General features: G+C 71.0%; 49 protein-coding genes, 1 pseudogene and 1 riboswitch (1 of these 51 cut by a window edge). Of the genes and pseudogenes, 32 read left to right on the top strand and 18 right to left on the bottom strand.

All coding sequences use genetic code 11. From position 1 onward, the window contains the following. From AC068D_RS15220 to thiO, 5 genes are all read right to left on the bottom strand, one after another. Positions 1–420, bottom strand: partial view of a deoxyribonuclease IV gene (locus tag AC068D_RS15220; protein WP_478823476.1) — the start only. The gene continues 429 nt to the left of window position 1, outside the view; the window shows 420 of its 849 coding nt (coding positions 1–420); its start codon is at positions 418–420; its stop codon lies off the left edge, out of view. 5 nt (positions 421–425) lie between these two features. Then, positions 426–2,333 carry a Stk1 family PASTA domain-containing Ser/Thr kinase gene (pknB, locus tag AC068D_RS15215; RefSeq protein ID WP_478823475.1) on the bottom strand — a complete coding sequence of 636 codons (1,908 nt, stop codon included), beginning with the start codon at positions 2,331–2,333 and terminating at the stop codon, positions 426–428. 100 nt (positions 2,334–2,433) lie between these two features. Further along, complete coding sequence (locus AC068D_RS15210; protein ID WP_478823474.1) at positions 2,434–3,228, bottom strand: thiazole synthase; 795 nt, start codon at positions 3,226–3,228, stop codon at positions 2,434–2,436. An 8-nt stretch (positions 3,229–3,236) separates the two neighbouring features. After that, the gene (thiS, locus tag AC068D_RS15205) at positions 3,237–3,437 is read right to left on the bottom strand and encodes a sulfur carrier protein ThiS (RefSeq protein WP_478823473.1); all 201 of its coding nucleotides are present in this window, start codon (positions 3,435–3,437) and stop codon (positions 3,237–3,239) included. Next, positions 3,434–4,654: a glycine oxidase ThiO gene (gene thiO / locus AC068D_RS15200; protein ID WP_478823472.1), complete on the bottom strand. Its 1,221-nt coding sequence runs from the start codon at positions 4,652–4,654 to the stop codon at positions 3,434–3,436. Before thiO ends, thiS begins: the two co-directional genes overlap by 4 nt. Next, a riboswitch (TPP riboswitch) is annotated at positions 4,652–4,765 on the bottom strand. (Overlaps the previous gene by 3 nt.) A gap of 52 nt (positions 4,766–4,817) precedes the next feature. On the opposite strand from thiO, the gene AC068D_RS15195 reads away from it, so the two are divergent. From AC068D_RS15195 to AC068D_RS15170, 6 genes are all read left to right on the top strand, one after another. Next, positions 4,818–5,174: an avidin-fold protein gene (locus AC068D_RS15195; protein WP_478823471.1), complete on the top strand. Its 357-nt coding sequence runs from the start codon at positions 4,818–4,820 to the stop codon at positions 5,172–5,174. Between the two features lie 9 nt (positions 5,175–5,183). Beyond that, a complete protein-coding gene (locus AC068D_RS15190; RefSeq protein ID WP_478823470.1) occupies positions 5,184–6,422 on the top strand; it encodes an NAD(P)/FAD-dependent oxidoreductase in 1,239 nt (412 codons plus the stop codon). Positions 6,423–6,684: 262 nt separating this feature from the next. Next, complete coding sequence (locus AC068D_RS15185; protein ID WP_478823469.1) at positions 6,685–7,050, top strand: Rv2175c family DNA-binding protein; 366 nt, start codon at positions 6,685–6,687, stop codon at positions 7,048–7,050. A gap of 106 nt (positions 7,051–7,156) precedes the next feature. Then, positions 7,157–7,807: a thiamine phosphate synthase gene (gene thiE / locus AC068D_RS15180; RefSeq protein WP_478823468.1), complete on the top strand. Its 651-nt coding sequence runs from the start codon at positions 7,157–7,159 to the stop codon at positions 7,805–7,807. Between the two features lie 75 nt (positions 7,808–7,882). After that, complete coding sequence (gene metF / locus AC068D_RS15175; protein ID WP_478823467.1) at positions 7,883–8,800, top strand: methylenetetrahydrofolate reductase [NAD(P)H]; 918 nt, start codon at positions 7,883–7,885, stop codon at positions 8,798–8,800. A 50-nt stretch (positions 8,801–8,850) separates the two neighbouring features. Beyond that, a complete protein-coding gene (locus AC068D_RS15170; RefSeq protein ID WP_478823466.1) occupies positions 8,851–9,750 on the top strand; it encodes a hypothetical protein in 900 nt (299 codons plus the stop codon). A gap of 204 nt (positions 9,751–9,954) precedes the next feature. Here AC068D_RS15170 and AC068D_RS15165 read toward each other — a convergent pair whose 3' ends face one another. The 7 genes and pseudogenes from AC068D_RS15165 to AC068D_RS15135 form a co-directional block, all read right to left on the bottom strand. Continuing rightward, positions 9,955–11,421, bottom strand: coding sequence for a phytoene desaturase family protein (locus AC068D_RS15165; RefSeq protein WP_478823465.1), 1,467 nt, complete (start codon positions 11,419–11,421; stop codon positions 9,955–9,957). Positions 11,422–11,466: 45 nt separating this feature from the next. Further along, entirely contained in the window at positions 11,467–12,084 is a 618-nt protein-coding gene (locus AC068D_RS15160; protein ID WP_478823464.1) for a DUF4126 domain-containing protein, read from the bottom strand. A gap of 498 nt (positions 12,085–12,582) precedes the next feature. Next, on the bottom strand, positions 12,583–13,191 hold the full coding sequence (locus AC068D_RS15155; protein WP_478823463.1) for a TetR/AcrR family transcriptional regulator: 609 nt from the start codon (positions 13,189–13,191) through the stop codon (positions 12,583–12,585). 29 nt (positions 13,192–13,220) lie between these two features. After that, positions 13,221–15,308, bottom strand: coding sequence for a YhgE/Pip family protein (locus tag AC068D_RS15150; RefSeq protein ID WP_478823462.1), 2,088 nt, complete (start codon positions 15,306–15,308; stop codon positions 13,221–13,223). A gap of 463 nt (positions 15,309–15,771) precedes the next feature. Beyond that, positions 15,772–16,470 (bottom strand): annotated as a pseudogene (locus tag AC068D_RS15145) (ATP-binding cassette domain-containing protein); the annotation flags it as partial. Between the two features lie 165 nt (positions 16,471–16,635). Then, positions 16,636–17,589: an MASE1 domain-containing protein gene (locus AC068D_RS15140; RefSeq protein ID WP_478823461.1), complete on the bottom strand. Its 954-nt coding sequence runs from the start codon at positions 17,587–17,589 to the stop codon at positions 16,636–16,638. Between the two features lie 95 nt (positions 17,590–17,684). Continuing rightward, on the bottom strand, positions 17,685–18,512 hold the full coding sequence (locus AC068D_RS15135; RefSeq protein ID WP_478823460.1) for a PP2C family protein-serine/threonine phosphatase: 828 nt from the start codon (positions 18,510–18,512) through the stop codon (positions 17,685–17,687). A 162-nt stretch (positions 18,513–18,674) separates the two neighbouring features. Between AC068D_RS15135 and AC068D_RS15130 the strand changes: the two genes are divergently transcribed. The 3 genes from AC068D_RS15130 to AC068D_RS15120 all read left to right on the top strand — a co-directional run bounded on the left by AC068D_RS15130 (position 18,675) and on the right by AC068D_RS15120 (position 20,895). Continuing rightward, positions 18,675–19,268, top strand: coding sequence for an SAV_6107 family HEPN domain-containing protein (locus tag AC068D_RS15130; RefSeq protein WP_478823459.1), 594 nt, complete (start codon positions 18,675–18,677; stop codon positions 19,266–19,268). A gap of 186 nt (positions 19,269–19,454) precedes the next feature. Further along, the gene (locus AC068D_RS15125; RefSeq protein WP_478823458.1) at positions 19,455–20,243 is read left to right on the top strand and encodes a methyltransferase; all 789 of its coding nucleotides are present in this window, start codon (positions 19,455–19,457) and stop codon (positions 20,241–20,243) included. 259 nt (positions 20,244–20,502) lie between these two features. Next, a complete protein-coding gene (locus tag AC068D_RS15120; protein WP_478823457.1) occupies positions 20,503–20,895 on the top strand; it encodes a DUF3040 domain-containing protein in 393 nt (130 codons plus the stop codon). A 241-nt stretch (positions 20,896–21,136) separates the two neighbouring features. On the opposite strand, the gene AC068D_RS15115 is transcribed toward AC068D_RS15120, so the two are convergent. From AC068D_RS15115 to AC068D_RS15100, 4 genes are all read right to left on the bottom strand, one after another. Next, complete coding sequence (locus AC068D_RS15115; protein ID WP_478823456.1) at positions 21,137–23,671, bottom strand: transglutaminase TgpA family protein; 2,535 nt, start codon at positions 23,669–23,671, stop codon at positions 21,137–21,139. After that, complete coding sequence (locus tag AC068D_RS15110; RefSeq protein ID WP_478823455.1) at positions 23,668–25,017, bottom strand: DUF58 domain-containing protein; 1,350 nt, start codon at positions 25,015–25,017, stop codon at positions 23,668–23,670. The genes AC068D_RS15115 and AC068D_RS15110 overlap by 4 nt, the downstream gene beginning before the upstream one ends. Next, a complete protein-coding gene (locus tag AC068D_RS15105; protein ID WP_478823454.1) occupies positions 25,017–26,048 on the bottom strand; it encodes an AAA family ATPase in 1,032 nt (343 codons plus the stop codon). The genes AC068D_RS15110 and AC068D_RS15105 overlap by 1 nt, the downstream gene beginning before the upstream one ends. 188 nt (positions 26,049–26,236) lie before the next feature. Then, positions 26,237–26,779 (bottom strand): beta-class carbonic anhydrase, encoded by a 543-nt coding sequence (locus tag AC068D_RS15100; protein ID WP_478823453.1) that lies wholly within the window; start codon positions 26,777–26,779, stop codon positions 26,237–26,239. Between the two features lie 315 nt (positions 26,780–27,094). Between AC068D_RS15100 and rsmH the strand changes: the two genes are divergently transcribed. From rsmH to AC068D_RS15020, 16 genes are all read left to right on the top strand, one after another. Continuing rightward, positions 27,095–28,075 carry a 16S rRNA (cytosine(1402)-N(4))-methyltransferase RsmH gene (rsmH, locus tag AC068D_RS15095; protein ID WP_478823452.1) on the top strand — a complete coding sequence of 327 codons (981 nt, stop codon included), beginning with the start codon at positions 27,095–27,097 and terminating at the stop codon, positions 28,073–28,075. A gap of 72 nt (positions 28,076–28,147) precedes the next feature. Continuing rightward, positions 28,148–28,627, top strand: coding sequence for a cell division protein FtsL (gene ftsL, locus AC068D_RS15090; protein WP_478823451.1), 480 nt, complete (start codon positions 28,148–28,150; stop codon positions 28,625–28,627). A 4-nt stretch (positions 28,628–28,631) separates the two neighbouring features. Further along, the gene (locus AC068D_RS15085) at positions 28,632–30,578 is read left to right on the top strand and encodes a peptidoglycan D,D-transpeptidase FtsI family protein (RefSeq protein ID WP_478823450.1); all 1,947 of its coding nucleotides are present in this window, start codon (positions 28,632–28,634) and stop codon (positions 30,576–30,578) included. Between the two features lie 17 nt (positions 30,579–30,595). Then, a complete protein-coding gene (locus tag AC068D_RS15080; RefSeq protein WP_478823449.1) occupies positions 30,596–32,299 on the top strand; it encodes a UDP-N-acetylmuramoyl-L-alanyl-D-glutamate--2,6-diaminopimelate ligase in 1,704 nt (567 codons plus the stop codon). A 4-nt stretch (positions 32,300–32,303) separates the two neighbouring features. Beyond that, entirely contained in the window at positions 32,304–33,743 is a 1,440-nt protein-coding gene (locus AC068D_RS15075) for a UDP-N-acetylmuramoyl-tripeptide--D-alanyl-D-alanine ligase (RefSeq protein WP_478823448.1), read from the top strand. Continuing rightward, the gene (gene mraY, locus AC068D_RS15070) at positions 33,740–34,810 is read left to right on the top strand and encodes a phospho-N-acetylmuramoyl-pentapeptide-transferase (protein ID WP_478823447.1); all 1,071 of its coding nucleotides are present in this window, start codon (positions 33,740–33,742) and stop codon (positions 34,808–34,810) included. Before AC068D_RS15075 ends, mraY begins: the two co-directional genes overlap by 4 nt. Further along, entirely contained in the window at positions 34,807–36,234 is a 1,428-nt protein-coding gene (gene murD / locus AC068D_RS15065; RefSeq protein WP_478823446.1) for a UDP-N-acetylmuramoyl-L-alanine--D-glutamate ligase, read from the top strand. Before mraY ends, murD begins: the two co-directional genes overlap by 4 nt. A 359-nt stretch (positions 36,235–36,593) precedes the next feature. Continuing rightward, entirely contained in the window at positions 36,594–37,934 is a 1,341-nt protein-coding gene (gene ftsW, locus AC068D_RS15060) for a putative lipid II flippase FtsW (RefSeq protein ID WP_478823594.1), read from the top strand. Between the two features lie 6 nt (positions 37,935–37,940). Then, positions 37,941–39,029 (top strand): undecaprenyldiphospho-muramoylpentapeptide beta-N-acetylglucosaminyltransferase, encoded by a 1,089-nt coding sequence (gene murG, locus AC068D_RS15055; RefSeq protein ID WP_478823445.1) that lies wholly within the window; start codon positions 37,941–37,943, stop codon positions 39,027–39,029. A 27-nt stretch (positions 39,030–39,056) separates the two neighbouring features. Continuing rightward, positions 39,057–39,866 carry a cell division protein FtsQ/DivIB gene (locus AC068D_RS15050; RefSeq protein ID WP_478823444.1) on the top strand — a complete coding sequence of 270 codons (810 nt, stop codon included), beginning with the start codon at positions 39,057–39,059 and terminating at the stop codon, positions 39,864–39,866. Positions 39,867–40,145: 279 nt separating this feature from the next. Then, complete coding sequence (gene ftsZ / locus AC068D_RS15045) at positions 40,146–41,351, top strand: cell division protein FtsZ (protein ID WP_478823443.1); 1,206 nt, start codon at positions 40,146–40,148, stop codon at positions 41,349–41,351. Positions 41,352–41,378: 27 nt separating this feature from the next. Further along, entirely contained in the window at positions 41,379–42,158 is a 780-nt protein-coding gene (pgeF, locus tag AC068D_RS15040) for a peptidoglycan editing factor PgeF (RefSeq protein WP_478823442.1), read from the top strand. Then, positions 42,155–42,874, top strand: coding sequence for a YggS family pyridoxal phosphate-dependent enzyme (locus AC068D_RS15035; protein ID WP_478823441.1), 720 nt, complete (start codon positions 42,155–42,157; stop codon positions 42,872–42,874). The genes pgeF and AC068D_RS15035 overlap by 4 nt, the downstream gene beginning before the upstream one ends. Before the next feature lie 134 nt (positions 42,875–43,008). Then, the gene (locus AC068D_RS15030; RefSeq protein ID WP_478823440.1) at positions 43,009–43,632 is read left to right on the top strand and encodes a cell division protein SepF; all 624 of its coding nucleotides are present in this window, start codon (positions 43,009–43,011) and stop codon (positions 43,630–43,632) included. Between the two features lie 73 nt (positions 43,633–43,705). Further along, the gene (locus tag AC068D_RS15025; RefSeq protein ID WP_478823439.1) at positions 43,706–44,002 is read left to right on the top strand and encodes a YggT family protein; all 297 of its coding nucleotides are present in this window, start codon (positions 43,706–43,708) and stop codon (positions 44,000–44,002) included. A gap of 49 nt (positions 44,003–44,051) precedes the next feature. Next, positions 44,052–45,128 (top strand): DivIVA domain-containing protein, encoded by a 1,077-nt coding sequence (locus AC068D_RS15020; protein WP_478823438.1) that lies wholly within the window; start codon positions 44,052–44,054, stop codon positions 45,126–45,128. Between the two features lie 464 nt (positions 45,129–45,592). On the opposite strand, the gene ileS is transcribed toward AC068D_RS15020, so the two are convergent. Continuing rightward, positions 45,593–48,733 carry an isoleucine--tRNA ligase gene (gene ileS, locus AC068D_RS15015; RefSeq protein ID WP_478823437.1) on the bottom strand — a complete coding sequence of 1,047 codons (3,141 nt, stop codon included), beginning with the start codon at positions 48,731–48,733 and terminating at the stop codon, positions 45,593–45,595. 545 nt (positions 48,734–49,278) lie between these two features. Between ileS and AC068D_RS15010 the strand changes: the two genes are divergently transcribed. The 6 genes from AC068D_RS15010 (at position 49,279) to AC068D_RS14985 (ending at position 55,681) form a co-directional block, all read left to right on the top strand. Further along, a complete protein-coding gene (locus tag AC068D_RS15010; protein WP_478823436.1) occupies positions 49,279–50,334 on the top strand; it encodes a TraR/DksA family transcriptional regulator in 1,056 nt (351 codons plus the stop codon). A 305-nt stretch (positions 50,335–50,639) separates the two neighbouring features. Further along, positions 50,640–51,200, top strand: a complete 561-nt coding sequence (gene lspA / locus AC068D_RS15005) for a signal peptidase II (protein WP_478823435.1) — start codon at positions 50,640–50,642, stop codon at positions 51,198–51,200. A gap of 51 nt (positions 51,201–51,251) precedes the next feature. Next, a complete protein-coding gene (locus AC068D_RS15000) occupies positions 51,252–52,193 on the top strand; it encodes an RluA family pseudouridine synthase (RefSeq protein WP_478823434.1) in 942 nt (313 codons plus the stop codon). Then, on the top strand, positions 52,190–52,660 hold the full coding sequence (locus tag AC068D_RS14995) for a GNAT family N-acetyltransferase (RefSeq protein WP_478823433.1): 471 nt from the start codon (positions 52,190–52,192) through the stop codon (positions 52,658–52,660). Before AC068D_RS15000 ends, AC068D_RS14995 begins: the two co-directional genes overlap by 4 nt. Before the next feature lie 600 nt (positions 52,661–53,260). Further along, the gene (locus AC068D_RS14990; RefSeq protein WP_478823432.1) at positions 53,261–54,847 is read left to right on the top strand and encodes a Na+/H+ antiporter; all 1,587 of its coding nucleotides are present in this window, start codon (positions 53,261–53,263) and stop codon (positions 54,845–54,847) included. 87 nt (positions 54,848–54,934) lie between these two features. Continuing rightward, positions 54,935–55,681, top strand: a complete 747-nt coding sequence (locus AC068D_RS14985) for an SDR family NAD(P)-dependent oxidoreductase (RefSeq protein WP_478823431.1) — start codon at positions 54,935–54,937, stop codon at positions 55,679–55,681. Positions 55,682–55,718: 37 nt separating this feature from the next. Here AC068D_RS14985 and AC068D_RS14980 read toward each other — a convergent pair whose 3' ends face one another. Next, on the bottom strand, positions 55,719–56,813 hold the full coding sequence (locus AC068D_RS14980; RefSeq protein ID WP_478823430.1) for a mechanosensitive ion channel family protein: 1,095 nt from the start codon (positions 56,811–56,813) through the stop codon (positions 55,719–55,721). Positions 56,814–56,836: 23 nt separating this feature from the next. Between AC068D_RS14980 and AC068D_RS14975 the strand changes: the two genes are divergently transcribed. Further along, entirely contained in the window at positions 56,837–57,415 is a 579-nt protein-coding gene (locus AC068D_RS14975) for a dienelactone hydrolase family protein (RefSeq protein ID WP_478823429.1), read from the top strand. Positions 57,416–57,671: the final 256 nt, after the last annotated feature.

Here is a 57,671-nt window from a genome sequence, read left to right as displayed (position 1 = left end):
GTCGTCATGGGTCAGCTCGTCCAGCAGCGGCAGCATCAGCTCCCGCACCTGTGCGAGGGCGACCTCGCGCGGGCGGCCTCCCGTCGCCGAGCCGGTATGGACGACCACCCCGAGCGCACCGATCTCCCGGCCCCGGCGCAGCGAATGCCGGAGCGACTCGACGGACCGCTCGGCGGTCGCGGGCGTGTGCGAGCCGAAGTTGATCAGGTACGGGGCGTGCACATAGGCCGGTATGCCCTCGGCCGCGCAGCGGTCGCGGAACTGCTCGTCCTGCGCCGGACTCCCGGCGGGCGTCGCCCAGCCGCGCGGATTGGCGACGAAGACCTGAACGGCTTCGGCGCCGATGTCACGGGCGTACGCCAGCCCGGTCCTGGCCAGGCCGCCGGCAACGGGAACATGGGCGCCGACGGGATTGCGCATCGGATCTAGAGCCCCTTGGTCTTGATGGTGATCGTGCTGCCTTCGGGAGCCTGCTCGCCCCCGTCGACGGACTGGCTCGCGACCTCGTTGCCCAGGAACGGGAAGCCGCGCTCGACCTCTACCTGGAAGCCCGCCCTCTCCAGCTCGCGGCGTGCGGAGTCCACCTGCTCGCCGGTGACGTCGGGCACGTCGATCATGCGTGGGCCCTTGGAGACGGTGAGGGTGACCGTGTCGCCCTCGGCGGCCTGCCCGCCCTCGGACGGGGACTGGCGGGCGACGGTGCCGGCCTCCTCGGGGGAGTGGATCCGCCCGGGGGCCACCCGGACCTTCAGCCCGGCGTCCTCGAGTGTGCTCGTGGCGTCCTCGACGGACTGGCCCGTCACACCCGGGACGTCCACCGGGGCGCCCTTGCTGACGACGAGCGCGACGGCCGCGTCCGGACGGCGGTTGGCGCCTGCGGCCGGGGTCGAGCCGATGACGCTGCCCTGCTCGACCTCCTCGCTGAACTGCTTGGTGATCACACCCGGGGCCAGGCCCACCTTGCGCAGAGCGGCCTTCGCCTCGGCGAGGGGGAGTCCGGTGAGCTTGGGGACCTTGACGATCTCGGGACCGCGCGAGATGACGAGCGTGACCGAGCCGTTCGCACGGATGCGCTGACCGGGGTCGGGGTCGACGTCCATCACGCTGCCCCGCTCGTAGGCGTTGCTGAAGTCCTGTCTGGTCTGCTTGACCTCGAGCCCTTCGGCGCTCAGACGCTGCCTGGCCTCCGCCTCGGTCTGCCCGCGGACACTGGGGACGCGGGTGAACTGTCCGGAGTTGATGTACCAGACCCCGGTGCCGAGGCCGAGCAGCAGCAGCGCGACCACCGCAGCCAGGATGCCGCGGCGCGGCTGCCGTCGCTGCCGTCGGGGCGCCGCGCCGCTCTCCGGAGGCATCTCCAGACGGCTGGTGTGCTGGACGGCATCCTCCTGCCCGGACGGGAACGCCCGGGGGATCACGCTCGTGCGGTCCTCGGCGGTGCTGTGCTCCGTGGTCCGTGCCTGCGGCGGTACGGCGTCCAGCTGCTCGTCGTCGAGAGCCCCGCGCGCCTCCCGGGTCTGTCCGAGCAGTGCGACGGCGTCGTGGGGGCGGAGCTCGGGATTGCGGGCCGTGGCGCTCGCCACCAGCTCGTCCAGCTCAGGGGCGAGCCCGGGGACGGCGGCGGACGGGGCGGGCACGTCCTCGTTGAGGTGCTGGTAGAGGACCTGGGCGGGAGTGTCGCCGGAGTGCGGCTTGGAGCCGGTCAGCATCTCGTACAGGACCACGCCGCAGGCGTAGACGTCGGCGCGGGTGTCGGCGGTGCCGGCCTCGATCTGCTCCGGGGCGAGGTACGACACCGTCCCGAGGACCGAGCCCGTGGTGTTCGTCACGGAACCGATGGCCCGGACGAGCCCGAAGTCGGCGACCTTGACCCGGCCGTCGTCACCGATCAGGACGTTCTCCGGCTTCATGTCCCGGTGCACGAACCCGGCCCGGTGCGCCGCGCCGAGCGCGGCGAGCACGGGCTCCAGGATGTCGAGCGCGGCCCGGGGCTGGAGGGCGCCGCGCTCGCGAAGTACGTCGCGGAGGGTGCACCCGGCCACGTACTCCATCGCGAGATAGACGTACGAGTCCTGCGCTCCCTGGTCGTAGACCCCCACCACATTGGGGTGCGAAAGCCGAGCGACGGACTTCGCCTCACGGATGAAGCGCTCCACGAAGGAGGCGTCCGTCGCGAGCGCCGGGTGCATCACCTTGAGGGCCAGCACCCGGTCCAGCCGGATGTCCACGGCCCGGTAGACCGTGGCCATCCCGCCGACGGCGACGCGCGCGTCCACCCGGTAGCGGCCGTCGAGCAGCTGCCCGACGAGGGGGTCCTGAAGGGTCGTATCCACGCAAGCGAGTCTACGAGCCGTGCGGCGGCCGCCCGACCCCTCGGGTCGGTCCCGGGCCCGCACTGCAGCGCATCTGTGACGCGCCGGAGTGACGGATCCCTCAGAATGCCGGCCGTTCCGGGTCCAGCACCGCCCGGCCCTCCACCGGGGACGAGGCCTCGGCGAAATGGCGGCGGGGGATGCGGCCCGCGCGGTGGGCCAGACGGCCCGCCTCGACGGCATGGCGCATGGCCTCGGCCATCAGCACGGGCTCCTGGGCCCGTGTGACCGCGGATGCGAGCATCACGGCCGAGCACCCCAGCTCCATCGCCAGTGCGGCGTCCGACGCCGTGCCCGCACCGGCGTCCAGGATCACCGGGACGTTCGCCTGTTCCGTGATGAGCCGGAAGTTGTGCGGATTGCGGATGCCGAGCCCCGACCCGATGGGCGAGCCCAGCGGCATGATCGCCGCACAGCCCGCCTCCTCGAGCCTGCGTGCCAGCACCGGGTCGTCGTTGGTGTACGGGAGCACGGTGAAGCCGTCGTCGACCAGCACCTCCGCCGCATCCAGCAGCTCGACCGGGTCCGGCAGCAGCGTGCGCTCGTCCGCGACCACCTCCAGCTTGATCCAGTGCGTCCCGAGCGCCTCCCGGGCCAGCCTGGCCGTCAGCACCGCCTCGCCGGCGGTGAAGCAGCCCGCGGTGTTCGGCAGGACCCTGATGTCCAGCCTGTCCAGCACCGACAGCACGGAACCCCGCACCGTCGGGTCCAGCCGCCGCATCGCCACCGTCGTGAGCTGAGTGCCGCTCGCGATCAGTGCACGCTCCAGTACGTCGAGGCTCGGCGCCCCGCCCGTACCCATGATCAGCCGGGACGAGAACTCCATCCCGCCCAGCACAAAACGATCGTCCGCCATGACGCCGGTCAGCCTCCCTGCACCGCGGTGAGGACCTCGACCCGGTCACCTTCGCCGAGCAGGGTCCCGGACCACTCGCCCCGCGGGACGACGGTCTCGTTCACAGCCGCCGCGACCCCGGTCGGCGCGGCCGTCAGTGACGACACCAGCACCTCCAGCGTCGTACCCGCCGCGATGTCGCGCGGTTCTCCGTTCACGGACACGGTCATACGGACGACTCCTGACGTACGGGAGAGAAGCGGCGGGGGGTGAAGGGGCGGGCCTCTTCCGGCAGCTCACCGGTGACCAGTGCATGTGCCATCGCATCGCCCGTCACCGGTGTGAGCAGTACGCCATTGCGGTAGTGCCCGGTGGCCAGCAGCAGTCCGGGCAGTTCCGTCGGCCCGAGCAGCGGCGCATTGTCCGGTGATCCGGGCCGCAGCCCCGCGCGCGTCTCGGTGAGCGGCAGCTCCGTGATGCCCGGCACCAGCTCATGCGCGTCGCGCAGCAGCTCGTAGACGCCGCCGGCGGTGACCGTGGTGTCCCAGCCGAGTTCCTCGGTGGTCGCACCCACGACCAGCTCTCCGTTCTCGCGCGGCACGAGATACACCTGGCTGCCCCGCACCACCGCCCGTACCGTCCGCGACAGGAAGGGCGCGTACGGGCGCGGCACCGTCAGCCGCAGCACCTGCCCCTTCACCGGCCGTACCGGCGGCATGACCTCCTCCGGCACACCGTCGAGCCGGCCGCTCAGACTGCCCGCGGCCAGCACCACCTGCCCCGCGGTCACCTCGTGGTCCGCGGCGGACCGTCCGGTTCGGGTCTGGACGTCCCCGGAGCCGCTCGGGGGGGTGCCCCCTCGGACCACGGCTCCGGCCACCCGGTTCCTCACGACCGAGAGACGTTCCACCCAGCCGCGGTGGAAGGTCACGCCCGCCCGCTCGCACGCCACGACCAGGGCCCGAGCCAGTCGCCGGGGGTCGATCTGGTGGTCGCCGTCCACCCGCAGGCCGCCCCGCACCCCGGGCGCGAGCATTGGCTCGAGACGCCGGCACTCACGGCCCGTGAGCCATTCCGACTCCAGCCCCGACCGGCGCTGCAGCGCGTGGAGTTCCCGCAGATACGCCCGGTCGTCCGCATCCAGCGCGACGGCGAGCGTGCCGCAGGAGCGGTAACCGGTGTCCTGCCCGCTCGCCTCCTCCAGCTCGGCGACGAAATCCGGGTAGCGGCGCGCGGAGGCGAGATTGAGGCCGAGGAGCGTCTCCTCGCCGTAGTGGAGCTCGGTGACGGCGGCGAGCATGCCCGCCGCGACCTGTGCGGCCCCGCCGCCCGGTTCGGGGTCGGCGAGCGCGGTGCGCAGCCCGCGCTGCGCCGCCCGCCAGGCGGTGACCAGGCCGATGATGCCGCCCCCGATGACCAGCACATCCGCAGACGTACGTGAACGCATGGGTGTCCGGACCCTCCCTTCGCCGGCATGACCCGGATCAGGTTCGTACGGTCGGAGGCCGCCTCAGCCTCCCTCTCAGCCCGGTGCGTCCGGGCTCCCGCGAGTAGCAGTACGGTGGCCAGCCTAACCCCCGCCCCCAACTCGCAGTAAGGGAGCCCGCACTGTGGCCCGTTCGCTCGACGGACTCGTACTCTCGCCGGTCGCCGACCAGGCTCCGGGCCAGGTCGGCACCCGGACGAGGTTTCTGTACCACGAGGAGGAGGGCCGGATCTGGGCCGACTACGCGGGTGGTGACGTGGTCCGCGGGCATCTGGTCGGAACCCGCGAGGGCGACCGGCTGGACTTCCGCTACGTACAGCTGAAGCATGACGGAACCACATCTTCCGGACACTGTGTCTCCACGGTGGGCGAATTGCCCGACGGGCGGGTCCGTCTCGAGGAGACCTGGGAGTGGGAGTCCCAGCAGGGCAGCGGTACGAGCGTGGTGGAGCAACTTTCTGACGAATCGTCAGATTGTTAGGCTGGTCCCGTGAGCGAGCAAACTGCGCAGCGCCGGGTCGTCATCGTGGGAGCCGGGATGGCCGGCGTCCAGACCGCCGTGGCCCTGCGCGAACAGGGCTTCGACGGCACCGTCACCCTCATCGGCGCCGAGCCCCATCAGCCGTACGACCGCCCCCCGCTGTCCAAGGCCGTCCTGCTCGGCACGGCGGAGGGTTCCGCGCTCGACGTGGACTTCGATGCGCTCGCGGTCGACCTCCGGCTGGGCTGTGAGGTCAGCGGTCTGCGGTCCGAGGCCCATGAGCTCGACACCCCGGCGGGGCCCGTCCCCTACGACGTTCTCGTGCTGGCCACCGGGGCCGAGCCCGTGACCCTGCCCGGCTCCGAGGGCGTCCAGGGCGTCCATCTGCTGCGGACGCTCGACGATGCGCAGCGGCTGCGGCCGGTGCTGGAGCGGCAGCACGACATCGTGGTCGTCGGCGCGGGCTGGATCGGCGCCGAGTTCGCCACGGCCGCGCGCGAGGCGGGCTGCGCGGTCAGCGTCGTCGAGGCCGCCGACCGCCCCCTCGCGGGTGCCCTGCCCGCCGAGGTCACCGCGCCGATGGCCGAGTGGTACGCGCAGAGCGGGGCGGACCTCGTCACGAACGCCAGGGTCGTCGGCGTCGAGCCCGGGGCGGTCGTCGTCACCGGGGGCTCCGGGGAACGCCGCAGGCTTCCGGCCGGCGCCGTGGTCGTGGGCATCGGCGCGCGTCCCGCCACCGCCTGGCTCGCGGGCTCGGGGATCGCCCTCGGCCGGGACGGCTCGATCACCGCGGACGAACGGCTGCGCGCCTCGTTGCCCGATGTGTACGCGGTCGGCGACTGCGCCTCCTTCCCCTCCGCGCGCTACGGCGAGCGGCTCCTCGTGCACCACTGGGACAACGCGCTCCAGGGCCCGCGCACGGTCGCGGCCGGCATCGTCGGCGCCGAGGCCGGGGACGAGCCGCGGATCTACGACCCCGTGCCCTACTTCTGGTCCGAGCAGTTCGGCCGTTTCGTCCAGTACGCGGGGCATCACGAGGGTGCGGAGACACTCGTATGGCGGGGTGACCCCGCGGCAGGTTCCGCCTGGTCGGTGCTGTGGCTGCGGGACGGCCTGCTGGTGGCCGTGCTGGCTGTCGGAAGGCCCAGGGACCTGGCCCAGGGGCGCAAGCTCATCGAGGCCGGCGCGCGGCTGGATCCGGAGCGGGCGGGGGACCCGGGTGTCCCTCTGAAGGCCGCAGCCGTCTAGGTCCTGTCCGGGCGACCTTCGAGGATCGGCCGCGGCGTCGGATGCACGCGGTCTCCCCAGGCCCGCCAGGGCCGAGGGGAAGCATCGCAAAGCGGAAGTGCCCTCGTACGGGGCGTACTCGGGCGCCGGCAACGCAGCGTGGGTGTGCCTCCCGGCGGTAGCCGGGGGAGTGCCGTGTCTGTCGTCGCGGGCCCGGGAAGATCGCCCGGACGGGACCTGGGCCCGGCTACCGGCTGTCGGTCCGGGATGGCACGCTTGTCCCGTGACCGAGATTGACGCAAAGATCGATGCTCTTGTCCCCGCCTGGCTCCACCTGCCGGACATCGCGGAAATGCTCGATGTCGAGGTGACGCGCGTGCGCCAGCTGGTCAAGGAGGGCCAGCTGATCGCCGTGCGCCGCGGTGAGAACCGGACGCTCCAGGTTCCGGCTGCCTTCATCAAGGGCGACAAGGTGGTCAAGGGCCTTTCCGGCACCCTGACGCTCCTGAAGGACGACGGCTTCACCGACGAAGAGATGCTGGAGTGGCTGTTCACCCCGGACCCGACCCTGCCGGGCACCCCCGCGGAGGCACTCAGCGAGAATCGCGGCACGGAGGTGAAGCGCCGCGCCCAGGCGCTCGCCGTCTGACGTCCTGAAACACATCCCGGAGGCACGGTGCGCGGACCGGGGTGCGGCATGCGGCCGCACCCCGGCTCCGGGCACCGGCCGGCCGGCCCACTCGGGGGAGCACCTCATGTCCACGCTTCGCACGCGCCTGTCCGACGCGCGGCTCTATCTGTGCACGGACGCCCGCAGGCGTCAGGGCGATCTCCCCGTTTTCCTGGACGCCGTGCTCTCCTCGGGAGTGGACATCGTGCAGCTGCGGGACAAGGGCATGGAGGCCGGGGAGGAGCTGGAACACCTCGCGGTCCTCGCCGACGCCTGCAGGCGCCATGGCAAGCTGCTCGCGGTGAACGACCGGGCCGATGTCGCGCACGCGATCGGCTCGGACGTGCTGCATCTGGGCCAGGGCGACCTCCCCGTACCGGCCGCGCGGGCGATCCTCGGTGACGGCGTGCTCGTCGGCCGCTCCACCCACGCCGAGGCGGAGGCTGCGGCTGCCGCCGTCGAGCCCGGGGTGGACTACTACTGCACAGGGCCCTGCTGGCCCACCCCCACCAAGCCAGGTCGCCACGCCCCGGGCCTGAATCTTGTGCGGTACGCGGCCTCCCTGCCGCAGGACCGCCCCTGGTTCGCCATCGGCGGGATCGATGCCGGCAATCTCGACCAGGTGCTCGAAGCCGGTGCACGCCGTGTGGTCGTGGTGCGGGCGATCACCGAGGCCGACGACCCCGCGGCGGCGACGGCGGATCTCAGCAAGCGGATACGGGGCTACGGCTCCTAGGCCGATTGCGAACAGTCCGTGTCCGATGGGTGGACATCGGTTGGGTCACCCAGTGGCCCTGGCTAACCTGCGAGTATGGCCCTCGGCACAGCTTCGACCAGGACTGATCGCGCACACACCGTGCGCGAACTGCTTGCGACCGGCAAGACCTCGTACTCCTTCGAGTTCTGGGCGCCCAAGACCGAGAAGGGCGAGCGGAATCTCTGGAATGCGCTGCGCAGGGTCGAGGCGGTGGGCCCGAACTTCGTCTCCGTGACCTACGGGGCGGGCGGCTCCACCCGGGCGGGCACCGTCAAGGCGACTCAGCAGATCGCCGCCGACACCACCCTCACCCCGGTCGCCCACCTCACGGCGGTCGACCACTCCGTGGCCCAGTTGCGCAACATGATCGGTCAGTTCGCCGACGCCGGGATCAGGAACATCCTGGCGCTGCGCGGCGACCCGCCCGGCGACCCGATGGGCGAGTGGGTCAAGCACCCGGACGGTGTGACGTACGCCGCCGACCTGGTCCGACTGATCAAGGAGTCCGGCGACTTCTGCGTCGGTGTCGCAGCCTTCCCCGAGATGCACCCCAGGTCGAAGGACTGGGACACGGACATCCGGCACTTCGTCGACAAGTGCCGGGCCGGTGCCGACTATGCGATCACCCAGATGTTCTTCCAACCGGAGGACTATCTGCGGCTGCGCGACCGGGTCGCCGCGTCCGGCTGCACCACACCGATCATTCCCGAGATCATGCCCGTCACCAGCGTGAAGCAGATCGAACGCTTCCGTCAGCTGAGCAATGCGTCCTTCCCGGCCGCCCTGGAAGAACGGATCCGCGCGGTCGCGGACGATCCGGCCGCTGTACGCTCCATTGGCATCGAGTTCGCGACGGAGTTCTGTGCAGGGCTGCTTTCCGAGGGTGTCCCCGGATTGCACTTCATTACGCTCAACAACTCCACGGCAACGCTGGAAATCTACGAGAATCTCGGACTGCACGAGCAGTCGTAACCGGCCACACCCGCCACAACCCCCGGCGGAGGCCGATGAGAGGGGCGGGCATGGGCTGGACGATGCTCTACATCGCGTTCGGCATTGTCGCGCTATGGCTGCTCGGCGAGGTGCTGCTGCAGTACAAGGCCCGGCTTCGCTGGCGGCTGCTCGCCTTCGCCGGGTTCCTCGGCGTCGTCCTCGGTGTGCTGATGCCGAACGTGATCGTGATCGCGCTCGGCGCGGTCGCCTTCGCGGTGGGCCAGACCTACGTCACGCTGTCCTTCCGACGCGGCTTCTCGACCGGCTGGGCGATTGGCGGCAGCCCCGGGTCCAGTCCCCGCCGCAGGTCGGGTGGCGGTGCGGCGATGCGCGAGCCCACCCTCGAGGTGTCGGACCTCGCCTATGAGCCGCTCGAGGACGAGATGCCCCAGGCGGGTGAGGCCACGGCCGTCTACGAGCCGATGCCGATGCCCGAGGACACCGGTCAGTACGGCATCTACGACGAGTCCGCGTACGCCGCGAGCCAGGCGCAGGGCCGGAGTCAGGGCCAGGAACAGGGCTACGACCCGGGTCATGCACAGGACCAGGGGCAGCAGGTCTACGGCTACGACCCGTATGCGCCCTCCGCCTCACCGTATGAGCAGCCGACCGCCGCCCAGGCCCAGGATGCCTACGCCGGGCAGTACGACTACGGCACGGACCAGCAGCAGTACGCCGCGTACTCCGATCCGTACCTCGGCAGCCAGGGCTACGGCTCGTACGACAGTTACGGCGGCCAGCAGCAGTACGCGGACCCCTACGCCACGCAACAGGGCTACAGCGAGACGCCGCCCGGCGGGGTCTGGGTGCCCCAGCAGCGCGACGGCGACCAGCAGGTCCCGCCCATGCCGTCGGAGCAGCCGTCGCCGTACGGCTACGACCAGGCGACCTATGAGAACGGTTACGACGGCCGGCCGTACCGCTACTGAAGCCAACCGTCACTGAAGCCAACCGTCACTGAAGCCACCGCATCGGCCCGGCGCACGGACTCCGGGCGCAGCGTTGCCGTACCGCTCTCCGGTTCGGCACCACCGGGACGTTCCCGGTCCTGGTCCCGGCATCGTGGGGAAGTCCGGCACGGTCGCCGGTCGCCGGTCGGCCGTCGGCGGGCTCGGGTGGGCGACCCGTGCGGGTCACTGCGAGCCGCGGAAGCCCTCGCCCTCCACGATCAGTCCCGCGACCAGCGCGCCCGACATACCCGCGTGTGCGAGTCCGCCGCCCGGATGCGCCCAGCCGCCCGCGAGGAGCAGGCCCGGCAGCCGGGTGCTGTTCGACGGGCGCAGAAATCTGCCGCGCTCCCCGGCCAGCGCGGGGGGATTCACCCGTCCGGTCCGGTCCGGGGTGAGGACTTCACGCCAGAGCACGCGCTCCCGTATGTCGGGGATCACCCTGCGCGCCGTGTCGACGAGCGCATCCGCGAAACGCTCGCCCGCCGGCTCGTCCGTCCAGCCGGCTGCGGTCACCGTCGCCGTCAGCGCGACGGCCTCGTGGTCGCCGTCGGGGCGGGTCGTCGGGTCGTCGGGCCGCAGCACCGTGACCGTGGGCTGCTCGGTGACCCGGCCACCGAACACCGCGGCCGCCTCGGCCGCCATGTCGGGGGAGTGCACCACGCAACGGTGCGCTGCGCCCTCTGGACGGGCGCCGCGCAGTGCCAGCAGGACCGTGAACCGGCCCGGGACGTCATCAGCCGGCCGCGGCGGCAGCCCCTCCGGCTCCCAGGGCTCCCGGCCCCCGAGACCGGAAGGGCCCGCGGCCGCCACCACATGGTCCGCCTCGACCGCCGCGCCCCCCGCCAGCTCCAGACCCGCCGCCCGGCCGTCCCGCTCCAGGACGCCGGCCACCTCGGTGCCGAAGACGAATTTGACCTTGCGCTCCAGACAGCGCTCGTGGACGGCCCGCGCGAGAGCCCGCATCCCGCCCCGGACGTACCAACTCCCGAAGGTCTGCTCCATGTAGGGCAGCAGCGCGGCGCTCGCCGGGGCGCGCCGGGGGTCCAGCCCGTAGGCCAGCGCACAGGAGTCCAGCAGTGCCGCCAGCCGGGGATCGGCCAGCTCCCAGGCGCCCACCTCGGCGAGTGTGCGCGCCCGGCGGGTCCGCAGCATGCGCCGCTGCCGGAGCGCCGGATAGGGGTCGCGGCCGAGCACCTGCCAGTCGGCCCACAGCGGCTCCTCGAGCAGAGGCCTGCGGGAACGGTCCCAGGCGTCCCTGGCACGTGCGAGGAAATCGGCCCAGCGGCCGCCCGCACCGGCGCCCAACGCCGTGTCCAGGGCGGATACGACGCCGCCGCGCGAGGCGTTCGGCAAGGACACATCCGTGCCGTCGGCGAAGAGATGGCGGCTCGCGGGATCGACCTGGGCCATCTCGACCCTGCTCTCCAGCGGCTCCTTGCCGGTCTTGACGAACAGATCCCGGTAGACGGCGGGCAGATGCAGCAGACCGGGGCCGGTGTCGAAGGCGAACCCGTCGCGCTCGAAGCCGCCGACCGCACCGCCGAACGTCGCCGAACGCTCGTACACCGTCACCCGGTGGCCTGCCACGGCCAGCCGGGCCGCCGCCGCCATGGCGCCCATCCCGGCGCCGATCACCGCAATCCGTGCCATGTCAGGGACCCTATCCGGCCCCACCGACAGCCAGAGCCGGGGCGGTCAGCGGGGCGGTGGTCCTGGCAGGTGTTCCGCCATCCTTCGCTCCTCGCGGCGCTGTGCCCTGCGGCGGAGGAAGCGGCGGATCCGCGAGGCGAGGAAGACGAGTATGACGAGGCCGAGAACGAGCAGTGTTCCGGCGATGACGGCCGCCGCCACAGGGTGGAACATCGCCAAGGTGATGACGCCCGCGACGCCGAGATCCTCGGCCGTGCTCACGGCGACATTGCTGAAGGGCTCGGGGGAGGTGTTCACCGCCATGCGCGTGCCGGCCTTCACGAGATGGCTCATCAGCGCCGTGGATCCGCCGACCGCGCCCGCCGCCAGCTCGGGCAGCGAACCGCTCTCGCCGGCCAGCAGGGCCGCCACGACCGCGCCCGCCACCGGCCGGATCACCGTATGGACCGTGTCCCAGGCCGAGTCGACGTACGGGATCTTGTCCGCCACCGCCTCGCACAGGAACAGCACCCCGGCGGCGATCAGGACATCCGTGCGCTGCAGTGACTCGGGCACCTCGTCGGTGAGACCGGTCGCACCGAAGACGCCGAGGAGCAGCACCACCGCATAGGCGTTGATGCCACTGGCCCAGCCGCTCGTGAAGACCAGAGGGAGTACGGACACGGACGCGATCGTAACCACCCCTTGCGAAAGGCGGCTGGGGATGAGTACGGGGGGCTGAGTATCCGTACCTAGGCGAGGAGATGAGTAGCCGCGCGGATGGGCCTTCACCTGCGCGGACGGGAGAGTGGAGGCCACGGAAGGGGCGCGGCGCCGGCACCGCCGGCACGGGGCGGCGGAACGGCGCGGCGCACCGACCGAACGGGGGTTGCCCGGACCCGGGGGAACGGTACGACGGGCAACGGGGGTTACGGGGGGAATCGGGGGAAACGCCGGTCCGGCGAAGCTCGGGGGGATCGAGCTTCGCCGGACCGGCACTCTTTTTCGCCCGTGTGCCCCGGTCTGCCCAACGGCCCGGAACCGGCGGCGGCACCGGACGTCCCGCCGCTCTGCGGCCGTCCACGGCGGCGGCGCCCCGTCCGCGACCGGGAGCCGCCGCTGCGCCTTGCGGCCGTGCCCGCGCCGGAGGAGACCTGCCGTGCCGCTGTGCCCACGACCGGGTCAGTGGCCGCCGACGCGCCCGTGCAGCAGCCGGGACAGCGCCGAGTGGACGTCGTCGATCGAGCGCTCCGGCTGGAACGCCTGCCAGTCGAGCGCCGCGACCAGCACCATGCCGACGAGCGCCGCGGCGGTGAGCGGAATATCGATCTCCGTGCTCAGCTCGCCACCCTCGACCCCCTCCCGCAGGACCGTCTCGACCACGGCGACCGCCTGCTGACGGACCACCAGCAGGGTGGACTGCCAGGCACGATTGGTCCGCCAGAGCTCGGCCACGTACAGCTGAGTGAACGCGGGGTAGCGGTCGATGAAGCCAAGACCGGCCTTGATCATCGCGTCCAGTGCCTCGATCTTGGAGCCGCCGCGCTCCTCCGTCTCGTCCGCGGCGGCCTGGAGCGAGGAGGTGAGCAGACCGACGCCGTACCGCAACAGCTCCTCGAAGAGCTCGGTCTTGCTCTTGAAGTTGTAGTAGACCGTGCCTTTGGCGACTCCGGCACGCTCGGCGATCTCGTCGACGGTCGTCGCGGAGAAGCCCTGTTCGGCGATGAGGGTCACGGCCGCTTCGTAGAGCTTGGCGCGCGTTGCCTGTCTCCGGGTGCTGCTGCTGTTCATGGTGCTGATTCTCACAGGTCCGGCCGTTCTCACAGGCTCAGCTCCGGGTGGAGACGGTCGAACGTCCACACCTGCCTGCGCCGGGCGGACACGGCGGTCAGCGCGAGGGCGCCGAGGGTGAAGGCGAGCAGCACGGCAGTTGCCTGCCAGACCGGGCCGATGCCGCCGCCCGTGATCAGCCTCCGCAGCGCCTCCACGACGTGGGTCATCGGCAGGTAGGGATGGACCGCATTGAAGAAGCCCGGGCTGGTCTGGACGGGGTAGGTGCCCCCGGCCGAGGTCAGCTGGAGCATCAGCAGGGCGAGGACCAGAATCCGGCCCGCCGCGCCGAAGCGGGCGTTGAGCCACTGGATGATCGCGGCGAAGCAGCAGACCACCAGTGCCAGGAACCCGACGGTCCCGGCGGCGCGGCTCAGTTGCAGTCCGAGCCCCCAGTGGAGCACCGACATCAGAGCGCCGACCTGCAGCAGGCCGATCGCCGCCACCGGCAGCCAGCCGGCGAGTGCGATCCGCCAGGCGGAGGCCCCGGCGGCGAGTGCACGCCGGTTGAGCGGCTGGATCAGCATGTACGCCACCATCGCGCCCACCCAGAGGGACAGCGGGATGAAGTACGGGGCGAAGCCGGTGCCGTAGTTGGGCGCCTTGTACATCGACTGGTTGGCGAGCTGCACCGGGTCGGCCATCACGTCCGTACGGCGGTCGCGGTCCTGCTTGTCGTAGTCGGGGATCTTGTCGACGCCTTCGTTGAGGCCGCCGGCAAGTTCGCCGGAGCCGTCGACCAGCTTGAACATGCCGCCGTCGAGGTCATGGGCGCCGGTCTTGAGGCGTCCGACCCCGGAGTCGAGGTCGGCGGAACCCGACTGGGCGTTGGTCAGGCCGGTGTGTATCCGGTCCGCGCCGCTCGCGACCTTCTGCGCCCCGGTGTTGAGCCGGTTGATGTCGGAGACCGCCTTCTCCACGTCCTCGTCGAGGGTCGGGGAGCGGTCGGCGAGACCCTTCGCCTGCTGCTGCAGGGTCTTGAGATGCCCGTCGAGCTTCTTCAGATCACCCTCGTTGTCCTTCACGAGCGTGTTGACGTCATCGGCGATCTCGGCGGCGTCCGCGGCGGAGGTCTTGGCGTGTGCCAGTGCGGGGCAGAGCCCCGGATCGGGGAGTACGGCGTCCTCGCAGCGTTCCTTGTGGATCGCGGCCAGCGCGTCGGCGGCCTTGCGCGACTCGGCGGCGGCGCCGGGCGCAGTCTTCACCAGCAGCTCCAGATGGCTGCGGGTCAGCCGGGAGGTGTCCTCGACGAAGCGTGCCGTGTCGCCGATCATCTTGCCGTTGTCCTTGAGGTACGGCCGTACGTCGGCGGCGATGCCGTTGACCTTGTCGGCCAGCCTCTGGGTGCCGCCGGCGACCTGCCGGGCGCCCGTCTCCACCTCGCCTGCGCCCTTGTTCAGGCGGGTGATGCCGCCGGCGAGCTTTCCGCTGCCGTCCTTGGCGGTGCTGAGGCCGTCGGCGAGGTCCTTCGAGCCCTTCTTGGCCTTGCCGATACCGCCCTTGAGCTTGTCGGCACCCTTCGCGGCCTGCTCCGTCTTGTCATGGATGTCGGAGAAGGAGATGAAGATCTTGTCGAGGATGGCGCGGGAGGCGTTCTTCGAGGCGGACTTGCGCACTTCGGAGAAGACCGTGCGGGAGATCTGGCCCACGATGTAGTTGTTCGCGTCGTTGGTGCGCACTTCCAGAGCGCCGGTCTCCGGGGCGTCCGTCGAGCTGGACGCGATGCGCTTGCTGAAGTCGTCGGGCATGGTCAGCGAGAGGTAGTAGGTGCCGTCCTCGACGCCCTTGCGGGCATCGTCGGCGCTCACCTCGTGCCACTGGAAGACCTCGCTGTCGCGCAGGCCCTTGGTGATCTCGTCGCCCGCAGCGATCTTCTTGCCGCCGCTCGTGGCACCCTTGTCGTCGTTGACGAGGGCCACGGGGATGCGGTCGAGCCGGCTGTACGGGTCCCAGAAGGACCACAGGTACAGGGCGCCGTAGAGCAGCGGCAGCAGCAGAACCGCGACGAGCGCGGCGCGAGGCAGCTTTCCCCTGCCGAAGCGCTTCAGCTCAAGCGCGGCCAGTTTCGGCGAGCGCATCGTCCGCCCCCTCCTCGATGTCGTCGTCCTGGTCGTCCTGGTCGTCCGGCCGGGTCCGGGCCGGCGTGCCGGTCCGCTCCGGCTGCCCTGGGCCCTCGGCCGGCCCGGTGTCGTGGGTGTCCCCGGTGGCCCCGGTCTCGTCGGTCGCCTTGGCGTCCCCGGTGCCCCCGGTGGTCCTGGAGTCCCCTCCGCCTACGGCGGCGGAATCGGGCCGGGGGGTCCCCTCGGGCTCCTCGGCCCGCTCCGGCGTCTCCGGGTCCCCGGGCTTCCCGGACCCCTTCCGGGTCCCGGACTTCTCGAGCCCGGCTTCCGGCACGGCCTTCCCGGGGCCTGCGGGAGCCTGCTCCGGGGCGGTGCCGGCGGACCTGCCGCTGTCCGCCGCTGCGGTCGCCGTTACGGTCCTGGCAGGGTCGGCGCCCTCGGTGCCGCCGGTGTGCCCGGCGCCGGCCGTATCCGTCCCGGGCTCCCCGGCCCGCCCCGTACGGACCAGCACCGCGTCCTCGGGTGCCTCGATGCACGTGGCCAGCACCGTCGTGCCCGCAGCCGCGATGCCGCGCAGGAGCTCCCACGCCTGTGCCCGGTCGGGGCCGGAGAGCTTGAGGTCGGTGTCGTCCACGGCCAGCAGCCCGGGCCGGCCGATCATCGCGAGGGCCACCGAGAGGCGCAGGGACTCCAGGCGCTCCAGGTCCCGCACGGAGGTGCGCTCCGCCTTCGGCAGGGCAGCCGGATCGAGACCGGCTGCCTCCAGTGCCTCGTCGATACGGCTCCTGGCCGATGCCGCCCGCTCGCTCCGAGGCCGCAGGAACGCGCGCAACGAGCCGTCGAAGCGCCGTTGCAGCAGCGCGCGCTCACGCAGATGCTCGGCGACGGTGAGCGACGGGTCGAGATCACTGACGCCCGCGACGGGCCCGAGCGCACTCAGGCGGCGGACGCCGGCCATCTTGCCCGGCAGCCGCAGCCCACCGACCTCGGCGTGGCCCTCGGTGGGCTTCATCCGGCCGGTGAGTGCGAGCAGCAGGCACGTCCGCCCCGAACCGGACGGGCCCTCGACCGCGATGAGCGAGCCGGGTTCCGCCTCGGCGTTCACCCCCCGGAATGCCCAGCCGCGCGGGCCCTTGAGCCCGAAGTCCTCGGCGGTGACGGCCGCCCCGTACGTATCCACGTGCCCCCCATACTTTTGAACTGACCGGTCAGTTCAAAAGTACCCCCTGGTGGCCGGTGACGCCAAACCGGGGCGGCCCGGGCGGATCGGTTGTGCCGATGATCACTTCTTGTCGTCCGGGACGGGAGGGTGAGCACGTCCTGGCGTCGTTGGCGTCGTAGGTGGTCAGCCCTGACGGTCGCCGGGCTCGAGCCGCGCCACCATGTCCTCCAGCCGTTCACAGAGCCGTTTGATCTCTTCGTGGGTCTCGTTCCGCTCGGTGATGACCGCGGCGAGCAGCAGGGCCGTCAGGGCCGCCGATCCGTTGAACGCCTGGAGCGTGACCATGTTGGAGAACAGGTCCTGGCCCGCGAACGGGCCGCTGCCGCGGGCCGCGGCAGGGATCGTCAGGGTGGACACGCACAGCGCGCACGGCGCCGCGCCCGCCAGCTGGAACCGGAGCGCTGCCCAGATCAGGACCGGAAAGACGAGGAACAGCAGGGACGAACTGCTGGAGCGCGTTGCAAGAAGGGTCGCTCCCACCGTGGCCGCCAGCAGGGCAAGGGCCTCGGCCCACCGCGCCGCCCCGGCCCTGGGGGGCCACCGGAGCCTGCGGATGACGAGCAGGAACGGGGTGACCAGGAGGACGCCCATCGCATCACCCGTCCACCACACCGACCAGACCGACCAGAAGTCGGATCCCTCCACCGCCCCGGAGAGGACGAGCACGCCGGTGCCCACGGTCGCACTGACCACCATGCCGACCAGTGCGCCGAGGAAGACCAGGGCGAGTCCGTCCCTCAGCCGGTCGAGTTCCACGCGGAAGCCCGCACGGCGCAGCAGCAGGCAGGCGACGATCGGGGCGACGGTGTTCCCCGCGACGATGGCCAGCACGGCCAGGGCCGAGGGGCCGATGGACACATTGACCAGAAAGGCGCCGAGCGCGATCCCCGGCCATACCCGCAGCCCGAGCAGGAGCAGCGCGGCCAGGGCCACGCCGGTCGGCGGCCACAGAGGTGTGACCTGACCACGCACCAGCTGCTGGAGGAGTCCCAGTTCGGCTGATCCGTAGTAGATGGCGGCGACGGCAAGGATCCTCAGCGCCGTGAATCCGTGACCCCGGATCTGCTCCTTGCGCACCACAGCAGTCTGCGCCGTGGACGGGGCCGCGGCGAGTCAGGCGGGGCCGAGCGCGGCACCGGCCGGGTCACGACGGCCGGACCGGCGGCTGCGGATCAGGAGTCCGGGGGGCCGTCGTAGCGCGTGACGAGCACCGCCGCATCGTCGCGGTGACCGGTCAGCTCCGCCACCTTGATGATTGCGGAGGCCAGCACATCGGGATCGGCGTCGAACCCCGCGCGTACCAGCTTGGCCACCTCGGCCAGACCCGCCTCCATCGGGTAGTCGGGCCCCTCCACGACCCCATCGGTGATCAGGACGAGGACCCCGGCCTCCGTCAGCCGCCGGTGGGTCACCGGATAGCGCTCACCCATCACGATGCCCAGGGGCGGGCCGCCACGGTCGAGGGCGATGCCCGAGCGGCCGTTCGCGGTGGCCCAGATCATCGGGACATGGCCGGCCCGGGACGCGGTGAGATCGCGGGTGACCGGGTCGAAGCGCAGGAAGCAGCAGGTCGCGAAGAGACCGAAGCCCATGGAGATCAGCAGGTCGTTGGTGCGGCTCAGCACCTCTCGCGGATCGCTCGTCGCCTCGGCGAGGGCGCGCAGGCTGGTGCGCACCTGCCCCATGAATGCGACGGCCTCGGCGTCATGGCCCTGAACGTCGCCGATGGTGAGCCCCAGCGAGCCGTCCATCATCAGGAACGCGTCGTACCAGTCACCGCCCACCGCCAGCCCGTCCCGCGAGGGCGAATAGCGGGCCGCGATGTGCACGCCGGGGAGTTCTGGGAGCCCGGGGGGAAGCATGTGCCGCTGCAGGGCCATGGCCAGCTCGACTCGGGCCCGCTGAAGCTTGATCCGCTCCAGGGCCTGGTCAACGAGTCGCCCGAGGGTGACGAGGAGCTGCTGCGCACTGTCGGGCTGATCGCCGCGATGTCCCCTCATGTCTGCTCCGAGGGTCCCGGAAAGCACCTCACCTCACCTTAGCCGCCGCGCGCACACCCCACCTGAGCAGGCGAAGCCGCAGGTCGCAGCCATTGTCAGTGCTGCCCCCCACGATGGACACATACGGCCACAGTGCCGTCACACGACGACAGGAGGTTCGTCATGGCCAGCTCCCACGCCGCTGCCGCGCGCCGGCTCAGCACAGGCGGCCCTGCACCCTCGCTGCCCCCCTCGCGGACCGGTCCCGCAAGCGACGTCCATCCCGTACTCCGCCGCGCGTCCGCGCCGCCCGCCGCCCTCGACCTGCTGACCCAGGCCCGTGCCGGTCTCGAGGAGGCGGTCACTCTGGACACGCCCAACGAGCGCTATGCCACCGCCCACCTCGCCGCGCTGCGCACCGCGGCCGCCGTGCTGGCCGCCCTGGGCCGGCCCGAGACCGGTCCGCGCCGTCGCGCCCGCATAAGGTCCGCCTGGGAGGTCCTCCCCGAGATAGCCCCGGAGCTCACCGAGTGGAGCGCGCTGTTCGCCTCCGGTGCCCGGCGCAGGGCACGCGCCGAGGCCGGTATCCAGGGCGCCGCCAGCAGCCGCGACGCCGACGATCTGCTGCGGGACGTGGCCATGTTCCTCCGTCTCGTCGAACGGATGCTCGTGCTCCAGCCGGTGCTGCCGCAGCCGAGGCCCGGATCGGGCCGAGAGCCCGGCCCGCAGTCCGGCCCTGGGACCGGGTTGGAACCCAGGACGGAATCCGGGACGTAGCCCGCCTCGGCAGCAGGGGCACTCGGGCGGCGGGCGATGGCGCACCGGGAACGACGGCCCGGGGACCATGAACCGGAGCGACGGCTCGCGATGACGGGGACGCACCGCGGAGGCAATAGGGTGGACCGAGCCTGCACCGTTCACGCCCCGCACGCGGGGCGGCACCGCGCCGAGGAGTCAACTGCCGTGCCGGACCAGATGCGCCCCCTGCGGCTGCGCCCCGAGGGGACCCCTTCCCGGGCCTCCCTCCGTACTGCCGTGGTCTGGGACGTCCTGAGGGATGCCCTCGACCGTCGGGTCCGGGTGACCGGGAAGGACGCCCTGGACGTCCTCGACACCGGCGGTGGCTCCGGGAACTTCGCGGTGCCCGCCGCCCGCCTCGGCCACCGTGTCACCGTCGTGGACCCCAGCCCCAATGCTCTCTTCGCGCTGGAGCGCAGGGCCGCCGAGGCCGGAGTCGCCGACCGGGTGACCGGAGTCCAGGGCGATGTCCACGGCCTCTTCGACGTGGTCGGGCGCGACGGTTTCGACATCGTGCTCTGCCACGGTGTGCTGGAGTACGTCGACGACCCCGCCGAAGGAGTACGGAACGCCGCCGAGGCGCTGCGTCCCGGTGGCGCGCTGAGCCTGCTCGCCGCGGGCCTGGGCGGCGCCGTTCTCGCCAGGGCCCTTGCCGGGCACTTCACGGAGGCCCGCCACGCTCTCGGCGACCCGGCAGGGCGCTGGGGCGAGGGCGACCCCGTGCCACGCCGCTTCACCGCGGAACAGCTCACCGAACTCGTCGCCGCGGCAGGGATGAAGGTCGGTTCCGTGCACGGTGTCCGGGTCTTTGCCGACCTGGTCCCCGGCGTTCTCGTGGACACCGAGCCCGGCGCCCTGGACGCACTGCTCAAGCTGGAGGAGGCCGCGGCGGAGCTCCCGGCGTTCCATTCGGTCGCGACCCAGCTCCACGTCCTGGGCGAGAAGCACAGCTGACCCGCCGCTGATCAGGTACGCAGCTGCAGACGGAGTACGCCGGAGGTCCCCCGATCGGGGCGTTCGCCCCGTATGATCGGGGGACATCATCCGGCATGACGGATCGGCGGTTGGGGAATCAACGCTTCAGCAGCCGATCCGGCATGGCGGCCCACCAAGCGAACAGGGCCAAAGGCGGGTTTCACGGGGGCGATTCCCTGCCTATCCTGAAAGGGCCGCTTACCGGTCGCCCCCAGCGACCGACGACTAGGAGGACTCCGTGCCGCTCTCGGAGCACGAGCAGCGAATGCTCGAGCAGATGGAGCGAGCGCTGTACGCCGAAGATCCCAAGTTCGCGACAGCGCTCGAGGGAAGCGGGCTGCGTACGTACACCCGGCGACGGGTCTACCAGGCGATCGCCGGCTTCCTGGTGGGTATCGCGCTCCTCATGGCCGGAATGGTCACCACCGTGATCTGGATCAGCGTGGTGGGATTCCTCGTCATGCTCGGTTGTGCGGTCCTCGCGGTCACTGGCTGGCGCAAGGCACCCAAGCCGGGCGAGCAGAGCCCCGCCACGGGAACCGCGCGCCGCCAGCCCAGGCAACGCCGGTCGATGATGAACCGGATCGAGCAGCGGTGGCAGCGCCGCCGCGACGAGCAGGGCGGCCACTGAGCCTCCGGACGTTCCGGCTCCGACTCCGACGTGCGGACGCGACCGCGCACGTGCGTCACCACAAACGACCCGTTCGACACGGGACCACACACAGCCGAGGGGTGACCGCGTTTCAGCGGTCACCCCTCACCCGTTCGGCCCAACCGTCTCTGTGCCGCACCGTGACCATGCTGCACACCACGCTGGTGGAGAGGGTGTGCTGGTGGAGGACGCCCCGCGGCGCCCTCCACCAGCACACGCGCTAACCGCGCTGGCGCGAGAGCCTGCGCAGCTGCCCCGTCACCCCGGCCAAAGCCCGCTCCCGGGCGGCAACCCAGCGGTCCATGGTCGCGTTCCAGCGCTCCGAGAGGACCCATACGACCCGTACCGAAGAGCGCGGCAGCAGCAGCGCGCGCAGCCGTGTGCTCCGGGTCGCATTCGCGGACAGGCCCGCGCGGACCCGGTCCACGTCATCGGCGAACCCCGCCCCGAGCCGCGGCGCGGGCGCGTACAGCACCTGCTCCACTGCTTGGGCCACCCGGTGCACCGAGTCGGCCGGAGCACCGTCGAGCCGTCCGAGCCGCACGATCCGGGCCGCGGCCTTGCGCGGCGTCTGCGAATCGTCGGGCGGGACGCCGTGATCCCACGCCGAATCGGAGATCTCCCGCCAGGCGGCCAGGGTCCGCGCGGAGAGGCGCTCCAGGGCCTCGTCGGTACCCGGCGACGGCATGGCACCGTCGGCCGCGGGCAGGCCGTCGGGGCCGGCCGGGTCCCGGCCGGCGGTCTTCCCCCGCCTCCCCGGATTCCTGACATGCCGGTCCGAGCCGAGCCGTCCCCTGCGTACCCACAGCCGCCAGAGCATCGGAAGCAGCGGTACGAGCACCACGGCCACTCCTACGACGGTCCACAGCAGAATCGCCCGGACGGAAGGCCCCCGGTCCGCCGGCGGCTGCACGTCCTGCGGAGCCGCAGCCCCGCACTCCCCGAGCCGCTGGTCCCCCGGTGAGCACGACGATGCGCTCGACGGTGCGGCCGACGCCTCGGCAGGGCCGGTCTCCTCGGGCTGCTCCGGAGCGGTCGGTGCGCCGGACGGCGCCTGCTCCCGGGTGTAGTCGGGAGCGCTGCCCCGGGTCGGCGTGGGCTCGAACCGGGTCCACCCGGCTCCTTCGAAGTACAGCTCAGGCCAGGCGTGGGCATCGCGGTTGCTCACCGACATCGCCCCGCCCGCCACTGTCGTGCCCGGGGTGAAGCCCACGGCGACCCGCGCCGGTATGCCCAGCGTCCGGGCCATCGCCGCCATCGAGAACGAGAAGTGGACGCAGAAGCCCTTCTTGTCCTTCAGGAACCTGGAAATGCCCTCCACACCCCCGCCCGACTGCACCTGCGTGCTGTAGGTGAAGCCGCCGTTCACGGCGAACCAGTCCTGGAGCTTGACCGCCCGCTCGTAGTCGTTCGCTGCGCCCTTCGTCACCCGGGCCGCCGTGGTCCGCACATCGGCGGGCAGTGAGTCGGGCACCGGGGTGTACTCGCGCAGCAGCGACGCCGGGGCCTTCGGCGCCCTCGCGAGCTGCTCACGGGTCGGGTTCACGCGGAGACTGGTGACCGAGTACTGCACACCGCTCGTGGTCTGACCGCCGTCGCCGATGACGGTCCGCCTGGCCGGGTCGAACCGCCACTTCCCGGCGATGCTCAGCTTCGTCGCGGGATACGGCATCGGGAGCCAGCCCTGCCGGTACGAACCGGCGGCCGAGATGTTCGTCCTGATCTCGGACGTGCCGATGCCGTCGCCGAGCCCGTCGGGCCGCGGCAGCTCATCGGGGATGTCCGTGACCGGGCGCACGGAGAACTTCCACGAGCCTCCGTCGAACTGGTCGAGCGCCATGATCCGCAGATACATGTCGCCGGTGCTGTCCGCGTTGGTCTTGTACTTCAGCCACTCGCGCTGTTCCGGCTGGTTGAGGGTGTCCTGCAGGGTCACCACCGGATTCACGGCGTCGATCGTGCCGCCGCCGCCCGGGCCCTTGCCCGGCCCGTTGCCCCCGCCGCCCAGCAGTCCACCGCCCAGCGCCGGGAGTACCGCCGGGAGGGCCAGCGCCATACCGAGGGCGAGCACTCCGATCCGCCGGCCGGCACGCACCGGCGCCTGCGGCGCGCCGCCGCCCGTCGCGAACCCGCCCGTGCCGCCGCCGGCTGTCCTCGGCGCGGCGCCGAACACCCGGCCCCACTGCGAGAGCCTGTCCCGGCCCTCCGCCAGCAGGAGCAGCAGATAGCCCGTCGCCGCCAGCAGGAACCAGAGCCAGGCCGCACCGCCGTCGGAGAGCGCTGCTGCCACCGAGTACAGCGCGAGCAGCGGCAGACCCGCGGGGGCGGCGCTGCGGAACGTGACCGCGAGCGCATCCACCGCCAGTCCGATCAGCAGTACTCCGCCGACCAGCATCAGACGGATCCCGTCGGTGCCGGGCGCCGGCGTCGCGTAGCGCCCGACGTCCTCGGCGCCTTCGGACAGCAGTTCGCCGAAGTGCATGAACGCGTCGGGCCCGGGCAGCAGGCCGATCAGGGCCTCCTGCCTGGCGAAGAGCAGCGTGAGCATCAGCAGTGCGACGACGGCCTGCGCGGCCACCGTCAGCGGCCTGGCCAGCGGCACCCGGCGGGCCAGCACCCCGACCCCGGTCTGCACCGCGACCACGAAGGCCGCCTGCATGATCCATGTGGCCGGATGGACCAGCGGCAGCAGTGCGCTCGCCGCCATCAGCGTGGCGGCGAAGGCGCACAGGGCGAGCCTTCCGCGACCGCTCATGACCATCCCCCCGGAAAGCCGTTCGTCGTGCCCGTGGCAGCCGCCTCGCTGCGCTCGCCGGCCACTTGCCGCCACAGCTCGGGCAGGCCCGTGCCGGGCGACACGGGCACCGCCGTCCAACCGGCCTCGCGCAGCCCGCGCAGCCGGGCGTCGACCGCACCCGGCACCGCACCGCTCGTCAGCCAGGTGCCGCTGTCCAGGACGAAGGCGACCGCTCCGCCGCTGCGTTGGCGCATCCGGGCCGCAACCGCGGCCTGCTCCTCGTCGAGATCGCCGATGAAGGCGATCAGAAGCCCCTCGTTCCCGCCCCGGAGCACGTCGTAGGCGCGGGACAGACCGGCGCCGTCCGAGTGGTCCACGACCGCGAGGGTGTCGAGCATCAGCCCGGCCGAGTCGGCGGACTCATGGGTGGACGCGGCGAGACCGTCCGTACCCGGCACCGAATTGCCCGTGTCCGTCAGGAGCCGCACCGCGAAGCCCCGCTCCAGCATGTGGACCAGGACGGACGCCGCCGCCGACACCGCCCACTCGAAGGCCGAGTCGGGGCCCGCCCCCTCGTACGCGACGCGGCGGGTGTCCAGCAGCACCGTGCACCTGGCCCGCTGAGGCTGCTCCTCGCGCCGCACCATCAGCTCGCCGTAGCGTGCGGTGGAGCGCCAGTGCACCCGGCGCAGGTCGTCGCCGTGCCGGTAGGTGCGCGGAATGATGTCGTCGTCGCCCGCCAGTGCCAGCGAACGCTGCCGCCCGTCGCCGTGACCCGAGGCCTCGCCTCCCAGGCGGACCGGCGGCAGTGGTTCGGTCCGCGGGATGACGGTGAGTGTGTCGTACGCGCTGAAGGAGCGGGTCAGCTCGCACATCCCGAAGGGGTCGCTCAGCCGCAGCTGCAGCGGGCCGAGCGGATAGCGTCCGCGCAGGTCCGAGCGGACCCGGTAGGACACCTCGCGGCGGCCCCCGGGCTCCACCCGGTCCAGTACGAACCGGGGCCGCGGCCCCAGCACGTACGGCACATGGTCCTGGAGCATCAGCAGGCCCGTGGGCATCCGCGAGACGTTGTCGATCCGCAGATGCACCCGTGCCTCGGACCCGGATGGCACGCGCGACGGCGACAGCCGTCGGCTGCCGGCGACGCGGTAGCGCGTGCGGTACAGCACCGTCGCACAGATCAGGGGCAGCACGGCGAGCAGAATCCCGACGCGGAGCAGGTCGGCCTGCCCCAGTACATACGCGCACACCGCCGCGGCCACGCCGGCCGCCAGGAAGGAGCGGCCGCGCGTGGTCAGCCCGCCGAGAGCCGCCCGCAGACCGCCTTTCTCGTCATCGCCGGCGGCAGGGCTCCCGGCTGCCATCACAGCCGCCGGACGCCGGGCCGCTGCTGGCCGTAGAGCGGGGTGTCGCCGTACCCGCTGTCATTGCCCGAGGTGGGCACCGGTATGCGCTGCAGGATCTCCAGCACGACCTGCTCGGCGGTGCGGCGGTTGAGCTGGGCCTGTGCGGTCGGCAGCAGACGGTGGGCGAGCACGGGCACGGCGAGCGACTGCACATCGTCCGGCAGCACGTAGTCCCGGCCGGACAGCGCCGACGAGGCCTTCGCGGCGCGGAGCAGATGGATCGTGGCACGCGGCGAGGCACCGAGTCTCAGGTCCGGGTGGCTACGGGTCGCGGCGACCAGCTCCACGGCGTACCGCCGCACCGAGTCGGCGACATGGACCGTACGGACCGCGTCGATCAGCTTCACGATGTCATGGGCGTGGGCCGCGGGCTGGAGATCGTCGAGCGGTGACGCCGAGCCGTGCACATCGAGCATCTGGAACTCGGCCTCGGGCGTCGGATACCCCATCGAGACCCTTGCCATGAAGCGGTCCCGCTGGGCTTCGGGCAGCGGATACGTGCCCTCCATCTCCACCGGGTTCTGTGTGGCCACCACCATGAAGGGGCTGGGCAGTTCGTACGTCTGCCCGTCGATGGTGACCTGTCGCTCCTCCATGGACTCCAGCAGCGCCGACTGGGTCTTCGGCGAGGCGCGGTTGATCTCGTCGCCGATCACGATCTGGGCGAAGATCGCGCCCGGCTTGAACTCGAAGTCCCGCCGCTGCTGGTCGTAGATCGACACGCCCGTGATGTCCGACGGCAGCAGGTCGGGCGTGAACTGGATACGCCGCACCGAGCAGTCGATGGACCGCGCCAGCGCCTTCGCCAGCATCGTCTTGCCCACTCCCGGCACATCCTCGATGAGCAGATGTCCCTCGGCGAGCAGCACGGTCAGCGAAAGCCGTACGACCTCAGGCTTGCCCTCGATCACACCCTCGACCGACCTGCGGACCCGCTCCGCTGTGGTGGTCAGATCTGTGAGGCTCGCTCGATCGTCATAGGTCGTCACCCGGCCCTCCTCGGCCCTTTCCATGGGCCGATGCGCTGTGTGCGGCACGGCCCACCCCGAAACACGGACACCGCTGCGGTCCGTGCCGCAGAGATGTCACACCCGCATTCTTGTTGCCGTTACCGCTTCGTGTCACTCGCCTGTGGACAACTGGGCGCCCTATGTCTCTGGTTGCCATGTTTTGCCGGTCACCGAGCGGGGTCGATCTCCCGCAGCAGACCGCTGGTGACATCGAAGACGAAACCACGGACATCGTCCGTGTGCGGAAGGAACGGCGAGGTCCGTACCCGCTGCATGGACTGTCGCACATCCTGGTCGACATCGCGGAACGCCTCAACCGCCCAGGACGGCCGCTGCCCCACCTCGTCCTCCAGCTCGTGCCGGAAATCCTCGGTCAGACTCTCCAGACCGCAGGTGGTGTGGTGGATGAGTATCACGCTGCGGGTGCCGAGCGCCCGCTGGCTGATCGTGAGCGAGCGGATCACGTCGTCCGTGACCACGCCGCCGGCGTTGCGGATGGTGTGGCAGTCGCCCAGCTTCAGGCCGAGGGCCGCGTGCAGGTCGATCCGGGCGTCCATGCATGCCACCACGGCGACCTTCAGTACCGGCCGGGCGTCCATGCCCGGGTCGGTGAATCCGGCGGCATAACGCTCGTTGGCTTCGACGAGACGGTCGGTGACCGAGCCGCGGCCGATGGCCGCGTCGGCGGGCAGATGCGCAGAGGTCGACATGCCTATGACGGTAATGGCCACAGGGTGTGTGGGCTCGCTGTGAGAGTGGACAAAGACCGTCAATGAGCCTTGTTGTGAGGTAACCCACAGGCGGGAGCCGGCGCGGTCCGTATGGGTGAAGCATCCCGATTGCGCACACGGCGCCGGATGGCCTCTGCGACGCGCCAGCCGGTTGATTGACCGGCCGGACCAGTGGACTAGAGTGACGCCGAGTTCACAGACACTTCCTGCACATTTCCATGATTTTCCCCGCGTGTGCGGCAGCGGCATACGTACGCCCCGGCCCCCGCGCGCGTCGGAACCTGAGAGGGCGCATTGAGCCAGCGACACGTCCCGGTGATGCTCCAGCGGTGCCTGGACCTGCTGGCACCCGCCCTGGAGCGGCCGGACGACGCAGCCCTGGCCGGCGACCGGAAGCCCGTCGTGGTCGACTGCACCCTGGGGCTGGGCGGGCACAGCGAGGCGCTGCTCACCCGGTTCCCCGACACCCGGCTGGTCGCGCTCGACCGGGACAAGGAGGCGCTGCGGCTGTCCGGTGAGCGCCTTGCTCCGTTCGGCGACCGCGCCACGCTGGTGCACGCCGTGTACGACGAGCTGCCGGATGTACTGGCCCGGCTCGGGATCGGCAGTGTCCAGGGCGTCCTCTTCGACCTCGGTGTCTCCTCCATGCAGCTCGACGAGGCCGACCGCGGCTTCGCCTACGCCCAGGACGCCCCGCTGGACATGCGCATGGACCAGACGACGGGGCTCGGTGCCGCGGAGGTCCTCAACACCTACCCCGCCGGTGAGCTGGTGCGCATCCTGCGGGCCTACGGCGAGGAGAAGCAGGCCAAACGGATCGTGGCGGCGATCGTGCGCGAGCGCGAGAAGCAGCCCTTCACCAACAGTGCCCGGCTCGTCGAACTCATCCGCGACGCCCTGCCCCAGGCCGCGAAGCGCACCGGCGGCAACCCCGCCAAGCGCACCTTCCAGGCCCTGCGCATCGAGGTCAACGGCGAGCTGACGGTCCTGGAGCGGGCCGTCCCGGCCGCGGTGAAGGCGCTCGCGGTCGGCGGCCGGATCGCCGTCCTGTCGTACCACTCGCTCGAGGACCGTCTGGTCAAGCAGGTCTTCGCGGCGGGGGCGGCCACCACCGCACCGCCCGGTCTGCCGGTCGTCCCCGAGCGCTACCAGCCACGGCTCAAGCTGCTGACACGGGGGGCGGAGCTCCCCACGGAGGAGGAGGTCGCCGAGAACCGGCGAGCGGCACCCGCACGGCTGCGGGGCGCAGAGCGGATCCGTGAGGACGTGCAGTGAGCGCTGCGGCTGCGACGGCGTCCGTGACGACCGCCGGGGCAGTGCAGGCAGCCCGGTGAGGGAGGGCGTGTGGTGAAAGAGGCCGCAGGACAGCTCAAGGGACGCGCAGCGCGGCTCGTGCGGCTGATGCCGTCCGGGCCCAGATCCGCCGCCCGCACCCCTTTCGTCCTGCTCGTCGTCGTGTTCCTGGGCGGCGGCCTGATCATCCTGCTCCTGCTCAACTCGGCCCTCAACGAAGGTTCCTTCGAGCTCGGTGAGCTCAGGAAGAGGACCACCGAACTCACCGACGAGGAGCAGGCGCTCCAGCGGGACGTGGACGGCCGCTCCGCGCCCGACGCACTGGAGCGGCGAGCCCGAGAGCTCGGCATGGTGCGAGGTGGCAACCCCGCCTTCCTCGGCCCGGACGGGAAGGTCAGGGGAGTCCCGGAGAAAGCCGTCGCGCCGCCCGACCCGCCACCGCCCGCCCCCGGCCCGACCGCCGCCCCTGCCCGGCCCGCGACCCCCGCCACGCCTGTGCCGCCGAAGCAGCCCCCCACGACCCCCGGCAGGTGACGCAGTGCCTCCCAAGGAAACTCCGCGCCGCCGGGTCCCCGGCCCCGCCCGACCGGCCGGCCCCGCGCGGCGCCCCCATCCGGCAGCACGGCGCAGGCCCGCCGCCGCATCCCGCCGGATCCGCCTCGGCAGTCCCCGCCCCCGGCTGCGGCTCGTCAGCCTGGCCCTCACCCTGATCATGCTGGTGTTCGTCGTACGACTCCTCCAGGTGCAGGCCGTCGACGCAAGTACGTACGCCGCCATGGCCGGCAAGAACCGGTACATGAGCCACAAACTGGCCGCCGAGCGGGGCGAGATCACCGACCGCTCCGGGATTGCCCTCGCCACCAGCGTCGATGCGTACGACATCACGGCCGACCCGAAGATGTTCACCCGAGAGGAGAGCAAGGCGCCGGATGCGCCGGAACAGGCCGCCGCCCTGCTCGCACCGATTCTCGGCAAGGACGCGTCGGAGCTCGCGAACAAGCTCAAGGCCCCCAAGTCGCGCTACACCGTCCTTGCCCGCCGCCAGACCCCGCAGGTCTGGAACCAGATCAAGGACCTCAAGAGCGTCTTCGCCGAGAAGGCCGTGGCGGACAAGGCCGGGGGCGGCCCCGGCGCCAACGTCCTCGCGGGCGTCTTCCGGGAGACCAGCAGCAGGCGCGTCTACCCGAACGGCGATCTCGGCGCCGGGATACTGGGATACGTCAATGCCGACGGCCGCGGAGCGGGCGGGCTCGAGTCCATGCTCGACCACGAGCTCGCGGGCGAGGACGGCGAGATCACCTACGCGCAGTCCGGCGGCCGCCGTGTGCCCACCGCCGGAACCCGTGAGCTGCCCGCCGTCCCCGGCTCCGACATCGAGCTGACCATCGACCGCGACATCCAGTGGGCCGCCCAGAAGGCGATCGCCGAACAGGTGAGCAGGTCCAAGGCGGACCGCGGCTATGTCGTCGTCCAGAACGCCAGGACCGGCGAGATCCTCGCCATGGCCAACGCCCCTGGGTTCGACCCCAATGACATCTCCCAGGCCAACGCCGCGGCCATGGGCAACGCCGCCCTGCAGGACGTCTACGAACCCGGCTCCACCAGCAAGGTCATGTCCATGGCCGCCGTACTGGAGGAGCAGGCCGCGACCCCCGGCACCCATGTCACCGTGCCCAACCGGCTGCACCGGGGCGACCGGCTCTTCCGCGACGACATCGACCATCCCACCTGGCATCTGACCCTCAACGGCGTCCTCGCCAAGTCCAGCAACATCGGCACCATCCTGGCGACCGGACAGCTCGGCGACACCCAGGCGAAGGCCAACCGGGTCCTGCACTCGTATCTGCGCAAGTTCGGCATCGGCAGCCCGACGGGGCTGGACTACCCCGGGGAGTCGGCCGGCATTCTCGCCAAGCCCCAGGACTGGTCCACTTCGCAGCAGTACACGATCCCCTTCGGCCAGGGTCTGTCCGTCAACGCCGTGCAGGCCGCGTCGGTGTACTCGACGATCGCCAACGGCGGCGTACGCATCGAGCCCACACTGGTCCGCGGCACCACCGGCCCCGACGGCCGGTTCACCCCGGCACCCGCGCCGGAGAAGACCCGTGTGGTCAGCGCGAAGACCGCGGGGACGCTCGCCACGATGCTCGAGTCCGTCGTGGGTGACGAGGAAGGCACCGGAACCAAGGCCCAGATCCCCGGCTACCGGGTCGCCGGAAAGACCGGAACGGCCAACAGGGTCGATCCGGAACTGGGCCGCTACAAGGGCTACACCGCATCCTTCGCGGGATTCGCACCCGCCGACGACCCGCAGATCACCGTCTACTGCGCCATCCAGAACCCGACCAAAGGCAGCTACTTCGGCGGCCAGATCTGCGGACCCATCTACAAGAAGGTCATGGAATTCGCGCTCAAGACCCAGCAGGTGGCACCGACCGGCAAGGCGCCCGCGCGCCTTCCGGTCACGTTCACGCCGGGTCGGTGACCCGGGAGGCACCGTCAGTGACAACGATCATGCCCGGTCCCGGGAATCAGAGCCCCGAGGCGCTCGCGCGCCACCCCTCATTTAGCACCGGTCCCCGTGAGCCCGGTACGCTCACCGCCGTGCCACATGCTGATCAGTACCGAACCGCCCCACCCCGTCCGGCCGAGGTCCGCCCGATCGATCTCGCTGAGCTGGCCGACCGGCTGGGGGTAGAGCCCCCGGGCTCCGGCGCGGTCACGGGCATCACCCACGACTCGCGGGCCGTGCGTCCCGGCGATGTGTACGCCGCACTGCCCGGCGCCCGCCTGCACGGCGCCGACTACGTCGCCCAGGCCAAGGAACTCGGCGCGGCCGCGGTCCTCACCGACCCGACCGGGGCGGAGCGGGCCGCCGCCACCGGACTCCCGGTCCTGGTCACCGAGAACCCGCGCGGACGCATGGGCGAGCTCGCCGCCACGATCTACGGGCGGCCCGGCGAGGGCCTGCTGCAGATCGGCATCACCGGAACCTCCGGCAAGACCACCACGGCCTATCTCGTCGAGGGCGGGCTGCGCGGCGCGGGCCGCCCCACCGGTCTGATCGGCACGGTCGAGATGCGCATCGGGGACGAACGCATCAAGTCGGAACGTACGACCCCCGAAGCCACCGATCTGCAGGCGCTGTTCGCGGTGATGCGCGAGCGGGGCGTCGAGGCGGTCGCCATGGAGGTCTCCAGCCACGCACTGGTGCTCGGCAGGGTCGACGGCTGTGTGTTCGACGTCGCCGTCTTCAACAACCTCAGCCCGGAGCACATGGAGTTCCATTCCGGCATGGAGGACTACTTCCAGGCCAAGGCCCAGCTGTTCACGCCCGCCCGCGCACGCCAGGGCGTCGTCAACCTCGACGACGAGTACGGTCAGCGCCTGGCGGCCGAGTCGGCGATCCCGGTCGTCACGTTCTCCGCGGAGGGCCACCCGGACGCCGACTGGCGCGCCGAGAACGTCGAACTCGGTGCAGTCGGCTCGACGTTCACCGCCGTGGGCCCCGGGGGCGAGCGGGTGACGGCCCGGGCACCGCTGCCCGGCCCGTTCAACGTCGCCAACACGCTCGCCGCCATCGTGACCCTCGCCGTCGCGGGGACCGACCCGCAGACCGCGGCGGACGGTGTCGCCGCCGTTCCCGGTGTCCCCGGCCGGCTCGAGCGCGTCGACGAGGGCCAGCCGTATCTCGCGGTCGTCGACTACGCGCACAAGACGGACGCGGTCGAGTCGGTCCTCCGCTCCCTGCGCAAGGTCACCAAGGGCAGGCTCCACATCGTGCTCGGCTGCGGCGGTGACCGCGACAGGACCAAGCGCGGCCCGATGGGCGCCGCGGCCGCCCGTCTCGCCGACACCGCGGTCCTGACCTCCGACAACCCCCGCTCCGAGGACCCCCTCGCGATCCTCGCCTCCATGCTCGCGGGCGCCGCGGAGGTGCCGGCGCACGAACGCGGCGAGGTCCAGGTCTTCGAGGACAGGGCGGCCGCCATCGCCGCGGCCGTCGCGCGGGCCGAGCCGGGCGACACCGTGCTGGTCGCGGGCAAGGGGCACGAGCAGGGCCAGGACATCGCCGGAGTGGTCCGTCCCTTCGACGACCGCGAGGTGCTCCGCAAGGCGGTCGCTGCGCGGTACACCGCCGCCGGGCGCCAGGAGCCCGCAGCGGGCCGGCAGGACGGACACAGCCACAAGAACAGTGAGGGATGAAGCAGTGATCGCCCTCTCCCTCGCCGAGATCACCGAAATCGTCGGCGGGCAGTCGTACGACATACCGGATCCGGCCACCCGGGTCACCGGACCCGTCGTCATCGACTCCCGCCAGGTCGAGGCCGGCAGTCTCTTCGTCGCCTTCGCCGGTGAGAAGGTCGACGGCCACGACTACGCGGAACGCGCCGTCGAAGCGGGCGCGGCGGCCGTGCTGGCCGCCCGGCCCGTGGGCGTCCCCGCCATCGTCGTCGACGACGTCCAGACTGCGCTGGGCGCGCTGGCGCGGGCCGTCGTGGACCGGCTCGGCACCGAGGTCGTCGCCCTCACGGGCTCCGCGGGCAAGACCTCCACGAAGGACCTCATCGCACAGCTGCTCCAGCGCCACGCACCGACGGTCTGGACACCCGGCTCCCTCAACAACGAGATCGGCCTGCCGCTCACCGCGCTGCGCGCCACGGCGGAAACGCGCCATCTCGTCCTCGAGATGGGTGCGCGCGGCATCGGCCACATCCGGTACCTCACCAGCCTCACCCCGCCGCGTATCGGTCTCGTGCTGAACGTCGGCACCGCCCATATCGGCGAGTTCGGTGGCCGTGAGCAGATCGCGGTCGCCAAGGGCGAACTCGTCGAGGCCCTGCCCGCGGCCGATGCGGGCGGAGTGGCCGTTCTCAACGCCGACGATCCTCTCGTACGCGCGATGGCATCCCGCACAAAGGCGCGAGTCGTTCTCTTCGGTGAGGCGGGCGAAGCGGACGTACGGGCCGAGAATGTACGGCTGACGCCGAGCGGACAGCCCGCATTCCGGCTTCTCACACCCTCCGGGTGCAGCGACGTGACCTTGCGGCTGTACGGTGAGCACCACGTGTCGAACGCGCTCGCCGCGGCCGCCGTCGCCCATGAGCTGGGCATGTCCGTGGACGAGATCGCCACCGCGCTCTCCGAGGCGGGCACCCTCTCCCGCTGGCGTATGGAGGTCACCGAGCGTCCGGACGGCGTGACGATCGTCAACGACGCCTACAACGCGAACCCCGAGTCCATGCGAGCCGCTCTGCGCGCGCTCGTGGCGATGGGCGCGGCCGCCCAGGCCGCAGGGGGACGCACATGGGCGGTGCTCGGTCCGATGGCCGAGCTCGGGGACGAGTCGCTCGCCGAGCACGACGCGGTCGGACGGCTTGCCGTCCGGCTCAACGTCAGCAAGCTCGTCGCGGTCGGGGGCAGGGAAGCGTCCTGGCTGCAACTGGGCGCATATAACGAGGGTTCGTGGGGTGAGGAGTCGGTGCACGTGTCCGACGCGCAGGCGGCTGTCGACTTGTTGCGCAGAGAGCTGCGCCCAGGGGACGTCGTGCTGGTGAAGGCTTCCAGGTCGGCCGGGCTCGAGCGGATCGCCCTGGCGCTGCTCGAGAACACGACGGCGTCCTCGGAAGGGCAGGGTGCCGCCCGATGAGGCAGATCCTCTTCGCTGGAGCCATCGGGCTCTTCCTGACGCTCATCGGCACACCACTGCTGATCAAACTGCTGGCCCGCAAGGGATACGGGCAGTTCATCCGTGACGACGGCCCGCGCAGCCACGGCAGCAAGAAGGGCACGCCCACCATGGGCGGCATCGCCTTCATCCTGGCCACACTCATCGCGTACGCCCTCACCAAGGTGATCACCGGCGGGGCTCCGTCGTTCTCGGGTGTGCTGGTGCTCTTCCTGATGGCGGGCATGGGCCTGGTCGGCTTCCTCGACGACTACATCAAGATCGTCAAGCAGCGGTCGCTGGGCCTGCGGGCCAAGGCGAAAATGGCCGGACAGCTCATCGTCGGTATCGCCTTCGCGGTCCTGGCACTGCAGTTCGCGGACAGCCGGGGCCAGACCCCCGCGTCCACCAAGCTGTCGTTCGTCACCGACTTCGGCTGGACGATCGGCCCGGTGCTGTTCGTGGTCTGGGCCCTGTTCATGATCCTCGCGATGTCGAACGGCGTGAACCTCACCGACGGCCTGGACGGCTTGGCCACCGGCGCCTCCGTGATGGTCTTCGGCGCGTACACCTTCATCGGGCTCTGGCAGTTCCAGGAGTCCTGCGCCAACGCGATGACCCTGACCAATCCCAACGCCTGCTTCGAGGTGCGCGACCCGCTGGACCTCGCCGTCGTCGCCTCCGCGCTGATGGGCGCCTGCTTCGGCTTCCTGTGGTGGAACACCTCTCCGGCCAAGATCTTCATGGGTGACACGGGTTCGCTCGCGCTCGGCGGTGCGCTCGCGGGTCTGGCGATCTGCTCCCGTACGGAGCTGCTCCTCGCGCTCCTCGGCGGTCTGTTCGTCCTGATCACGATGTCCGTGGTCATCCAGGTCGGTTCGTTCCGGCTCACCGGGAAGCGCGTCTTCCGGATGGCGCCGCTGCAGCACCACTTCGAGCTCAAGGGCTGGTCCGAGGTCCTGGTCGTGGTCCGTTTCTGGATCATTCAGGGCATGTGCGTCATTGTGGGTCTGGGAATCTTCTACGCGGGCTGGGCGGCCGACAAGTGAGTACGCAGGACTGGCAGGGCAAGCGCGTCACCGTCGCCGGGCTGGGCGTGAGCGGCATCCCCGCCGCCCGCGTCCTGCACGGCCTCGGCGCCGTCGTCACGGTCGTCAACGACGGTGACGACGAGCGCTCGCGTGCCCAGGCCGCCGAGCTGGAGGCGGAGGGCATCGCCGTCCGCCTCGGCGACGGGGCCACCCTGCCGGAGGGCTCCGAGCTGGTCGTCACGGCGCCCGGCTGGAAGCCCGACAAGCCCCTGTTCGCCGCGGCCGCCGAGGCGGGCGTGGAGGTCTGGGGCGATGTCGAACTCGCGTGGCGGCTGCGCCGCCCCGATTCCGCCCCGTGGCTCGCGGTCACCGGCACCAACGGCAAGACCACGACCGTGCGCATGCTCGCCTCGATCCTGGAGGCGGCCGGTCTGAGGACCGCGGCGGTCGGCAACATCGGCGTCTCGCTGCTGGACATGGTGCTGGACGAAGAGAAGTACGGTGATCTCGACGTACTTGCCGTCGAGCTCTCCAGCTACCAGCTGCACTGGGCGCCCTCGCTCCGCGCCCACTCCGCCGCCGTGCTCAACCTGGCGCCGGACCACCTCGACTGGCACGGCTCCATGGAGGCGTACGCCGCCGACAAGGGGCGTGTCTACGAAGGCAATACGGTCGCCTGCGTCTACAACGTCGCCGACCCCGCGACCGAGCACCTGGTGCGCGAGGCGGATGTCGAGGAGGGGTGCCGGGCGATCGGCTTCACGCTCGGGACGCCCGGGCCCTCCCAGCTGGGAGTGGTGGACGGCATCCTCGTGGATCGTGCGTTCGTCGAGAACCGGCAGAAGCAGGCGCAGGAGCTGGCCCAGGTCTCCGACGTCAACCCGCCGGCCCCGCACAACATCGCCAATGCACTGGCGGCTGCCGCACTCGCCCGCGCCTTCGGCGTCGAGCCCGCCGCGGTACGGGACGGGCTGCGGGCCTTCCGCCCCGACGCGCACCGCATCGAGCATGTCGCGGACGTCGGGGGCGTCGCCTACGTGGACGACTCGAAGGCCACCAACACCCATGCCACGGAAGCGTCGTTGGCGGCGTACGACCCGATCGTCTGGATCGCGGGCGGCCTGGCCAAGGGCGCGACCTTCGACGAGCTCGTGCAGAAATCGGCGCCGCGGCTGCGCGGTGTGGTGCTCATCGGCGCGGACCGGGCACTGATCGCCGAAGCCCTCGCGCGACACGCGCCCGAGGTCCCGGTCGTGGACCTCGACCGGACCGACACTGGGGCGATGTCGGCGGCGGTCCGTGAAGCGGCGGGACTCGCACAGCCGGGGGACACGGTCCTGCTGGCGCCGGCCTGCGCCTCGATGGACATGTTCGTCAACTACAACAAGCGGGGCGAGGCGTTCGCGGACGCGGTCCGCGCCCTCGCCGCAGAGCGCGCCTGACAGGCCCGGTCCCCGCCGCCGCGCCCCGGCGCAGCCGCCCACGACTGGAGGGGACAACGCCCATGCCGCCCGACCCCACCGCGCCGTCCCGCCCGCCGGAGGCTCGCGCCCCCGTCGGGGATCCCGGGGCCCGACCGACTCCCGGCACGGGGGCCCCGGTGGCCGCCGGCCGGCCTGCCCCCGGCTCACCGGATTCCGCCGTCCCCGTCGCGGCGCACACGGGCCCCATCGCCGCCTGCGCCGACCGGGCCCCACGGATGAGCCGTGCCGCGGACGCCGCCCGGCGGTTCGCGGCTGCCCTGGCCGAGCGGGCCGACGGGCTCAGGCAGGCACTGCTGCCGGAGCCCGCTCTCCCGGGGATGCCCGGGCTCGCACTGCGCGGCGGGACCGCGGGGCCGGCGTCGAGGCGCCCGCCCACTGTGCGCGGCGGGGGGCGGGGAACCGGTGCGCCCCGGCCGCCCCTGGGGAGCGGCATCCGGCGGCTCTTCGAGCGGGCACGAAGGGCCTGGGACCGCCCGCTCACCGCGTACTACGTGATCCTCGGCGCCGGTCTGCTGATCACCGTGCTCGGTCTGGTGATGGTCTACTCGGCGTCGATGATCAAGGCGCTGGAGCTGTCCCTGCCCGCCTCGTACTTCTTCCGGAAGCAGTTCCTGGCCGCCGTCATCGGCGGTGGCCTGCTCCTCGTCGCCTCCCGGATGCCGGTGAAGCTCCACCGTGCGCTCGCCTACCCCCTCCTCGTCGGCAGCGTGTTCCTGATGGTGCTCGTGCAGGTGCCGGGGATAGGGCATTCCGTCAACGGCAACCAGAACTGGATCTACCTCGGGGGTCCCTTCCAGCTCCAGCCCAGTGAGTTCGGCAAGCTCGCCCTCATCCTCTGGGGCGCCGACCTGCTCGCCCGCAAGCAGGACAAACGGCTGCTCACACAGTGGAAGCACCTGCTCGTGCCGCTGGTACCGGTGGCGTTCATGCTGCTGGGTCTGATCATGCTCGGCGGTGACATGGGCACCGCCATCATCCTCACCGCGATCCTCTTCGGGCTGCTCTGGCTGGCCGGTGCCCCCACCAGGCTGTTCGCCGGGGTGCTCGGCGCCGCCGCTGTGATCGGCGCCGTCCTGATCAGGACCAGCGCCAACCGCATGGCCCGGTTCCAGTGCGTCGGTGCCACCGACCCGGGACCCGATGACAACTGCTGGCAGGCCGTGCACGGGATCTACGCCCTGGCCTCCGGGGGCTGGTTCGGTTCCGGTATCGGTGCAAGTGTGGAAAAATGGGGCCAACTACCTGAAGCGCACACCGACTTCATCTTCGCCATCACCGGGGAGGAACTGGGGCTGGCGGGGACGCTGTCGGTGCTCACTCTCTTCGCGGCTCTAGGCTATGCGGGTATCCGCGTGGCCGGACGCACGGAGGATCCCTTCGTGAGGTACGCCGCGGGAGGTGTGACCACCTGGATCACGGCCCAGGCCGTGATCAACATCGGTGCGGTGCTCGGCCTGCTGCCGATCGCCGGAGTCCCCCTCCCGCTGTTCTCCTACGGAGGCTCCGCCCTGCTGCCGACCATGTTCGCGGTGGGACTGCTGATCGCGTTCGCGCGAGAGGATCCCGCCGCGAAGGCGGCCCTGGCCATGCGGAGGCCCGGGGTCAGATGGAAGACGATGAGACGGCGCGTCAAGGAACGTCCGTCCGGAGAGCGGTGAATTTCGGTGCATGTCGTACTCGCCGGCGGGGGGACCGCCGGCCACATCGAGCCCGCGCTCGCCCTCGCGGACGCCCTGCGCAGGCAGGATCCGACCGTGGGCATCACAGCCCTCGGCACGGAGCGCGGACTGGAGACCAGGTTGGTGCCCGAGCGGGGCTATGACCTGGCCCTCATTCCCGCCGTGCCGCTGCCGCGCAAGCCCACGCCCGAGCTGATCACGGTTCCGGGCCGGCTGCGCGGCACCATCAAGGCCGCCGAGCAGATCCTGGAGCGCACCAAGGCCGACTGCGTGGTGGGCTTCGGAGGCTATGTCGCGCTGCCCGGCTATCTCGCCGCCAAGCGCCGCGGGGTGCCGATCGTCGTTCACGAGGCCAATGCGCGCCCGGGGCTGGCCAACAAGATCGGTTCGCGGTACGCCGCCGCGGTCGCGGTCTCCACCCCCGACAGCAAGCTGCGCGACGCCCGCTACATCGGCATCCCGCTGCGCCGCTCCATCGCCACCCTGGACCGGGCCCGGGTGCGGCCCGAGGCGCGCGCCGCGTTCGGACTCGACCCCAACCTGCCCACGCTGCTGGTCTCCGGCGGCTCGCAGGGTGCCCGCCGCCTCAACGAGGTGGTCCACCAGGTCGCTCCGCTGCTCCAGCGCTCCGGCATCCAGATCCTCCACGCGGTCGGCCCGAAGAACGAAGTGCCGCGCGTCGACAACATGCCCGGAATGCCGCCCTACATCCCGGTACCGTATGTGGACCGAATGGATCTCGCGTACGCCGCGGCCGACATGATGCTCTGCCGTGCCGGCGCCATGACCGTTGCCGAACTGTCCGCCGTGGGCCTGCCCGCCGCTTATGTACCGCTGCCGATCGGCAACGGTGAACAGCGGCTCAATGCCCAGCCGGTGGTGAAGTCCGGCGGCGGACTCCTGGTCGACGACGCCGAGCTGACCCCCGAGTGGATCCAGGGGAACGTGCTCCCGGTGCTCGCCGATCCGCACCGGTTGTACGAGATGTCCCGTGCCGCCGCCGAGTTCGGGCGCCGGGATGCAGACGATCTGCTTGTCGGAATGGTGTACGAGGCGATTGCCGCACGCCGTTAGGCGCAGCGAAAGGGCAGGGTACGGAGCATGGCCGGACCGACGACCGCGGAGCGCGGCACACGGAGACCCAAAGGTCCCTCGTCGGCCGGTCGCTCCGGCCGACCCCGTGGAGGGCGCCCCGCGCGCCGTGCGCCGCTGCCGGGCCGGAGGGTGCTGCTGATCGTCTCCGGGCTCATCGTGCTCGCCGGGGCGGGTCTCTGGCTGCTCTACGGCTCCTCGTGGCTGCGTGTCGAGCAGGTCCGGACCTCCGGTACACGGGTTCTGACGCCCCATGAGGTCGAGCGGGCCGCAGCCGTGCCGATCGGATCGCCGCTGATTTCGGTCGATATGGACGAGATCGAGGCACGGCTGCGTGCGAAGCTGCCCCGTGTCGATTCCGTCCAGGCCGTTCGCTCCTGGCCGCACGGGGTCACTCTGAACGTGACGGAGCGGGAGCCCGTACTGCTTATCGGAAAAGGCGTGAAATTCGTCGAAGTGGACGCGAAGGGCGTCCGTTTCGCCACGGTGGACAAGGCGCCCAAGGGGCTCCCCATGCTGGAACTGGCGGCGGACCGTTCGCCGAGTCTGCGTCGCTTCGACGAACAGCGACTGGTACGCGAGGCCGTACGGGTCACTTCCGAACTGCCGGTGCAGGCCGCCAAGGAACTCCGGTCCGTCGAGGTGCGCTCGTACGACGCCATCCGTCTGAAGCTGGTGCGGAACCGGACGGTGGCGTGGGGCAGTAGTGAGGGTGGTGCGGCGAAGGCGCGCGCGCTGCTCGCACTGATGAAGGCCGAGCCCGGTGCCCGGCACTTCGATGTGAGTGCCCCCACCGCCCCTGCCGCATCGGGGAGTTGACGTACAAATGCGCTGGCCAGCACCCTGGTTGGTCAGCGCAACGGCTGATCACATAGGGTGAAAAGAAAAACGGGAGGTTCGGCGTGTTCGTTGAACGCGCGCCGCTTGTCGACTTAGTGTCTCGTTCGAGAGAGTCCAGGAAGTAGAGACACTGGTAACCCTAAACTTCAACGTTAGGGTTTGGGTCGGCGTTTCGGACCGTCCCATCGGCATCCGTCGTCGCAGCGCGGCCACCACCGCGAGGCGGCGACACGTAACTCGAGGCGAGAGGCCTTCGACGTGGCAGCACCGCAGAACTACCTCGCAGTCATCAAGGTCATCGGTGTCGGCGGCGGTGGTGTCAATGCCATCAACCGAATGATCGAGGTCGGTCTCAAGGGCGTCGAGTTCATCGCGATCAACACGGACGCACAAGCCCTGTTGATGAGCGATGCCGACGTCAAGCTCGACGTCGGCCGGGAACTCACCCGCGGCCTCGGGGCCGGAGCCAACCCGGCAGTCGGCCGCAAGGCGGCAGAGGACCACCGAGAGGAGATCGAGGAGGTCCTCAAGGGGGCCGACATGGTCTTCGTCACCGCCGGCGAAGGTGGCGGCACCGGTACCGGCGGCGCGCCGGTCGTGGCCAACATCGCGCGCTCGCTCGGCGCCCTGACCATCGGCGTGGTCACCCGGCCCTTCACCTTCGAGGGCCGCCGCCGGGCCAACCAGGCGGAGGACGGCATCGCCGAGCTCCGCGAAGAGGTCGACACGCTGATCGTCATCCCGAACGACCGGCTGCTGTCCATCTCGGACCGCCAGGTCAGCGTGCTCGACGCGTTCAAGTCCGCGGACCAGGTCCTGCTGTCGGGTGTCCAGGGCATCACCGACCTCATCACCACCCCGGGCCTCATCAACCTCGACTTCGCCGACGTCAAGTCGGTCATGTCCGAGGCCGGCTCCGCCCTCATGGGCATCGGCTCGGCCCGTGGGGACGACCGCGCGGTGGCCGCCGCCGAGATGGCGATCTCCTCGCCGCTCCTCGAGGCGTCGATCGACGGCGCACGCGGTGTGCTGCTCTCGATCTCCGGTGGCTCGGACCTCGGCCTCTTCGAGATCAACGAGGCCGCCCAGCTGGTCAGCGAGGCCGCCCACCCGGAGGCCAACATCATCTTCGGCGCCGTCATCGACGACGCCCTGGGCGACGAGGTGCGGGTCACGGTGATCGCGGCCGGTTTCGACGGGGGCCAGCCCCCGACCCGCCGCGACAACGTGATCGGCTCCGCCTCCGCCAAGCGCGAGGAGCCGGCGGCCCCGGCCCGTCAGGAGCCCCGTTCCCTCGGCGGCCTCGGCACGGTGCCGCCGCGCGAGGAGCCCACGGCCCCGGCCGAGCCCGCCCCCGCGGTGAGCGAGCCCTCGCCGGTGGGGAACGCGTCGCCGCAGGTCCCGCCCGCCCGGCCGTACGACAGCCAGGCCGAAGAGCTGGACGTCCCGGACTTCCTGAAGTGACCTGACGTGATACGGGAGCACGACAGAGTGAGCGGCGCGCATTTCGCCTTCACCGACAGGTGGGGCGGGGTGAGCGCCGCTCCGTACGAGGAGCTCAATCTCGGCGGCGCGGTGGGGGACGACCCCGCCGCCGTCCGCGCGAACCGCGAGATCGCCGCGAAGGCCCTGGGGCTGGACGCCGCGATGGTCGTCTGGATGAACCAGGTGCACGGCAGTTCCGTCGCCGTGGTCGACGGTCCCTGGGGCGGCGACGAGATCCCCGCGGTGGATGCGGTGGTGACGGCCCGGCCCGGACTGGCGCTCGCGGTCCTCACCGCCGACTGCACACCGGTGCTGCTGGCCGACCCCGTCGCGGGGGTGGCCGGCGCGGCCCACGCAGGTCGCCCCGGAATGGTGGCCGGTGTGGTTCCGGCCGCTGTGGAGGCCATGATCGCCCTCGGGGCCGAGCCGGCACGGATCACGGCCCGTACGGGGCCGGCCGTCTGCGGGCGCTGCTACGAGGTCCCGGAGGCGATGCGCGCCGATGTGGCAGCCGCGGAACCTGCGGCCTGGTCCGAGACCAGCTGGGGCACCGCGGCCGTCGACGTCACCGCCGGCGTCCATGCCCAGCTCGAAGCGCTCGGGGTGAGCGACCGGCAGGCCTCGCCGGTCTGCACACTGGAGTCGGGTGACCACTACTCGTACCGCCGGGACCGCACGACCGGGCGTCTGGCCGGATACGTCTGGCTCGACCCGGCAGATCCGGGAAGCACGGGAAGCCCCGGAAGCTCCGGAAGCTCCGGAAGCTCCGGAAGAGAAGGATCATGACCGACCGCAGGACCGAACTCGCCGAGAACCTGGCGCGCGTGGAGGAACGTATCGCTTCCGCCTGCGCGGCGGCCGGGCGCAAGCGGGAAGAAGTGACCCTCGTCGTGGTCACCAAGACCTACCCCGCGAGCGATGTGCGACTGCTGCACGGGCTCGGCGTGCGGCACGTCGCAGAGAACAAGGACCAGGAGGCGGCGCCGAAGGCCGTCGAGTGCTCCGACCTTGATCTCACATGGCACTTCGTCGGTCAGCTGCAGACCAACAAAGTCCGTTCTGTTGCGACTTATGCTGATGTCGTGCAGTCGGTCGACCGCTTGAAGCTCGTCGGCGCACTGTCCGCGGCGGCGGTGCGCGCCGGGCGTGAACTCGGGTGTCTTATCCAGGTCGCACTCGACGCGGAATCGGGGCAGCGGTTGCACCGAGGCGGCGTCGCGCCCGACGGCATCGAGGAGTTGGCTGCCGCGGTCGACGACGCGCCCGGGTTGCGGCTCGGCGGGCTGATGACGGTTGCGCCGCTGGCAGGGCCGTACGCAGGGCGTCAACGGGCCGCGTTCGAGCGGCTGATGGAATTCTCATCAAGCCTGCGCGTGGACCGTCCGGCTGCGAACATGGTGTCGGCAGGGATGAGTGCGGACCTTGAAGAGGCTGTTGCGGCCGGGGCGACACATGTGCGCGTCGGTACTGCGGTGCTCGGAGTCCGACCTCGGCTCGGGTAACGTCGCGAAGCAAGTCGGACCACAGTAGAAAATATGGTCATTTCCGTCGAAAGGCGGACAGGCCGAGTGGATCGCGGGTACTTGGTGACGTAGCCGAACGAAGCCGATCCACCACAGAGCGGAGGACTCAGAGAATGGCCGGCGCGATGCGCAAGATGGCGGTCTACCTCGGCCTCGTGGAGGACGATGGGTACGACGGCCGGGGATTCGACCCCGACGACGACTTCGAACCCGAGATGGAGCCGGAGCCCGAGCGGGACCGGCGCCGGCACCAGCCTCCGCATCAGGTGGAACGGGAGGAGCCGGTGCGCGTGGTGCAGCCGCCCGCCCCCCGCGAGCCGGTGCCGCATTCCGCGCCGGTGCCCGCGGAATCCGGACGTCCGGCGCGAATCGCCCCCGTGGCGTCCATCACACCTGAACGTCCGAATCTGGAGAAGAACGCACCTGTGATCATGCCCAAGGTCGTGTCCGAGCGTGAGCCCTACCGCATCACGACGCTGCACCCGCGGACCTATAACGAGGCCCGTACCATCGGGGAACACTTCCGCGAGGGCACCCCCGTGATCATGAACCTCACGGAGATGGACGACACCGACGCAAAGCGACTTGTCGACTTTGCCGCGGGACTCGTCTTCGGTCTCCATGGCAGCATTGAGCGAGTGACGCAGAAGGTGTTCCTGCTGTCGCCTGCTAACGTCGATGTCACGGCGGAGGACAAGGCCCGCATCGCAGAGGGCGGGTTCTTCAACCAGAGCTGAGAAACCGACACCGGGAACGAATCCCGGCCGCGAGGCCGGAACACGAGAGCCAGGGGAGAGGGAAGCGCAGGAAATGGGTGTGGCAGTGCAGGTTGTCTACATCGTGCTTGTGTGCTTCCTTGTCGTGCTGATTTTCCGGCTGGTCATGGACTACGTCTTCCAGTTCGCCCGTTCGTGGCAACCTGGCAAGCCGATGGTGGTCGTCCTGGAGGCCACCTACACTGTCACCGATCCACCGCTCAAGCTTCTGCGGCGGTTCATCCCGCCGCTGCGTCTCGGGGGCGTGGCACTCGACCTGTCCTTCTTCGTTCTGATGATCATCGTCTACATCCTGATCTCCATCGTGCGCAGCGTGGGGAGTGGGATGTGAGCGATACGGTCTTGCCGACTGCCGACGACTACGTAGAGGTGAAGAAGAGATGCCGCTGACCCCCGAGGACGTGCGGAACAAGCAGTTCACGACCGTCCGCCTCCGAGAAGGCTATGACGAGGACGAGGTCGATGCCTTCCTCGACGAGGTCGAAGCCGAGCTGACGCGTCTGCTCCGCGAGAACGAGGACCTGCGCGCCAAGCTGGCGGCAGCGACCCGTGCGGCCGCGCAGAACCAGCAGCAGGGCATGCGCAAACCGCCGGAGCCGCAGGACGGTCGCGGTCCCGGCGCACCTGTGCCCGCCGCCATATCCGGACCGCCGGTCCAGCAGCAGCCCCCGCAGATGGGTCCGCCCCAGCTGCCCGGTGGTGCTCCGCAGCTGCCCGCCGGTCCCGGTCACGGTCACCCGCAGGGCCCCGGTCCGATGGGACCCGGCCCGATGCAGGGCGGCCCCATGGGCGGTCCGATGGGCGGCCCCATGGGCGGTCATGGCCAGATGGGCCCCGGTCCCGGTCAGGGCCCCGGTGGCGACAGCGCCGCGCGTGTTCTCTCCCTGGCCCAGCAGACCGCCGACCAGGCGATCGCCGAGGCCCGTTCCGAAGCCAACAAGATCGTCGGCGAGGCGCGCTCGCGTGCCGAGGGCCTGGAGCGGGATGCCCGCGCCAAGGCGGACGCGCTGGAGCGGGACGCTCAGGAGAAGCACCGCGTCGCGATGGGCTCGCTGGAGTCGGCCCGCGCCACGCTGGAGCGCAAGGTCGAGGACCTGCGTGGCTTCGAGCGGGAGTACCGCACGCGGCTGAAGTCGTACCTGGAGAGCCAGCTGCGCCAGCTGGAGACCCAGGCCGACGACTCCCTGGCTCCGCCGCGGACCCCCGCGACGGCGTCGCTGCCGCCGTCCCCGGCGCCGTCCATGGCTCCGGCGGGCGCGAGCGCCCCGTCGTACGGCGGCAACCAGACGATGGGCGGTCACGGGCCTTCTCCCGCGGCTCCGTCGTACGGCGGCCAGCAGCAGATGTCCCCGGCGATGACCCAGCCGATGGCGCCGGTGCGGCCGCAGAGCCCGCAGCCGATGCAGCAGGCACCGTCGCCGATGCGGGGCTTCCTCATCGACGAGGACGACAACTGACGGCGCGCTGCGGCGCGATGCGCGCGTAGCCGTCGGCAGGCATTCAAGGGCCGGGCCCGGGACTTCACGTCCCGGGCCCGGCCCTTTTGCGCGGCTGCGCCCACTCGGTCCCGAGCATGGGGTGGAGGGATGGGGTGCCACCGTGTCGGACCGGTTGCCGTGGGCGTCCCTCCGGGCGCATCAGGTACGGCGGGGCCCGGCGCGATTCCGGCCTCCCGAGGGGGTTCCGCCCGGCGTCGCGTCCCACCTCATGCTTCGGTGCCCGGGAGGCGACCGCGCTGCCCGGGCCGCGGGCCGGGGAGGAGCGCCGCCGTTCCGTGCCAGGGGGATGGCGGCCACCGCCGGGGCCCGAGAGTGAGCCCGAGAGGCCCCTCGTCAGCGCTCATGAGGGATTCGCCCGAAAGAGGCGGGGAAAAGCCAGGGGCCTGCGCGACTCCCGTCGCGCAGGCCCCTGCCGCAGGCAGCTACGCCTTGCGGAGGCGGAAGGTGAGGGAGAGGCCCTCGTCGGTGAAGGGGTCACCGTAGGCGGTGTCCGCCTCGCCCCGGGCGAAGTCCGTGGCCAGCACCTCCTCCGCGATCAGCGCCGCGTGGTCCGTGAGGGCCGCCGTGACCTCGGAGTCCTCGGAGGACCAGCGCAGGGCGATCCGGTCGGCCACGTCCAGGCCGCTGTTCTTGCGTGCCTCCTGGATGAGCCGGATCGCGTCACGGGCCAGGCCCGCCAGCCGCAGCTCCGGCGTGATCTCCAGATCCAGCGCGACCGTCGCGCCCTGGTCGGAGGCCACCGACCAGCCCTCGCGCGGCGTCTCCGTGATGATCACTTCCTCGGGAGACAGGGTGATCGTCTCGCCGTTGACCTCCAGCGAAGCCGTGCCGTTGCGGAGAGCGAGGGACAGCGCCGCGGCATCCGCCGCCGCGACCGCCTTCGCCACGTCCTGCACGCCCTTGCCGAAGCGCTTCCCCAGTGCCCTGAAGTTGGCCTTCGCCGTCGTGTCGACCAGAGACCCGCCGACCTCGGACAGTGACGCCAGCGACGAGACGTTCAGCTCCTCCGTGATCTGCCCGTGCAGCTCCGGCGACAGCGACTCGAAGCCCGCGGCCGCCACCAGGGCGCGCGACAGCGGCTGCCGGGTCTTCACACCCGACTCCGCACGCGTCGCACGGCCCAGCTCCACGAGCCGGCGGACCAGCACCATCTGCTGCGACAGGGTCGGGTCGATCGCCGACAGGTCGGCCTCCGGCCAGCTGGCCAGATGGACCGACTCGGGTGCCTCGGGCGTCACCGGCACCACCAGGTCCTGCCACACCCGCTCCGTGATGAAGGGGGTGAGCGGTGCCATCAGGCGGGTGACGGTCTCGATCACGTCGTGCAGCGTGCGCAGCGCAGCCGCGTCACCCTGCCAGAAGCGGCGGCGCGAGCGGCGCACGTACCAGTTCGACAGGTCGTCGACGAACGAGGAGACCAGCTTGCCGGCACGCTGCGTGTCGTACGCCTCCAGCGCCTGCGTCACCTGGTCCACCAGCGCATGCATCTCGGACAGCAGCCAGCGGTCGAGCACCGTGCGCTCGGCCGGCGCCGGATCCGTGGCCGACGGCGCCCAGTTCGAGGTGCGGGCGTACAGCGCCTGGAAGGCGACCGTGTTCCAGTACGTCAGCAGCGTCTTGCGGACCACTTCCTGGATGGTTCCGTGGCCCACCCGGCGGGCTGCCCAGGGGGAGCCGCCGGCCGCCATGAACCAGCGCACCGCGTCCGCGCCGTGCTGGTCCATCAACGGGATCGGCTGCAGGATGTTGCCCAGGTGCTTGGACATCTTCCGGCCGTCCTCGGCGAGGATGTGGCCCAGGCAGACGACGTTCTCGTAGGAGGACTTGTCGAAGACCAGCGTGCCGACCGCCATCAGCGTGTAGAACCACCCGCGCGTCTGGTCGATCGCCTCCGAGATGAACTGCGCCGGGTAGCGCTTCTCGAAGGTCTCCTTGTTCCGGTACGGATAACCCCACTGTGCGAACGGCATCGAGCCCGAGTCGTACCAGGCGTCGATGACCTCGGGGACGCGAGTCGCCGTGCCGGAGCACTGGGGGCACGGGAAGGTCACGTCGTCGATGAACGGGCGGTGCGGGTCCAGCTCCGACTGGTCGGTGCCCGTGAGCCCGGTCAGCTCGGCGCGCGAGCCGACGCACGTCAGATGGTCCTCCTCGCAGCGCCAGATCGGCAGCGGCGTACCCCAGTAGCGGTTCCGGGACAGGGCCCAGTCGATGTTGTTGTTGAGCCAGTCGCCGAAGCGGCCGTTCTTGACCGAGTCGGGGAACCAGTTCGTGTTCCGGTTCTCCTCCAGCAGCCGGTCCTTGATCGCGGTCGTGCGGATGTACCAGGACGGCTGCGCGTAGTACAGCAGTGCCGTGTGGCAGCGCCAGCAGTGCGGGTAGCTGTGCTCGTAGGGGATGTGCTTGAAGAGCAGTCCGCGGCCGTCCAGGTCCTTGGTCAGCGCCTCGTCGGCCTTCTTGAAGAAGACGCCGCCGACGAGCGGTACGTCCTCCTCGAAGGTGCCGTCCGGGCGGACCGGGTTCACGACCGGCAGGCCGTAGGCGCGGCAGACCTTGAGGTCGTCCTCACCGAAGGCGGGGGACTGGTGCACCAGACCCGTACCGTCCTCGGTGGTCACGTACTCGGCGTTGACCACGTAGTGGGCGGGCTCGGGGAACTCCACCAGGTGGAAGGGACGGTCGTACGTCCAGCGCTCCATCTCGGCACCGGTGAAGGCCGGGCCGGTGGCCTCCCAGCCTTCGCCCAGCGCCTTCTCCAGCAGCGGCCGGGCGACGACGAGCTTCTCCTCGCCGTTCGTCGCCACGACGTACGTGACCTCGGGGTGCGCCGCCACCGCGGTGTTCGACACCAGCGTCCAGGGCGTCGTCGTCCACACGAGCAGCGCGGCCTCGCCGGCGAGCGGGCCCGACGTCAGCGGGAAGCGGACGAACACGGACGGGTCCACGACCGTCTCGTAGCCCTGTGCCAGCTCGTGGTCGGACAGTCCGGTGCCGCAGCGAGGGCACCAGGGGGCGACGCGGTGGTCCTGGACCAGCAGGCCCTTGTCGAAGATCTCCTTCAGCGACCACCAGACCGACTCGATGTACTCGGGGTCCATCGTCCGGTATGCGCCGTCGAGGTCGGTCCAGTAGCCCATACGGGTCGTGAGCTCGGCGAACGCGTCGGTGTGGCGGGTCACCGACTCACGGCACTTGGCGTTGAACTCGGCGATGCCGTAGGCCTCGATGTCCTTCTTGCCGTTGAATCCGAGTTCCTTCTCGACGGCGAGCTCGACGGGCAGCCCGTGGCAGTCCCAGCCGGCCTTGCGGGCCACGTGGTAGCCCCGCATGGTGCGGAAACGCGGGAAGACGTCCTTGAAGACCCGGGCCTCGATGTGGTGTGCGCCCGGCATTCCGTTGGCCGTGGGCGGGCCCTCGTAGAACACCCACTCCGGGCGGCCCTCGGACTGTTCGAGGCTCTTTGCGAAGACCTTGTTGTCACGCCAGAAGTCGAGCACGGCGTGCTCGAGGGCGGGCAGGTCGACCTGGGCGGGCACCTGGCGGTACTGAGGCGGCGGCGTCATGTACGGGCTCCTCCAACGGACTGTTCTCTTCCGTCGGAGGGACGAGAGCCACATTGCGCTGTGCTCCCGCGGTACCACCCTCCTTGGCCCATGACGCACACGTCCTGGGCCCCCTCATTGGGGTCGCGATGCCGGTTCTACTCGCCCTGGTCGCCCTCGGCTTTCTTCCGGCGGCTCCGGGGTGATCGTTCACATCGCGCTCGCCCCCGGGCTCGCACCGTCCCCGGGTCGCTCATGGCTGCGTACGACGCTACTGGTCCCCATCCACGCCTTTCGCTCCGCCCAGTGTACGGGCCCGGGCGCGGCGTGGCCGACCGGATTCCCTGGGTGACCCGAATGGGCATACGGACCCGGATGGGTTCGGGCGGGGCTCGTGGGGCGGATTACGGGCCGGGGAGCTGGGCACAACGGATGCAGGCTCGCGTCCGGACGGACGCGGGGCGGCCCCGACCGGCGGCGTGCCCCGTTGCCGCGGGGCTGGGGTCGATTTATCGTCCCAGCACCGAATCGCGAGCAAGATCACAATATGTGAAGGGGCCGCGGCCATGGTGGCGAAAAAGACCGCCGTGAAGAGGACGGCGTCCGTCAGGTCCACCGCCGCTGCGGCGGCGGTCAAGGACTCGAGCGGCAGGAAGAGCACTGTCGCGAAGCAGAACCCGGGCAGCAAAAGGGTGCCGAAGGCCAACGGGGCCGGTGCGCACGCGCACGAGGCGACGGAGGTGAAGGCCGTGGCACCGGCGAAGAAGACCACCAGGAAGGCCACGGGCGGGAAGAAGACCACGTCGTCTGCGAAGGAGACCGCGACGTCGAAGGACGCGGCGGTCGATCAGGAGACCCGGACCGCCGGGAACGGCCCGGCGGCCAAGGAGACCGCGAGGAAGCCGGCGAAGGCGGCCAAGGCGTCGAAGGCCACGGCAACCGCCAGGAAAGCATCGGGCGGGAAGCAGGCACCGGGGCGCTCCGACGCGTCCTCGGAGGTGGCGGCCGCGAAGGCGCCGGAGGCGAAGACGAGGAAGGCGGCGGCCCGTACGACGGGCACCGGCGCCAGGAAGGCCGCCAGGACGGCCAAGGAGGCGGCCACGGCCGCCAAGCAGACGGGAGCCAGAACGGTGGGAGCGAAGAAGACCGTGGCGGCGGGTGCCGCAGCCGCGGGGGACAGCACTGCGACGGCGGTGCCTGTGGCCCGCGCCGTCGCGACGGCGCCCGGAGAGCTGGCCGTACGACCGGGCGAGGAGCCATGGACGCCGGGGGAGGTCGCCGAGGCGCGCGCCGAGCTGGAGGGCGAGATGGCCCGGCTGCAGGCCGAGATCAGCCACTCCGAGGAGGCGCTGACCGGGCTGATGCGGGACTCCGGGGACGGCGCGGGCGACGACCAGGCGGACACCGGTACCAAGAACATCACGCGTGAGCACGAGATCGCCCTCGCCAACAACGCCCGCGAGATGCTCGAGCAGACCGAGCGGGCCCTGCATCGCCTGGACGCGGGCACCTACGGCCTCTGCGAGATCTGCGGAAATCCCATCGGCAAGGCGAGGATGCAGGCGTTCCCGAGGGCGACCCTGTGCGTCGAGGACAAGCAGAAACAGGAGCGGCGCACCTGAGCCCCCCGGACACCGGGAGCCCGGACGGCCGGTCCGGGCACCCACCCGGCCGACGGAAGGGTGCCCGGACCGGTCCGGTTCTGTGCGGACGCCCGGTCCTGGGCCCGTACGGAACCGGCTGTGTTCCGGTCCTGGCCCGGACGGACCCGGTCCGCTGCCCGTCTCCGGACCGCTCGGTCGCGCCTTCGGCCGAGCGAGCGGGCCGGAGGCCGAGCCGGACCGTTCTGTTCGACGGCTCGGCACCGGGTCCGTACGCATGTGCCGTACCCTCGTGACCAGTCAGGCACCTAGGTTGAGGGACTCACGTGGCAGAGGCGGAGCGCATCATCGGTACGCCGGACGTTGACGACGAGGCTGCGGCTCCGGCCGAGCAGCCCAAGGGCAAGCGCCGGATCCTGGCCCTGTTCGGCGTGGCTGCGGTGGCGTACCTGCTGGACCTCGGCAGCAAGATGCTCGTGGTGGCGAAGCTGGAGCACCAGCCGCCGATCGAGGTCATCGGTGATCTGCTGAAGTTCGTGGCCGTGCGCAACCCGGGTGCCGCCTTCGGCTTCGGCGGGGCCTTCACCATCATCTTCACGATCATCGCGGCAGGCGTGGTCGTGGTGATTGCGCGGCTGGCGCGCAAGCTGTACAGCCTGCCGTGGGCGATCGCTCTCGGCCTGCTGCTGGGCGGAGCCCTGGGCAATCTCACGGACCGGATCTTCCGTTCGCCCGGTGTCTTCCAGGGCGCGGTCGTCGACTTCATCGCACCCGCCCACTTCGCCGTCTTCAACCTCGCCGACTCGGCGATCGTGTGCGGCGGCGTCCTCATCGTGATCCTGTCCTTCAGGGGCCTGGACCCGGACGGAACGGTCCACAAGGACTGACCCGCACGGCCGCGGGAACGGTCACAGGAATCGACAAGGCATACTCGACGGGTGAGTACCCTTCCCGAAACCCGCACCCTGCCCGTACCCGACGGCCTCGAGGGCGAGCGCGTCGACGCTGCCATCTCGCGCATGTTCGGGTTCTCCCGCACCAAGGCCGCCGAGCTCGCGGCCGCCGGGAAGGTGCAGGTCGACGGCTCGGTCGTCGGAAAGTCCGAGCGGGTCAGCGGCGGCTCCTGGCTCGAGGTGGAGATGCCCCAGGCCCCGGCTCCGGTCCAGATCGTGGCCGAGCCGGTCGAGGGCATGGAGATCGTGCACGACGACGACGACATCGTCGTGATCATGAAGCCGGTCGGCGTGGCCGCACACCCGAGCCCCGGCTGGACGGGCACGACGGTGATCGGCGGACTCGCGGCCGCCGGCTACCGGATCTCGACGTCGGGTGCTGCGGAGCGGCAGGGGATCGTGCACCGGCTGGACGTCGGCACGTCCGGGCTGATGGTGGTCGCGAAGTCGGAGCGGGCGTACACACTGCTGAAGCAGCAGTTCCGGGAGCGCACGGTCGACAAGCGCTATCACGCACTGGTCCAGGGCCACCCGGACCCGCTGAGCGGCACCATCGACGCGCCGATCGGCCGCCATCCCCAGCACGACTACAAGTGGGCAGTGACCGCCGAGGGCAAGCCGTCCGTCACCCACTACGACCTGATCGAGGCATTCCGGGCAGCCTCGCTGCTGGACATCAAGCTGGAGACGGGCCGTACGCACCAGATCCGTGTGCACATGGCAGCGCACCGGCACCCTTGCGTGGGCGACCTCACCTACGGAGCCGACCCGACGATGGCGAAGCGGCTCGGCCTCACCCGGCAGTGGCTCCATGCGGTGCGGCTCGGTTTCCAGCACCCGTCGGACGGCCAGTGGGTGGAGTTCGCCAGCGGATACCCGGACGACCTGCAGTCGGCTCTGGACGCGATTGCGGCCGAGAGCGCGTGAGCGGCGGATACGTCGTACGGGAGGCGGTGGACCCGGCCGACCGTGAGGCATGTTTCACGGTGCGCAGGGAGGTCTTCGTCGTCGAGCAGGGTGTGCCCGTGGAGGTCGAGTACGACGACCACGACGCCGACGCGGTGCACTTCCTCGCCCTCGGCCCGGACGGCCCGCTCGGCACGGCCCGGCTCCTGATGGGCCCGTCGCGCGCCGAAGGCGCCGCCGCGGCGAGTGCTCCTGCGGAAGGCTCCCTCGGCCGACTCGCGGTCACCCGCTCCGCCCGGGGTCTCGGCGTCGGTGCAGCCCTGGTCCGGGCGGTCGAGAACGCGGCCCGCGCCCGCGGTCTGGGCGTGGTCGAGCTGCATGCGCAGAGCCACGCCCTGAAGTTCTACGAGCGGCTGGGCTACGAACCGTACGGCCCCGAGTTCGCCGAGGCGGGCATCGCCCACCGATCGATGCGGCGCGCGCTCTAGGGTCTTTCGTCTGGATCCTGCCGGGCTCGCGTGCCCCGGCACGCACGCTCGCCGCGTTGTCGTCGGTCGCCCACGCTCCGCATGGGCTCCTTCCTCCACCTTGCGATTGCGCGCACCGGACCCCGCTCACTGGTCCAGCCCGGATCCAGAACGAAAGACCCAGGGTCCTGTCCGGGCGGTCCTTCTCGGGCCCGCGACGACAGCCAAGGTGCTGCCCCGGCTGCCGCTGGGACGTACCCCGTGCTGTGTTGTCACATCGCCCGAGCACGTCCGGTACGAGGGTGATCTCCCCCGGCCTCCGGCCGGGTGGGCGTGTCCCCGGTGGAGCCAGGAGGAGTGCCGCCACCGCCTGGCGATGCTTCCCCTGGGCCCTGGCGGGCCCGGGGAGACCCCGGGCGCCGGACGCCGTGAGCTTCCCGGCAGACCTTTCGGTCACCGCACCAGGGGGAGAGTGGTGCCGCCGTACGTCGTCGGCGAAGGTGCGGCCATCCACGGACGGTCATGCGATGAAACGGGGCATTACGGGGCAATTGGCGTGATGTGCATGGGACGCTTGGTGTTCTGACCATCGAAGTCCAGCCCTCCTGGAGGGGTGCGTCCGTGGACCAATTGGCCCTGTTGTTCTGCTTGTTGCTGGGTGCCGTGGTCACCGTGCCCCTGGGGCAACGGCTTGGGCTGCCCGCGCCCGTCCTGATGACCATCGCCGGAGCGGGCCTTGCGCTGATGCCGTTCGTGCCGAACGTCAGCGTGCCGCCCGACTACATCCTTCCGCTGCTGCTGCCACCCCTGCTGTACGCCGCCGTGCAGCGCACCTCCTGGCGGCAGTTCACCGCGAACATCCGGCCGATCCTGCTGCTCGCCGTCGCCTTGGTGTTCATCACCACGGCGGCGGTCGCGGCCGTGGCGCATGCGGTGGTGCCCGGGCTGCCGATCGCTGCGGCGGTCGCGCTCGGAGCGCTCGTCGCCCCGCCCGACCCGGTTGCCGCGACAGCGGTCGCCGGCTCGCTCGGTCTGCCCCGGAGGCTGGTGTCGATCCTGGAGGGGGAGGGACTCTTCAACGACGTCACCGCGATCGTGCTCTACCACGTGGCGATCGCTGCGGCGGTGAGCGGGACCTTCTCCTGGCCGGAGGCGGTCGGCGAGCTGGTGCTCTCCGCCGTGGTGGCCGTGGTGGTCGGTCTCGCCCTCGGCTGGCTCTCCAACAGGCTCATGGGTCTGCTCGGCGACGCGACCCTGCAGATCGGGCTGACCCTGCTCGTGCCGTACGTGAGCTATGTGCTCGCGGAGGAGCTGCTGGGTTCCGGAGTGCTCGCCGTCCTCGTCACCGCGCTCTACCTCGCCGAGAACGCCGTGGACGCGGACGACGTCATGGGACGTTTCGCCGGGAACACGTTCTGGCAGATCGTGGACACTCTCGTGACCGGACTCGCCTTCGGACTGATCGGGCTGGAACTCCACAACGTGTTCGGCCCGGGCCGGGTCCGTGACACGGCGATGCTGTGGTGGGCCGCGGCGGTGGTCGGGGTCGTGATCGTCGTACGGCTGCTCTATCTGCTGCCCGCCACCTGGCTCGCGAAGCGACTGCACAAACTCCGGGACTACGACGAGGAGATCCCTGTCGGCTGGCGCGAGACGGTCGTGATGTGGTGGTCGGGGATGCGGGGCGTGGCCTCCGTCGCACTTGCCCTGGCGATTCCGCTGCACACCGACGACGGTGCGCCCTTCCCGGCCCGTGACGTGATCATCTTTATTGCCTTCGCGGTGATCATGACCACTCTGGTCGTGCAGGGCCTCACCCTTCCACGGCTGGTGAAGCGGCTCGGTGTGAGGGCCGACGCGGACGCCGAGCAAGCCCTGCGGCGGGACCTCGCACTGCGCGCGGCAAAGGCGGCGAAGCACCGGCTGAAGGAGATCCAGGACGTCGAGGACCTGCCCGAGGACATCGCCGAGCGGCTGCAGCGGGCGGCGTACGACGTCGGGACCCGCATCAGTCCGGACATCGTCGACGAGGAGCGGCGCGAGTGGTTCACCAGGCGGGCGGAGCGACTGCGGACCCTCTCGCGCATTCAGCGCGAAATGATGTCGGCCGCCCGCCACGCGGTCCTCGCCGCCCGCAGCGAGCCCGGTACCGACCCCGAGGTGGTGGACCGCGTCCTGCGTCATCTGGACGTGCGCAGCCTTCGCTGACCGACCACCGTCCCGCCCGGCAGGGCGGGTCCCGGCGGCCCCCGAGGGAAGCCGTCCGCGACCGGGATCCGGTCGTATGATCAAGGTATGGCTCGCACCGTGGTGATCAGTGGCGGGGGGACCGGGATCGGGTTCGCGGCGGCCGAGGTCTTCGCCGCGGACGGGGAGCAGGTGCTGCTGCTCGGGCGGCGCGAGCGGGTGCTCGCGGATGCCTCCGCCCGGATTCCCGGGGCTCGATACTGCGCCGCCGATCTGAGTGAGCCCCAGGGCGCCCGCCGTGCCGCGGAGTTCGCCGCCCGGGAGTTCGGGACCGTCGATGTGCTGGTCCACAGCGCGGGCGGCAGCGGAAGGCTGGAGGAGCGGCCCGAGTACGAGGACCCGCTGGAAGCCGTCGCACACGACTGGACCGTCGGCTTCCGGCTGAACACCCTCACGGCCGCCCTGCTCACCGAGGCCCTGAAGGACCATCTGGCGACACCCGGGGGCCGTGTGCTCTTCCTCAGTTCCATCGCCGCCTACCGGGGCTCCGGGTCGGGTGCGTACGCCGCCTCCAAGGCCGCACTGCACCCCTACGCCTACGACCTCGCCCGCCAACTCGGGCCGCGCGGCATCACCGTGAACCTGGTGGCTCCCGGGTACGTCGAGGAGACCGCCTTCTTCGGGGACGGGCTGCCCGACGAGCGCCGCCGGGCACTGGTGGCCGAGACCTCCACCGGACGGGCCGGCCACCCCGGCGACGTAGCCCAGACCCTGCGCTGGCTCGCCTCACCTGCCGCAGGTCATGTCACCGCGCAGGTCATCCAGGTCAACGGCGGTGCGGAGCGCGGCCACTAGGGCCTCTCGTTCGGATCAGGCGAAAGACCCCGGAAACCTACCCCCGTCCGGTGCGACGGGGGGCGCCCTCCTCGGGTTCGACGTGCTTTGCGGGCGGCTCCACCGCCGGTGCCGTGCTGATGCGCGGCAGTGCGTAGGGATGCCTGTCGCACAGCCAGGCGATCATCTGTTCACGCACCGCGCACCGCACCGTCCAGATGTCGTCCGCGTCCTTCGCGGTGACCACCGCCCGGACCTGCATCGTCGTCGGCGTCGTGTCCGTGACGGCGAGCGACCAGTCGCGGCCGTCCCACGCCTTGCACTCGTGCAGGATCTCCCGGAGTTTCTCCCGCATCTCGTGCACCGGTGCCGAATGGTCCAGATGGAAGAAGACCGTGCCGGTCATCTGTGCCCCGCCGCGCGACCAGTTCTCGAACGGCTTGCTGGTGAAGTACGACACGGGCATCGTGATCCGCCTCTCGTCCCAGGTCCGTACGGCGAGGAAGGTGAGGGTGACCTCCTCCACGGTGCCCCACTCACCGTCCACCACGACCGTGTCGCCGATCCGCACCATGTCGCCGAAGGCGATCTGGAATCCGGCGAAGAGATTGCCGAGCGTGGACTGGGCGGCCACACCGGCGACGATGCCGAGGACACCGGCGGAGGCGAGCAGCGAGGCCCCCAGCTTGTCCATCCCGGGGAAGGTCAGCAGCATCGATGCGAAGGCGACCATACCGACGACGGCCGTGACGATCCGCTGGACCAGCACCACTTGTGTACGCACCCTGCGGACCCGTGCCGGATCCCGTGTGGTTGCCGCATAGCGGGAGTACGAGGACTCCACCACCGCTGCGGCGATCCGCACCACGAGCCAGGCCGAGGCCGCGATCAGCACCAGCGTCAGGACATGGCCGATCAAATCTTCGTTCCGTTCGATCACCGGGATGCGGGTTTCCGCATACGTTCCTCTCAGCAGCGCGGTGAGCAGCACGACCTGCAGCGGCATCCGGCAGCGGCGCAGCAGCCCCCACAGCGGGGTCTCGCTGTGACGGGCATCGGCCCGGCGGAGCATGAGGTCCGCCAGCCACACCAGCACAAGCGTGAGCCCCACCGAGCCGGCAAGGACGATCAACGGGCGCAGCACGTTCTCCATGTCTTCGAACGTAACCTGACCTCATGGACATCATGCTTTTTCATTCGACGTACGGCCTTCGGCCTGCCGTGCTGTCGGCCGCCGACCGGCTGCGTGCTGCGGGGCACGAGGTGTGGACGCCCGACCTCTTCGACGGCAGGACGTTCGAATCCGTCGAGGAAGGCAGGGCATTCAAGGACGAAATCGGCATGGACGAGCTGCTGAAGCGGGCCATCGTGGCCGCCGCGCCGCTGTCCGGGCGGGGGCTCGTGTACGCGGGCTTCTCGCTCGGCGCGGCAATGGCCCAGAACCTGGCTCTTGGCGACGAGAAGGCGCGAGGACTGCTCCTTCTGCACGGTACGTCCGACATTGCAGAGAATGCCCACGTTGATGACCTGGCGGTGCAGCTGCATGTGGCCGACCCCGACGCGTTCGAGTCGCATGACTGGCTGACGGCCTGGTACCTCCAGATGGGCAGGGCCGGAGCGGATGTCGAGGTCCACCGATACCGCGGCGCCGGGCACCTTTACACCGACCCGGACCTGCCCGATTACGACGAGGAAGCCGCCGAGCAGACCTGGCGGGCGGTGCTCGGGTTCCTGGAGACGCTCCCCGAGGGCTAGGGCCTCTCGTTCGGATCTTGCCGGGCTCGCGTGCCCCGGCACGCACGCTCGCCGCGTTGTCGTCGGTCGACCACGCTCCGCGTGGGCTCCCTCCTCCGCCTTGCGATCGCACGCACCGGACCCCGCTCACTGACCCAGCCTGATCCGAACGAAAGACCCCAGGGCCTCTCGTTCGGATCTTGCCGGGCTCGCGTGCCCCGGCACGCACGCTCGCCGCGTTGTCGTCGGTCGACCACGCTCCGCGTGGGCTCCCTCT

Source organism: Streptomyces sp. NPDC043861, assembly GCF_056435905.1.
The sequence above is the reverse complement of the archived record's forward strand: the minus strand, read 5'-3'. Positions and strand labels throughout refer to the sequence as shown.

Excerpts from the sequence above, each read along its gene's own strand:
- AC068D_RS15210 (WP_478823474.1), bottom strand. The coding sequence starts at position 3,228 with ATGGCGGACGATCGTTTTGTGCTGGGCGGGATGGAGTTCTCGTCCCGG.
- thiS (WP_478823473.1), bottom strand. The coding sequence starts at position 3,437 with ATGACCGTGTCCGTGAACGGAGAACCGCGCGACATCGCGGCGGGTACG.
- thiO (WP_478823472.1), bottom strand. The coding sequence starts at position 4,654 with ATGCGTTCACGTACGTCTGCGGATGTGCTGGTCATCGGGGGCGGCATC.
- thiE (WP_478823468.1), top strand. The coding sequence starts at position 7,157 with ATGTCCACGCTTCGCACGCGCCTGTCCGACGCGCGGCTCTATCTGTGC.
- metF (WP_478823467.1), top strand. The coding sequence starts at position 7,883 with ATGGCCCTCGGCACAGCTTCGACCAGGACTGATCGCGCACACACCGTG.
- AC068D_RS15170 (WP_478823466.1), top strand. The coding sequence starts at position 8,851 with ATGGGCTGGACGATGCTCTACATCGCGTTCGGCATTGTCGCGCTATGG.
- AC068D_RS15165 (WP_478823465.1), bottom strand. The coding sequence starts at position 11,421 with ATGGCACGGATTGCGGTGATCGGCGCCGGGATGGGCGCCATGGCGGCG.
- AC068D_RS15155 (WP_478823463.1), bottom strand. The coding sequence starts at position 13,191 with ATGAACAGCAGCAGCACCCGGAGACAGGCAACGCGCGCCAAGCTCTAC.
- AC068D_RS15150 (WP_478823462.1), bottom strand. The coding sequence starts at position 15,308 with ATGCGCTCGCCGAAACTGGCCGCGCTTGAGCTGAAGCGCTTCGGCAGG.
- AC068D_RS15135 (WP_478823460.1), bottom strand. The coding sequence starts at position 18,512 with ATGAGGGGACATCGCGGCGATCAGCCCGACAGTGCGCAGCAGCTCCTC.
- AC068D_RS15130 (WP_478823459.1), top strand. The coding sequence starts at position 18,675 with ATGGCCAGCTCCCACGCCGCTGCCGCGCGCCGGCTCAGCACAGGCGGC.
- AC068D_RS15115 (WP_478823456.1), bottom strand. The coding sequence starts at position 23,671 with ATGAGCGGTCGCGGAAGGCTCGCCCTGTGCGCCTTCGCCGCCACGCTG.
- AC068D_RS15110 (WP_478823455.1), bottom strand. The coding sequence starts at position 25,017 with ATGGCAGCCGGGAGCCCTGCCGCCGGCGATGACGAGAAAGGCGGTCTG.
- AC068D_RS15100 (WP_478823453.1), bottom strand. The coding sequence starts at position 26,779 with ATGTCGACCTCTGCGCATCTGCCCGCCGACGCGGCCATCGGCCGCGGC.
- mraY (WP_478823447.1), top strand. The coding sequence starts at position 33,740 with ATGAGGCAGATCCTCTTCGCTGGAGCCATCGGGCTCTTCCTGACGCTC.
- ftsW (WP_478823594.1), top strand. The coding sequence starts at position 36,594 with ATGCCCGGGCTCGCACTGCGCGGCGGGACCGCGGGGCCGGCGTCGAGG.
- AC068D_RS15050 (WP_478823444.1), top strand. The coding sequence starts at position 39,057 with ATGGCCGGACCGACGACCGCGGAGCGCGGCACACGGAGACCCAAAGGT.
- AC068D_RS15035 (WP_478823441.1), top strand. The coding sequence starts at position 42,155 with ATGACCGACCGCAGGACCGAACTCGCCGAGAACCTGGCGCGCGTGGAG.
- AC068D_RS15030 (WP_478823440.1), top strand. The coding sequence starts at position 43,009 with ATGGCCGGCGCGATGCGCAAGATGGCGGTCTACCTCGGCCTCGTGGAG.
- AC068D_RS15025 (WP_478823439.1), top strand. The coding sequence starts at position 43,706 with ATGGGTGTGGCAGTGCAGGTTGTCTACATCGTGCTTGTGTGCTTCCTT.
- AC068D_RS15020 (WP_478823438.1), top strand. The coding sequence starts at position 44,052 with ATGCCGCTGACCCCCGAGGACGTGCGGAACAAGCAGTTCACGACCGTC.
- ileS (WP_478823437.1), bottom strand. The coding sequence starts at position 48,733 with ATGACGCCGCCGCCTCAGTACCGCCAGGTGCCCGCCCAGGTCGACCTG.
- AC068D_RS15010 (WP_478823436.1), top strand. The coding sequence starts at position 49,279 with ATGGTGGCGAAAAAGACCGCCGTGAAGAGGACGGCGTCCGTCAGGTCC.
- AC068D_RS14985 (WP_478823431.1), top strand. The coding sequence starts at position 54,935 with ATGGCTCGCACCGTGGTGATCAGTGGCGGGGGGACCGGGATCGGGTTC.
- AC068D_RS14980 (WP_478823430.1), bottom strand. The coding sequence starts at position 56,813 with ATGGAGAACGTGCTGCGCCCGTTGATCGTCCTTGCCGGCTCGGTGGGG.
- AC068D_RS14975 (WP_478823429.1), top strand. The coding sequence starts at position 56,837 with ATGGACATCATGCTTTTTCATTCGACGTACGGCCTTCGGCCTGCCGTG.